General features: G+C 61.2%; 44 protein-coding genes and 1 pseudogene. 34 read left to right on the top strand and 11 right to left on the bottom strand.

Annotation, left to right across the window (positions count from 1 at the left end; translation table 11 throughout):
- Positions 1-49: 49 nt before the first annotated feature.
- Positions 50-403, bottom strand: a complete 354-nt coding sequence (gene uraH / locus CHB90_RS17165) for a hydroxyisourate hydrolase (RefSeq protein ID WP_089276694.1) — start codon at positions 401-403, stop codon at positions 50-52.
- A 149-nt stretch (positions 404-552) separates the two neighbouring features.
- Between uraH and puuE the strand changes: the two genes are divergently transcribed.
- The 4 genes from puuE to CHB90_RS17185 all read left to right on the top strand — a co-directional run bounded on the left by puuE (position 553) and on the right by CHB90_RS17185 (position 4,769).
- Positions 553-1,965: an allantoinase PuuE gene (gene puuE / locus CHB90_RS17170; protein ID WP_245823165.1), complete on the top strand. Its 1,413-nt coding sequence runs from the start codon at positions 553-555 to the stop codon at positions 1,963-1,965.
- On the top strand, positions 1,962-2,465 hold the full coding sequence (locus tag CHB90_RS17175) for an ureidoglycolate lyase (RefSeq protein ID WP_089276692.1): 504 nt from the start codon (positions 1,962-1,964) through the stop codon (positions 2,463-2,465). The genes puuE and CHB90_RS17175 overlap by 4 nt, the downstream gene beginning before the upstream one ends.
- Positions 2,466-2,504: 39 nt before the next feature.
- A complete protein-coding gene (locus CHB90_RS17180) occupies positions 2,505-3,929 on the top strand; it encodes a uracil-xanthine permease family protein (RefSeq protein WP_089279086.1) in 1,425 nt (474 codons plus the stop codon).
- Between the two features lie 90 nt (positions 3,930-4,019).
- On the top strand, positions 4,020-4,769 hold the full coding sequence (locus CHB90_RS17185; protein ID WP_089279087.1) for a sulfite exporter TauE/SafE family protein: 750 nt from the start codon (positions 4,020-4,022) through the stop codon (positions 4,767-4,769).
- A gap of 59 nt (positions 4,770-4,828) precedes the next feature.
- Here the strand turns inward: CHB90_RS17185 and bhcD are convergent, their stop codons facing one another.
- The 4 genes from bhcD to bhcA form a co-directional block, all read right to left on the bottom strand.
- Positions 4,829-5,794, bottom strand: coding sequence for an iminosuccinate reductase BhcD (bhcD, locus tag CHB90_RS17190; RefSeq protein ID WP_089279088.1), 966 nt, complete (start codon positions 5,792-5,794; stop codon positions 4,829-4,831).
- A gap of 198 nt (positions 5,795-5,992) precedes the next feature.
- Entirely contained in the window at positions 5,993-7,156 is a 1,164-nt protein-coding gene (bhcC, locus tag CHB90_RS17195) for a 3-hydroxy-D-aspartate aldolase BhcC (protein ID WP_089279089.1), read from the bottom strand.
- A 40-nt stretch (positions 7,157-7,196) separates the two neighbouring features.
- Positions 7,197-8,168 (bottom strand): beta-hydroxyaspartate dehydratase BhcB, encoded by a 972-nt coding sequence (bhcB, locus tag CHB90_RS17200; RefSeq protein ID WP_089279125.1) that lies wholly within the window; start codon positions 8,166-8,168, stop codon positions 7,197-7,199.
- A complete protein-coding gene (bhcA, locus tag CHB90_RS17205; protein ID WP_089279090.1) occupies positions 8,168-9,358 on the bottom strand; it encodes an L-aspartate--glyoxylate aminotransferase BhcA in 1,191 nt (396 codons plus the stop codon). Before bhcA ends, bhcB begins: the two co-directional genes overlap by 1 nt.
- A 169-nt stretch (positions 9,359-9,527) precedes the next feature.
- Here bhcA and bhcR point away from each other — a divergent pair, with 169 nt between their 5' ends.
- A complete protein-coding gene (gene bhcR, locus CHB90_RS17210) occupies positions 9,528-10,376 on the top strand; it encodes an HTH-type transcriptional regulator BhcR (protein ID WP_089279091.1) in 849 nt (282 codons plus the stop codon).
- A gap of 17 nt (positions 10,377-10,393) precedes the next feature.
- Here the strand turns inward: bhcR and CHB90_RS17215 are convergent, their stop codons facing one another.
- Positions 10,394-11,224, bottom strand: a complete 831-nt coding sequence (locus CHB90_RS17215) for a bifunctional allantoicase/(S)-ureidoglycine aminohydrolase (protein ID WP_089279092.1) — start codon at positions 11,222-11,224, stop codon at positions 10,394-10,396.
- Between the two features lie 285 nt (positions 11,225-11,509).
- Between CHB90_RS17215 and CHB90_RS17220 the strand changes: the two genes are divergently transcribed.
- Positions 11,510-13,330, top strand: a complete 1,821-nt coding sequence (locus CHB90_RS17220) for a sigma-54-dependent Fis family transcriptional regulator (protein WP_089279093.1) — start codon at positions 11,510-11,512, stop codon at positions 13,328-13,330.
- On the opposite strand, the gene CHB90_RS17225 is transcribed toward CHB90_RS17220, so the two are convergent.
- Positions 13,327-14,160: a GNAT family N-acetyltransferase gene (locus CHB90_RS17225; RefSeq protein WP_089279094.1), complete on the bottom strand. Its 834-nt coding sequence runs from the start codon at positions 14,158-14,160 to the stop codon at positions 13,327-13,329. The two genes, CHB90_RS17220 and CHB90_RS17225, sit on opposite strands and share 4 nt — an antisense overlap.
- Before the next feature lie 290 nt (positions 14,161-14,450).
- Here CHB90_RS17225 and CHB90_RS26250 point away from each other — a divergent pair, with 290 nt between their 5' ends.
- From CHB90_RS26250 to CHB90_RS17245, 4 genes are read left to right on the top strand one after another with little or no spacing between them, the layout of a single operon-like run.
- On the top strand, positions 14,451-14,825 hold the full coding sequence (locus CHB90_RS26250; RefSeq protein WP_141135913.1) for a hypothetical protein: 375 nt from the start codon (positions 14,451-14,453) through the stop codon (positions 14,823-14,825).
- Positions 14,822-15,112 (top strand): hypothetical protein, encoded by a 291-nt coding sequence (locus CHB90_RS17235; RefSeq protein WP_089279096.1) that lies wholly within the window; start codon positions 14,822-14,824, stop codon positions 15,110-15,112. The genes CHB90_RS26250 and CHB90_RS17235 overlap by 4 nt, the downstream gene beginning before the upstream one ends.
- Positions 15,113-16,249, top strand: a complete 1,137-nt coding sequence (locus CHB90_RS17240; protein WP_089279097.1) for a WD40 repeat domain-containing protein — start codon at positions 15,113-15,115, stop codon at positions 16,247-16,249.
- Positions 16,250-16,274: 25 nt separating this feature from the next.
- The gene (locus CHB90_RS17245; protein ID WP_089279098.1) at positions 16,275-16,454 is read left to right on the top strand and encodes a hypothetical protein; all 180 of its coding nucleotides are present in this window, start codon (positions 16,275-16,277) and stop codon (positions 16,452-16,454) included.
- Here the strand turns inward: CHB90_RS17245 and CHB90_RS17250 are convergent.
- On the bottom strand, positions 16,451-17,416 hold the full coding sequence (locus CHB90_RS17250) for a hypothetical protein (protein WP_089279099.1): 966 nt from the start codon (positions 17,414-17,416) through the stop codon (positions 16,451-16,453). The two genes, CHB90_RS17245 and CHB90_RS17250, sit on opposite strands and share 4 nt — an antisense overlap.
- A 95-nt stretch (positions 17,417-17,511) precedes the next feature.
- On the opposite strand from CHB90_RS17250, the gene CHB90_RS17255 reads away from it, so the two are divergent.
- The 15 genes from CHB90_RS17255 to CHB90_RS17325 all read left to right on the top strand — a co-directional run bounded on the left by CHB90_RS17255 (position 17,512) and on the right by CHB90_RS17325 (position 36,236).
- Entirely contained in the window at positions 17,512-18,756 is a 1,245-nt protein-coding gene (locus CHB90_RS17255; RefSeq protein WP_245823285.1) for an RNA polymerase factor sigma-54, read from the top strand.
- Between the two features lie 644 nt (positions 18,757-19,400).
- Complete coding sequence (locus tag CHB90_RS17260; protein WP_089279100.1) at positions 19,401-21,065, top strand: aromatic/alkene/methane monooxygenase hydroxylase/oxygenase subunit alpha; 1,665 nt, start codon at positions 19,401-19,403, stop codon at positions 21,063-21,065.
- 80 nt (positions 21,066-21,145) lie between these two features.
- On the top strand, positions 21,146-22,204 hold the full coding sequence (locus CHB90_RS17265) for an NADH:ubiquinone reductase (Na(+)-transporting) subunit F (protein WP_089279101.1): 1,059 nt from the start codon (positions 21,146-21,148) through the stop codon (positions 22,202-22,204).
- Positions 22,205-22,255: 51 nt separating this feature from the next.
- A complete protein-coding gene (locus CHB90_RS17270; RefSeq protein WP_089279102.1) occupies positions 22,256-23,314 on the top strand; it encodes an aromatic/alkene monooxygenase hydroxylase subunit beta in 1,059 nt (352 codons plus the stop codon).
- Positions 23,315-23,338: 24 nt separating this feature from the next.
- Entirely contained in the window at positions 23,339-23,710 is a 372-nt protein-coding gene (locus CHB90_RS17275; protein WP_089279103.1) for an MmoB/DmpM family protein, read from the top strand.
- 83 nt (positions 23,711-23,793) lie between these two features.
- On the top strand, positions 23,794-24,819 hold the full coding sequence (locus tag CHB90_RS17280) for an amidohydrolase family protein (protein ID WP_089279104.1): 1,026 nt from the start codon (positions 23,794-23,796) through the stop codon (positions 24,817-24,819).
- Between the two features lie 4 nt (positions 24,820-24,823).
- A complete protein-coding gene (locus CHB90_RS17285; protein ID WP_089279105.1) occupies positions 24,824-25,627 on the top strand; it encodes a metal-sulfur cluster assembly factor in 804 nt (267 codons plus the stop codon).
- Between the two features lie 67 nt (positions 25,628-25,694).
- On the top strand, positions 25,695-27,326 hold the full coding sequence (gene groEL, locus CHB90_RS17290; RefSeq protein WP_089279106.1) for a chaperonin GroEL: 1,632 nt from the start codon (positions 25,695-25,697) through the stop codon (positions 27,324-27,326).
- Positions 27,327-27,393: 67 nt separating this feature from the next.
- Positions 27,394-28,437, top strand: a complete 1,044-nt coding sequence (locus CHB90_RS17295) for an NAD(P)-dependent alcohol dehydrogenase (RefSeq protein WP_089279107.1) — start codon at positions 27,394-27,396, stop codon at positions 28,435-28,437.
- A gap of 129 nt (positions 28,438-28,566) precedes the next feature.
- The gene (locus CHB90_RS17300; RefSeq protein WP_089279108.1) at positions 28,567-28,962 is read left to right on the top strand and encodes a VOC family protein; all 396 of its coding nucleotides are present in this window, start codon (positions 28,567-28,569) and stop codon (positions 28,960-28,962) included.
- 26 nt (positions 28,963-28,988) lie between these two features.
- The gene (locus CHB90_RS17305) at positions 28,989-29,513 is read left to right on the top strand and encodes a twin-arginine translocation signal domain-containing protein (RefSeq protein WP_089279109.1); all 525 of its coding nucleotides are present in this window, start codon (positions 28,989-28,991) and stop codon (positions 29,511-29,513) included.
- Positions 29,514-29,528: 15 nt separating this feature from the next.
- A complete protein-coding gene (locus CHB90_RS17310; protein ID WP_089279110.1) occupies positions 29,529-31,100 on the top strand; it encodes a GMC family oxidoreductase in 1,572 nt (523 codons plus the stop codon).
- Positions 31,101-31,210: 110 nt separating this feature from the next.
- On the top strand, positions 31,211-33,427 hold the full coding sequence (gene katG, locus CHB90_RS17315; RefSeq protein ID WP_089279111.1) for a catalase/peroxidase HPI: 2,217 nt from the start codon (positions 31,211-31,213) through the stop codon (positions 33,425-33,427).
- Positions 33,428-33,675: 248 nt separating this feature from the next.
- Complete coding sequence (locus tag CHB90_RS17320) at positions 33,676-34,164, top strand: hypothetical protein (protein WP_089279112.1); 489 nt, start codon at positions 33,676-33,678, stop codon at positions 34,162-34,164.
- Between the two features lie 104 nt (positions 34,165-34,268).
- Positions 34,269-36,236, top strand: a complete 1,968-nt coding sequence (locus CHB90_RS17325; RefSeq protein WP_089279113.1) for a sigma-54-dependent Fis family transcriptional regulator — start codon at positions 34,269-34,271, stop codon at positions 36,234-36,236.
- A 244-nt stretch (positions 36,237-36,480) separates the two neighbouring features.
- Here CHB90_RS17325 and CHB90_RS17330 read toward each other — a convergent pair whose 3' ends face one another.
- Both CHB90_RS17330 and CHB90_RS17335 read right to left on the bottom strand, forming a co-directional pair.
- A complete protein-coding gene (locus CHB90_RS17330) occupies positions 36,481-36,792 on the bottom strand; it encodes a carboxymuconolactone decarboxylase family protein (protein WP_089279114.1) in 312 nt (103 codons plus the stop codon).
- Positions 36,793-36,802: 10 nt separating this feature from the next.
- Positions 36,803-37,498 carry a helix-turn-helix domain-containing protein gene (locus CHB90_RS17335; protein WP_089279115.1) on the bottom strand — a complete coding sequence of 232 codons (696 nt, stop codon included), beginning with the start codon at positions 37,496-37,498 and terminating at the stop codon, positions 36,803-36,805.
- Between the two features lie 260 nt (positions 37,499-37,758).
- On the opposite strand from CHB90_RS17335, the gene CHB90_RS17340 reads away from it, so the two are divergent.
- The 9 genes from CHB90_RS17340 to CHB90_RS17380 are packed head-to-tail and all read left to right on the top strand — an operon-like array spanning position 37,759 to position 50,156.
- The gene (locus CHB90_RS17340; RefSeq protein ID WP_089279116.1) at positions 37,759-40,491 is read left to right on the top strand and encodes a nitrate/nitrite transporter; all 2,733 of its coding nucleotides are present in this window, start codon (positions 37,759-37,761) and stop codon (positions 40,489-40,491) included.
- Positions 40,492-40,505: 14 nt separating this feature from the next.
- Positions 40,506-44,246: a nitrate reductase subunit alpha gene (locus CHB90_RS17345; RefSeq protein ID WP_089279117.1), complete on the top strand. Its 3,741-nt coding sequence runs from the start codon at positions 40,506-40,508 to the stop codon at positions 44,244-44,246.
- Positions 44,243-45,766 carry a nitrate reductase subunit beta gene (gene narH / locus CHB90_RS17350; protein WP_089279118.1) on the top strand — a complete coding sequence of 508 codons (1,524 nt, stop codon included), beginning with the start codon at positions 44,243-44,245 and terminating at the stop codon, positions 45,764-45,766. Before CHB90_RS17345 ends, narH begins: the two co-directional genes overlap by 4 nt.
- 1 nt (position 45,767) lies before the next feature.
- Complete coding sequence (gene narJ, locus CHB90_RS17355) at positions 45,768-46,490, top strand: nitrate reductase molybdenum cofactor assembly chaperone (protein ID WP_089279119.1); 723 nt, start codon at positions 45,768-45,770, stop codon at positions 46,488-46,490.
- 12 nt (positions 46,491-46,502) lie between these two features.
- Positions 46,503-47,252: a respiratory nitrate reductase subunit gamma gene (gene narI / locus CHB90_RS17360; RefSeq protein WP_089279120.1), complete on the top strand. Its 750-nt coding sequence runs from the start codon at positions 46,503-46,505 to the stop codon at positions 47,250-47,252.
- Between the two features lie 5 nt (positions 47,253-47,257).
- Positions 47,258-48,055, top strand: coding sequence for a peptidylprolyl isomerase (locus tag CHB90_RS17365; protein ID WP_089279121.1), 798 nt, complete (start codon positions 47,258-47,260; stop codon positions 48,053-48,055).
- Positions 48,056-48,071: 16 nt separating this feature from the next.
- Entirely contained in the window at positions 48,072-48,620 is a 549-nt protein-coding gene (locus CHB90_RS17370; protein WP_089279122.1) for a hemerythrin domain-containing protein, read from the top strand.
- Between the two features lie 13 nt (positions 48,621-48,633).
- Complete coding sequence (locus CHB90_RS17375; protein WP_089279123.1) at positions 48,634-49,251, top strand: carbonic anhydrase; 618 nt, start codon at positions 48,634-48,636, stop codon at positions 49,249-49,251.
- On the top strand, positions 49,248-50,156 hold the full coding sequence (locus tag CHB90_RS17380) for a molybdopterin molybdotransferase MoeA (protein WP_089279124.1): 909 nt from the start codon (positions 49,248-49,250) through the stop codon (positions 50,154-50,156). Before CHB90_RS17375 ends, CHB90_RS17380 begins: the two co-directional genes overlap by 4 nt.
- Before the next feature lie 41 nt (positions 50,157-50,197).
- On the opposite strand, the pseudogene istB reads toward CHB90_RS17380, so the two are convergent.
- Positions 50,198-50,396: pseudogene (gene istB / locus CHB90_RS17385) on the bottom strand (IS21-like element ISPkr1 family helper ATPase IstB); the annotation flags it as partial.

Consider the following 50,396-nt stretch of genomic DNA (forward strand, 5'->3'; position numbering starts at 1 on the left):
CCGCATCGCGTCGACGATCCTGGCGACGTCTCGGCCTGTGTGAGGGTGTTCAGCTTCCTCTGTATGTTGCGTATCCGAAGGGGGAGAGGAGGAGGGGGACGTGGTAGTGGCTGGGGTCTGACATGCCAAATCGGATCGGGATGATGTCGAGGAAGCGGGGGTCTTCGGGTGGGGTGCCGCAGGCGTCGAGATAGGCACCGGCGTGGAAGATCAGCTCATAGGTGCCGGTCTTGAACTGATCGGCGGGCAGGATCTGCTCATCGGTGCGGCCATCGGCGTTGGTGACCAGCGTCTTGAGCAGGGTGCGGGTGTCGCCGTCGATGCGCAGCAGCTCGATGCGCAGGCCCTGCGCCGGGCAGCCGCGCGCGGTGTCAAGAACATGGGTGGTCAGATAGCCGGTCATGATGTGCGTCTCCTGAGGGTCTGTGCACTCTTAGGCCAACTGCCCCGCCTGAGACAAAGCCGCTCTGCCCGAATGGTCCTTTTTGTTTTTCTTGAAAAACGGCGGGGATTTTCTGGTTTATTCATGGTTTTGAGAAAAAGGATACACCTGTGACACGTTACCCACGAGACATGACCGGCTATGGCGCCCGCGCACCGGCGGCGCGCTGGCCGGGGGGCGCCCGGATCGCGGTTCAGATCGTTCTGAACTACGAGGAAGGCGGCGAAAACAACATCCTGCATGGCGATGCCGCGTCCGAGGCGTTCCTGTCGGAGATCACCGGCGCGCAGCCCTGGCCGGGGCAGCGGCACTGGAACATGGAATCGCTGTATGACTACGGCGCGCGGGCCGGGTTCTGGCGGCTGCACCGGCTGCTGGGCGACCTGCCGGTCACGGTGTTCGGCGTGGCCACAGCACTGGCGCGGGGGCCGGAACAGGTGCGGGCGATGCAGGGCGCGGGCTGGGAGATTGCCAGCCACGGGCTGAAATGGGTCGAACACAAGGACATGTCCGCCGAGGAGGAGCGCGCGCAGATCCACGCGGCGATCCGCCTGCACACAGAGGTGACTGGGGCGGCCCCGCGCGGCTGGTACACCGGGCGCTGTTCGATGAATACGGTCGATCTGGCGGCAGAAGCGGGCGATTTTGCCTATATTTCGGACAGCTACGCCGATGATCTGCCCTATTGGACCCGCGCGGGGGGCAAGGACCAGCTGATCGTGCCCTATACGATGGACTGCAACGACATGCGCTTTGCGATCCAGGCGGGGTTCACCAATGGCGACCAGTTCGAAAGCTATCTGCGCGACAGTTTCGACATGCTCTATGCCGAGGGCGCGGCGGGCGCGCCGGCGATGCTGTCGATCGGGCTGCACTGCCGCATCGCGGGCCGGCCGGGGCGGGCGATGGCGTTGAAGCGCGCGCTGGCGCACATGATGGCCCATGAGGGTGTCTGGTTCGCCACCCGCGAAGAGATCGCCGATCATTGGGCGCAGGCGCATCCGCCGGTACAGCGCGCGCGGCCCTCAACGATGGACAAGGCGGGTTTTGTCGCCGATTTTGGCGGTGTGTTCGAACACAGCCCCTGGATCGCCGAAGGAGCGCATGATCTGGAACTGGGGCCTGCGCATGACACGGCGGCGGGGGTGCATTCGGCGCTGGCGCGGGTGTTCCGCTCTGCCAGCGAGGAACAGCGACTGGGCGTGCTGACGGCGCACCCGGACCTGGCGGGCAAGCTGGCAGAGGCCAAGCGGCTGACCGCCGAGAGCACGGCGGAACAGGCGGGCGCGGGGCTGGACCTGCTGACCGACGCGGAGCGCGCGGCCTTTGTCGCGCTGAACGACGCCTATACCGCCCGGTTCGGCTTTCCCTTCATCATCGCGGTGCGTGACCACACCAAGGCGTCGATCATGGCGGCGTTCCAGCGCCGTCTCGACAGCGACCGCGACACCGAATTCGCCGAGGCCTGCCGCCAGGTCGAGCGCATCGCCGAGCTGCGGCTGATCGAAAAGCTGGGCGCATGAGCGCGCGGATCACGGTGCAGCCGCTGACGGCGCAGGGCTTTGCCCCGTTCGGCGATGTGCTGGACGTCAGTGGCGATGCGGACAAGATCATCAACCAGGGGCTGTGCGGACGCTATCACGACCGCGCGGTGCTGGAGTTTGCCGAGGGCCGCGCCGGGATCAGCCTGTTCAAGGCAGAGCCGCGCGCGCTGCCGCTGGTGCTGGACATGATGGAACGTCACCCCGAGGGCAGCCAGGCGTTCCTGCCGATGAGCCTGGAGCCGTTCCTGGTGGTTGTGGCCCCGGACGCGGATGGCGCGCCGGGACAGCCCATCGCCTTTGTCACCGCGCCGGGGCAGGGGGTGAACTATCACCGCGGCGTCTGGCACGGGGTGCTGGCGCCGCTGGCCGCGCCGGGGCTGTTTGCGGTGGTCGACCGGATCGGCGCGGGCCCCAACCTGCAAGAGCATTTTTTCGACCACCCGTATCTGATCGAAGGACACGACCGCGCGGCGGGATAAGGCGGCGCGCGCAAAAAAGACAACAACAGGGGACCAATCATGGCTGACACAAGCATCGGGACGCCAGAGCAACTGCGCGATCCGAATTACACGCCGCCACTGATCAAGGCGGTGCCGCTGGGCATCCAGCACGTTCTGGCGATGTTCGTCTCGAACGTCACACCGGCGATCATCGTCTGCGGCGCGGCGGGGTTCGGCTTTGGCTCGAACTCGCCCGACTTTCCGCAGATGATCTACATGATCCAGATGTCGATGTTCTTTGCCGGCATCGCGACGCTGTTCCAGACCATCGGCGTGGGGCCGGTGGGGGCGCGGCTGCCGATTGTGCAGGGGACATCGTTTGCCTTTATCCCGATCATGATCCCGCTGGTGGCGGGCAAGGGGGTGGACGCCATCGCCGTGCTGATGGGCGGCATCCTCGTGGGCGGTCTGTTCCACGCGGTCCTTGGCCTGTTCATCGGCAAGATCCGCTTTGCGCTGCCGCCGCTGGTGACGGGGCTGGTGGTGACGATGATCGGCCTGGCGCTGGTCAAGGTCGGCATCCAGTACGCCGCCGGGGGCGTTCCTGCCATCGGCACGCCGGAATACGGCTCGGGGCTGAACTGGCTGATGGCCGGGACGGTGATCATCGTGACGCTGGGGCTGAAGTTCTTCGCCCGGGGGATGTTGTCGGTGTCGGCGGTGCTGATCGGCCTGCTGGTCGGCTATGGGCTGGCCTTTGCCCTGGGTCAGGTCAACCTGGGCAACGTCGGCCGCGCGGCCAGCTTTGCGCTGCCCAACCCGCTGCACTTTGGGCTGGAGTTCTCTGTCGCGGCGATTGTGGGCTTTTGCGCCATGTCCTTTGTGTCGGCGGTGGAAACCGTGGGCGACGTGTCGGGTATCACCAAGGGCGGCGCGGGGCGTGAGGCGACGGACAAGGAGATCCAGGGCGCGACCTTTGCCGACGGGATCGGCACGGCGATCTCGGGCCTGTTCGGCGCACTGCCCAACACCTCGTTCAGCCAGAACGTCGGGCTGATCGCCATGACCGGCGTGATGAGCCGCCATGTGGTGACCATCGGCGCGGTGTTCCTGATCCTGTGCGGGCTGGTGCCCAAGATCGGCGCGATCATCTCCTCGATCCCGATCGAGGTGCTGGGCGGCGGTGTGATCGTGATGTTCGGCATGGTCGTGGCCGCCGGTATCTCGATGCTGTCGGACGTGACCTGGAACCGCCGCAACATGGTGATCTTTGCGATTGCGCTGTCGCTGGGCCTTGGCCTGCAACTGGAGCCGGGGGCCCTGCAATACCTGCCCGGCACGATGAAGGTGCTGGCGACATCGGGCATCCTGCCCGCCGCCGTGATCGCCATCGTGCTCAACCTGGTGCTGCCCGAAGAGCTGACCGACGAGTCCACCGAAGAGGTCTCTGGCGGCATGTCCGGCCACGCCAAGGGATCGCTGGTCAAGGACAATCACGTCTGAGGGTGACCCGGCGGCGTTGACGCTGCCCAAAAAACAGGCGAAGCGGCGTGCAAAGGCACGCCGCTTTTTTGTGCCGTGGGAGACCAAGACATGAGCCTGGACTACATCGTTCTGATACTTGCGGGGTTTGGCGCGGGGGTCGTCAATACCATTGCGGGCGGGGGCACCTTTCTGACCTTTCCGGCGCTTGTCTGGGCAGGTGTCCCGCCGGTGGCGGCCAATGCCACCAGCACAGTCGCGGTGTTTCCCGGATACCTTGGCGGCACGCTGGGCTATATCACCGAACTCAAGACCCTGTCGCGCCGCCAGTTGATCCGGCTGACGGCAATCACGCTGGCTGGAGGGTTGGTCGGGTCGCTGTTGCTGCTGGTGTCGTCGAACGAAGCCTTTTCCCTGATCGTGCCTTTTTTGTTGCTGTTCGCCACCACGGCCTTTTTGTTCGGCGCACGGCTGAAGGCATGGGCGGAACGCGCGGCGGGCGGTTTTCGCCCCGAAGGCGCGGTTGGCCTGTTTCTGGTCAGCCTGTACGGCGGGTATTTCAACGGCGGCTTGGGGATTGTCCTGCTGGCGCTGTTTGCGCTCTGGGGCTGGCGCGACATTCACCTGATGAACGGCGTCAAAAGCGGGCTATCGTTTGCCCTGTCGGCGATTTCGGTTGTGACCTTTGCCGTGGCCGGGATTGTGGTCTGGCCGATGGCCATGGTGATGATGGTTGCCGCGATTATCGGCGGCTATGCCGGTGCCCATGTCGCCAAGGCCATCCCTGCATGGGTCGTCCGCGCCATCGTCGCGGCCATCGGCTACGGGATGAGCGTGATCTTTCTGCTGCGCCTGTTCTGAACGAAACCGCCCCGGTCCCTGAGGGGCCGGGGCGCTGTCATTTTCCCTGTGGGGCGTCGTCAGAAATCGACCTCGATGGCGATGCCCTGTGCGACCGCCAGATCGACCACCGCCGCGGCAACCGCGAGATCCTGCAGACCGACGCCAGTGCCGTCAAACAGCGTGATCTGATCGTCCGAGATTCGGCCCGGATGGCTGCCGTTGATCACCGCGCCAAGCTGGGCGATGTCGCTGTCTTGGATCAGACCCTGTGCCACCGCATGTTGCGCCTCGCCGATGCTGACCGATTGCGCGACCTCGTCGGTAAAGACGGCGGCGCGGGCCAGCAACGCGGCCTCGACCTCTTGTTTGCCCTTGGTGTCGGTGCCCATGCAGGCGACATGCGTGCCGGGGCTGACGTGATCCGCCATCAGCGACGGCCCAAAGGCAGAGGTGATCGAGATGATCACATCCGCCGCGCGCATCCCCGGCAGATCCACCGCCTCGAACGGCACACCGGCCTCAGACGCGACCTTTTCGATGTTGGGCAGCATTTCGGGATGGTAGTTCCAGCCGATTACCTTGTCGAATGAGCGCTGCTCCAGAGCGGCGCGCAGCTGGAACGTCGCCTGATGGCCCGCGCCGATCATGCCCAGCACCTTGGCATCCTTGCGCGCGAGATGTTTGATCGACACGGACGACGCCGCAGCGGTGCGCAGGGCCGTCAACAGGTTGCCGCCCACCATCGCCTTGACCATGCCGGTGTCGGGGTCAAACAGGAACACCGTGGACTGGTGATTGATCAGCCCGCGCTTTTCCAGATTGTTCGGCCAGTAGCCGCCCGCCTTCAGGCCCAGCGTCAGACCGGCGCGGTCAAACCCGCCCTTGAAGCCATAAAGCGCGTCCTCGTGGCCAATGGCCTCGCGCACGACGGGGAAATTGTAGGCGTCCCCCGACGCCATTGCAGCGAACACCTTTTCCACGGCGTCAAAGGCCGCCTCGCGAGTCATCAGGTTAGCGATTTCGCGTTCGGGTACGATCAGCATTCTAGTCTCCCAATGGGGGCAGACCCCGCCAGTCTCGCCCAAGGCCCCGGCAAGCTGCGCGCGGCAGGGGACAGGCGAACAGGGGGTCTGAACAGCATCAAATTTCGTGCGCCCATGTGCCATTTCCGGAAGGCGAGCATACACACGGGCGGCTATCCGCCTCCTCCCGAGGCGGACCTTCCTGACCTGTTGGCTGACCTAATAGGCGTGGCCGCGCGCCGACACCGGCCAGACGGTTTCGACCTTGCCGCCCCGCACACCGACGTACCAGTCATGCACGTTGGCGGTGGGGTCACAGTGGCCCGGCACCAGTTTCAGCTTGTCATTGACCTGCAGCGCGCCGGTCGGGTCCATGACGACGCCGTGTTCGTCCGAGCATTTGACGTATTCGACGTCCGTGCGCCCAAACACCACCGGCAGGCCGCTGTCGACCGACTGTGCCTTGAGGCCCGCGTCGACGATGGCCTTGTCCGCCTTTGCGTGGCTCATGACCGATGTCAGGATGAAAAACGCGTTTTCCCATTCGCCCTGGTCGATGCGGTTGCCGTCCTTGTCCAGGATGCGGCCATAGTCGGCATCCATGAAGGCGTAAGAGCCGCACTGCAATTCGTTATACACGCCCGAGGTCGACTCAAAGTAATATGACCCGGTGCCGCCACCGCCGACGATGTCGCAGTCCAGCCCCTCGGCCTTCAGCGTGTCGACCGCGTCCTTGACCATGGCAACCGCGATATCCAGCTTGGCCTTGCGGTCTGCGTAGCTGTCCATGTGCTGCATCGCGCCCTGATAGGCCTGAATGCCGGAGAATTTCAGCCCCTCGGCGGCGTCGATCGCCTTGGCGATTTCCACAACCGCCGGTGTGGTGGTCACGCCGCAACGGCCTGCGCCGCAGTCGATTTCCACAAGGCATTCGATTTCGGTGCCGTGTTTGACCGCCGCTGCTGACAGATCGGCGACATTGGCCACGTCATCCACACAGACGATAGTCCGCGCGCCCAGTTTGGGCAGCCGCGCCAGCCGGTCGATCTTGGCCGGGTCGCGCACCTGGTTGGAGACCAGAACGTCCTTGATGCCGCCACGGGCAAACACCTCGGCCTCGGACACCTTTTGGCAGCACACACCGCAAGAGCCGCCCAGGCTTTCCTGCAGCTTGGCCACGTCCACGGATTTGTGCATCTTGCCGTGGACGCGGTGGCGCATGCCGTGGGACGCGGCGTAGTCGCCCATCTTTTTGATGTTACGCTCCAGCGCATCCAGATCCAGCACAAGGCAGGGGGTCTGGATGTCGGTCTCATCCATGCCGGGCTTGGCCGGAATGTCATAGCCCACTTCGAATTCGTCGAGATTGGTCATGTCTTTCATGTCCTTACTCCTCTGGCGGAATTTATGGTGTTCGGATTAGTCAGGCGGCGCTCAGCCAGGGCAACCTGTCCAGGTCGACGTTGCCGCCGGTGATGATCAGGCCAACGCGTTTGCCGCGAAAGGCGTCGGGGTTTTTCAGGATCACCGCCAGCGGCACGGCGCTGGAGGGTTCCATCACGATGCGCAGGTGTTTCCATGTCAGCTTCATCGCGTCGATGATTTCTTGGTCCGACGCGGTGTAGATCTCGGACACATAGGTGGACACGAAATGCCATGTCCGTTCCTTGAGGGGCACCAGCAGGCCGTCGGCGATGGTCTTGGGCGCGTCATCGGCGATTATATGGCCCGCCTTGAAGCTGCGATAGGCGTCATCGGCCTGTTCCGGCTCTGCCGCGATGACCTGTGTTTCAGGGGCCAGCGTCGACAGGGTCAGGCAGGTGCCAGAGATCATGCCGCCACCGCCGATGGGGGCCACGACCATGTCCAGCCCGTCGGTCTGTTCCATGAACTCTTTGGCGCAAGTGCCCTGACCCGCGATCACGCGCGGGTCATTGTAGGGATGCACGAAATCGCCCCCGGTCGCGGCCTGAACCTGCGCAAAGGTCGCCTCACGCGAAGACGTCGACGGCTCGCATTCGGTGATGTTGCCGCCGTAGCGGCGCACAGTGTCCTTTTTGGCCTGCGGAGCGGTGCGCGGCATGACGACGTTGCAGGGGATGCCACGCCGCATGGCGGCGTAGCTGAGGCAGGAGGCGTGATTGCCCGACGAATGGGTGGCGACGCCCTTTTTCGCCTGGGTCTCATCCAAGCCAAAGACCGCGTTGGCGGCGCCCCGCACCTTGAAGGCGCCCGGCTCCTGAAAGTTTTCGCACTTGAAGAACAGCTGACAGCCCGTCAGCTCATTCAGGTAGTCCGACACGCGCACCGGGGTGCGGCGGATATAGGGTTCTATCCGCGTGTGTGCGGCCAGCATGTCCTCATAGGTCGGGATATACATGTCGTCGTCCGTCATCATGCGGCATCCTTTTGGGCGGCAACTCCGTGACTGCGATAGTAATCCTGAGCGGCGGCAACACCAGAGCCCAACGTGATGTCCAGGCCTAGGTCGGCCATGCACATTTCCGCCGTGGCAATGCCGGACAGCATCATGACGTCCGTCAGGCTGCCAAGGTGGCCGATGCGGAACACCTTGCCCGCAACCTCTCCCAGACCGACACCAAAGGCCACGCCGTATCTATCTGCGGCATGGGTCACGATGTCCGTGGCGTTGAAACCTTCCGGCGTCCGGATGGCGCTGACCGTGTCGGAATAGACCGACGGCGTGGCGGCGCACAGCTCCAGCCCCCAGGCGGAGACGGCGGCGCGCACACCGGACGCGATCCGGGTGTGGCGGGCAAAGACGTTCTCAAGCCCCTCGTTCAGCAACATGCCGCAGGCCACATTCAGCCCGTTCAGCAAACCGACGGCGGGCGTGTAGGGGTAGGCGTTGTTGGCGTATCCTTTGGCCATGTCATGCACGTCAAAGAAGGTGCGCGGCAGAGTGCCGGTCTTGGTCGCCGCCATCGCCTTGGCGCTGAAACCGACGATGCCCAGACCCGCAGGCAGCATGAACCCCTTTTGTGAGCCCGTCACCGCAACATCAACGCCCCATTCGTCAAAGCGAAAGTCCATCGACCCGATCGAGGACACGCCGTCCACGAACAGCAGGGCCGGGTGGCCCGCCGCATCCAGCGCCCGGCGCACCGCCGCGATGTCGGATTTGACGCCAGTGGCGGTCTCATTATGGGTGGCCAGAACAACCTTGATCTGGTGGTTCTTGTCAGCGGTCAGGATCTCTTCGTAGCGGTCCGCAGGCACGCCTTCGCCCCAAGGGGTTTCGACAATCTGCACGACTAGCCCGTGACGCTGACACATGTCGATCCAGCGGTGGCTGAACATCCCGTTGCGGGCCGACAGCACCTTGTCGCCGGCTGACAGCGTGTTGGTCAGCGCCGTTTCCCAGCCGCCGGTTCCGGTGGACGGAAAGATGAACACCTCTGCGCTGTCGCTCTTGAGAACATTGCGCACGCCCTCACGCGCAGGATGCAGGATCTGGCCGAACAGCGGCGAGCGATGGTCGATCGTTGGCATATCACAAGCCTTGCGCAGGCTTTCGGGGATGTTGGTCGGGCCTGGGATGAACACGGGGTTCTGAAAGCTCATGGGTGGTCTCCTTTCGACGTTACGGGCACCATAAGAGCGGCGCGGCTGACGCGATATATTTTTGAAAATGACCTTAAGATTGCAGAGGGTCTGGATTAATTGATGTTTGTCAGGGGCTTGAATTTTTCATATGATGAATTTGCCTTTCACTGAAAAACAAAGGGTTCTTATGGATTCTCAAGGCAATAGAGATGAACCCCGCCGCAAGGCGCGTGGCAGGCCCCGTGGATGGGAGGACAAGACCGCCCAAAACACGATCAAATCGCTGGATCGGGCGATGGCGGTGTTCGAATATCTGAGCGAGGCCCAAGGCAAACCCCTGACCCTGCTTGCTGACGAAATGGGCCAGTCGCCCGCCACGGTCTACCGTATCCTTGTGACACTGGAGGGCCGGGGGCTGGTCGAGTTCGATCCCGAGGAACAGGTCTGGCATATCGGACCGCGCACCTTTGTCATCGGGGCACGATTCCTGCGGCGGACGTCTCTGGTGGACCGCGCGCGCCCGATCATGCGCAAGCTGATGGAGGCGACCGGAGAGACCGCCAACCTGGGGATTGAAAAGGAAGGGGCGGTGCTGTTTCTCAGTCAGGTGGAAACGCACGCCAATATCCGCGCCTTTTTCCCGCCGGGAACTCTGTCCGCGATGCATGCGTCGGGCATCGGCAAGGCGCTGTTGGCCCAAATGGATGACGACAGGCTGGACCGGCATCTGGCCACGTCAGAATTGACGGCCTTCACCGACTGTACGCTGGCGGATCCCGAGGCGCTGAAGGCCGATCTGCGGACCATCAGAGCGCAGGGCTATTCCGTCGACAACGAAGAAAAGAATACGGGAATGCGGTGCATTGCGGCCCCGGTGTTCGACATGAACCAAGAGGCCGTGGCGGGGATTTCAGTCTCCGGGCCAACCAGTCGGGTCAGCGTCGCCCAGATCGAACAGCTGAGCCGCCCCGTGATGGAGGCGGCCCGCGATCTGACATTTGCAATCGGGGGGGCGGTTGCAGAGCCGCCGACCTGAGGCGCGGGTGCGCTGGCCTATCTGCGGCCAAGCCGCAGGGGCATGTGCCGGTTGACGTCCTTGTACAGCAGATAACGGAACCGGCCCGGGCCGCCTGCGTAACAGGCCTGCGGGCAAAAGGCGCGCAGCCACATGTAATCGCCGGCCTCGACCTCGACCCAGTCGTTGTTCAGCCGGTAGACCGCCTTGCCCTCCAGCACATACAGCCCGTGTTCCATGACATGGGTTTCCAGAAACGGGATCACGGCCCCCGGTTCAAACGTGACAACGGTGACGTGCATGTCATGGCGCAGGTCGGAGGGGTCCACAAAGCGGGTTGTCGCCCATTTGCCGTCGGTTCCCGGCATCACGGTCGGCGCGATGTCCTGCTCGTTCAGGATCAGCACATCGGGGGTGTCCAGCCCCTCGACCGCCTCATAGGCCTTGCGCACCCAATGAAATCGCAGGGTGTCCGGGCCGTCGTTGCGCAGGGTCCAGCCGCTGGAGGGCGGCAGATAGGCATAGCCGCCCGGCGTCAGCTCATGGCTCTTGCCGCCCACATGCAGCGTGGCCGTGCCTTCGACGACAAACAGCACGCCTTGTGCCTCGGGGTCCGCCTCTGGCCGGTCGGACCCGCCGCCGGGCTGCACCTCCATGATGTATTGCGAAAACGTCTCGGCAAAGCCGCTGAGCGGGCGGGAGATCACCCAAAGGCGGGTCTGATCCCAGAACGGCAGAAAGCTGGTCACGATATCGCGCATCGTGCCTTTGGGAATCACGGCATACGCCTGCGTGAACACGGCGCGGTCGGTCAGCAACTGGTCCTGGCCGGGGTGGCCTCCGTGCGGGGCGTAATACTTGGTGCTCATGGATGCTCCTGCGGTCAAAATGAGTTGTCCAGAATATGCGGCCCCGTGCCCATGGGGACCACCCGCAATGACGAAACAACTCTTTTCCGAAAGTTTTGATAATGCAGCATATCTACGAAAAGAATTGGATAATGGGGCGGCGGTTGCGTGCGCTCAGCGGCTGTACGCTCTTGTGATTTGAGGTGTCGGCACGTTTCGGACCAAACCCGGCATCGACAAACATCCCTGTTGCTTTTCAGGCAAGGTGCCCGAAAATGGCCCGATACCTTGGGAGGGGGCGGTCGCATGACGACCAAATCGGCATTCTTGCAGGCGCGCGAGACATTGAGCACGGGCAGTGCGCTGGCGTCTGTCGCCATTCGGCAAGAGATTTCCGCAAGCTGGCAAAGGTGCTTGCAGAGCGGTCTGGACCCGTGCGGCGTGCCAGAGGATGCGGCGGTGTCCGACCAGACGCTAAAGGCTGCCCGACAGGCGCGAGAGCGGCTGATGCGCCTGGTCCGCCCGGAATTGGAACTGCTCAGCGCGCAGATCGCCGGGGCAAATTTCATGTGTGCCTTTGCCGATGAGACCGGCGTGGTGCTGGACACGATCATGGACACGGAATTCAGCGAGGGCCCTTGCGGGCGCTCTATCCGTGCAGGGTCGATCTGGCGTGAGGATCAGCGCGGCACCAATGCCCTTGGGTTGGCACTGTTGTCGGGCCGGTCCAGCATGGTCATGGGCGGCGAGCATTTCTTTGGATGCCATGGCGGAGTGTCCTGTGTCGCCGCGCCGATCGTGGCCTCGGATGGCCGGATTGTCGGGCTGCTGGACGCGTCGTCAGAGGTGGCGGAACGGCAATACCACACCCAGGCGCTGGTCACTTTGGCGGCCACGAACATCGAAAACCGGCTTTTCGCCGAGGCGCACCGGGACGACTACATCATCCAGTTCCACCAGCGGGCGGAATACCTTGCCACGCAAAGCGTCGGCTTGATCGGCGTGGATGAAAGCGGGCGGATCACCGGGGCAAACCGTATGTCCGCACGGCTGTTGGCCGGTGCGCATCTTGCCACGGCCAGCCTGTTCAGTGACTTGTTCCGGGGCGATGTGCAGGCCGTGCTGCGCAGGTTGTCCCGGGGGGAGACCGTGCAGCTTTGGGACCGGTCGAACGCCGGGTTTTTCGCGCGCCTTGATCCGGGATCGTTGCAGCCGCAGGTGGCGCGCGGCTGGCGCATGCAGGACGTGCCGGCAGCCCGGCGGGTGGCGCCGCAGACGGGGGCTGTTGTTCAGGACGACGATATGGCCCGGGAGTGCGCGCGCGTTGCCAAGCGCGCCGCGTCGCTTGGGCAGGCTGTCTGCATCCGGGGACAGGCGGGCACCGGCAAGACCCGGCTTGCAGAGGTGGTGCATCGGCATGTTCATGGCGACGGGCCGCTGATTGCGGTCGACTGCGAAAACCTGCGCCCCGCGGCACAGGGTATGGCGGCGGTCCATGCGCTGTTGCAGGGCTATGTGGCCCCCGATCTTTTCGGAGAGACCGGCGGAACGCTGGTGCTGGAGAATATCGCGGGTCTGGACGATCTGGGGACGGGCGTGTTTTCCGGTCTTCTGGGCACATTGCGTCATGCAATCGCAGAGCGGCACTGGTGTGTGCTGGCGACCGATCGGACCGATGCCGACAAGGCGGATCTGTATCCGAAGGCAATAGAAGAATTGAGGATGCTGTCCGTCGAACTGCCCGTCCTGGCGGCACGCACGGATTTTCACAAGATTGCCCGAAACATGCTGGCAGAGCTGTCACCGGACCACCGGCTTTCGGCCAAAGCCATCAAGGCGCTTGGGGACATGGATCGGCGCGACAATCTGAACGATTTGCGGCATCACCTTCAGGTCTTGGCCGCGCGGTGTCCGGCCGGTGTGCTGCGCGATGTGCATGTGAATCGGTTTCTTGTCACACAGGACGCGGCGGATCAGGCCTGTCCGCGTTGCGACGGAACGTCCATTCGCCGGCAACGCTGCCTTGAGATCCGACGCATGTATCGGGTCTGTCAGTGCAACGTGGCGCTGACGGCGCGGCGGCTGGGCGTGTCGCGGAACACGGTCTACACCCATCTGAAAGACTAGACCGTTGCCCTGCCTTTGGCGGCAAGGGACGCCTCGATCCGGGCGCGATGGCGGGTCTCATCCTCAGCGGACAAAAAACGCAGCGCCGTGTGATCGTGACCCGATAACGCCATTCCGATGCATCGGCGGTTGTCGTCCACGATGACATAAAGCGCCTCAGGGCGACCGCGGAAACGATGGGTTTCGATAAAGGTGGGCAGGGCCTCGGCCGCTGGCCAGGGACCGGTCCCGGCGCGGGGCAGCATGTGACCCAGCGTGGCGGCATCCGTCTGCCGCGCCGGACGCAGGAGGACCTGACCTGCGATGATTTCCGGCGGGTGTAGCAGATGCCACTGCTCGGGCGCCAACATATAGTCACGGCAAGGTTCCGCCGCCTGCGTGCCTTGAAAGAACATGCGCCTGCCGACGGGGCAGGGCGCAAAGCCCAGCCGGATCAGCAGAGCGCGAGAGGCATCGTTGTCTTCGTGACAGGTGGCGACAAGCGGCGGGGCCGGGTGCGCGAACCGGCTGCGGATTGCCAGTTTAAGCGCGCGTCTCATGATGCCCTCGCGCCAGTGTTCCGGGTCCAGCCAGTACCATACCGAGGCACCCAGACACAGCGCACCCACCACGCGGTTTTCCCGCTCGATCAGGCGAAACGCTTCGCCGGGATGCTGGCCGTGGCTCAACAGCGTGCGGGCCTGATCCGGGTCGACCGGCTGCGCGACGGTGGCCAGCCAGCGGGCAATGCGCTGGTCGCTCAGTTGGCGTGTGATTTCAGGCAGATCCGCATCGGTCGGCGGCCGCAATGTCAGATCGTCTTGTTCCAGAATATCGGGAAAACCGTCCATCTGCCTGCATGGTGTAACTGCGGATACTGGCCATCAAAGCGCGAAGCGCGGCACGAAATCAAGCGATTGATTCGCTTATTTCGCAGGAGCGAAAGGACTTTCTGCGTCGCAGAAAAATTATTGTGAAACAGAGCGTTACAGGCCGAGATTCCAAACGTAACGCAAATTTACACTTTTCGGCCACGGCACAGCGCATTCGTCGAATCCCGGTTGAATTCGTTGTGCCGTTGGGTCGCTCTGCTAGCCTTTACGACACTCGAACGACCGGGCGCCCAGGGGAGGGGGAACCCATGTACGAACCAGAACAGATTTCACCGGCGCGCAAGTGCCGGAACGGATCAATTCGGCCGCTGCCTGCCGGGGGCGCCGGACATGGCATCAAGAATCGCCGACAGGTCGGTCGCCATGCGCTGATGAACCTGTCGCATCACCTGATCCCGCGTAGTCTCATCAAGGTTGTCCACTGCCTGACGGGCCGCGCGCAGGTCGTGCGGATCGCCGGTCTTGACCGCGTGGCCGATGGTGTCTTGGCAACTCTGATCAACGCCGTCGGTTTGACGGCAGACCTGCTGCAACGCCTGGAAAAAGCGGATGTCGGCGGGATCAGTCATCGCATGGGCCTTTCGGGTCGAACATGGCCCGCCGTTTACAGGGGGCTGTCATGAGCGGTCAATCACGAAGCATCGAAGCGATCCTCAAGGACCGGTTGGAGGTCACACTCCAGATTGCCGAGGCGAATACCACGCAACTGCGGCTGAACCAGAAGGCCAGCGGGATGATGGTACTTGACCTGAAAGACGAACGCGACGGCGTGGCCGAAAGCGCCCATGAGGACGAACAGGCCCGCAATGACGCCGCGCGCGATGCCAACCTGAACAAGATCACCGATCTGGAAAAGAAGCTCTCGGCGCTGGACGAAGAGCTTGAAACTGTCATCACGAAGGAACGCTGAATGACGATGCACAAGCCGCCGCAGGCGATGACGCTGTTTGACCTGATTGCCCGGACATGGGTTCTGGATACGGATGTGCGCCATGTCCTTTTCAATGGTGCGGGAACCTCTGTCGCCGCAGTGTTGGCCGATGGCCGCATGGCCTTTTTCTCTGTCAACGACGCTGAGCATCCCGAAAGCCGTGTCCGGGTGGAGGCCGACACCGGACGGCCCAGTATCCGACCCCGGTCTAAGCCGCTGCCATTGCCGGTGGTCAGCGAAGACCCCGTCGCGCGGCCCGATGTCCTGCTCTGTCGACTTGGCGAACAGGGATTTGCCTTTTCCCACGCCGACACTGGTGCCTTGTGGCGGGCCACGGGCCGAGGGCAAACCTTGCGCGTCTCGGCGGCGCGGGCCGATGCTGTCACGGCATTGGCCGCCCTGCCGGGCAAGGGGCGCATCGTGATGGCCCATGGCAAGGTGGTGGTGTTGGCCGCTGCGGAAGGCGGCGCAGAGATCTGCAACGCAACCCTGCCGCACGATGTCATGCGGATCGTTGTCTCACCGGATGGACGTATGGCGGGATGTTGGGGCGCGGGACAGGTCAGCCTTGTGTCGACCGAGGATCTCAGCGTGCTCAAGACCGTCCGCTGTGACGGTCAGGTCAGCGATCTGGCGTGGTCGCCCTGTGCGCGCTGGCTGGTGGCGGGCTGTGAGGACAAAGCCGTGGTGTTGGTCGATGTTCAGGCGGGTGCCGCTGACCGGATCGTCGATTTCCCGGCGGCCGTCCGCACCGTGGGCTTTAGCGACAAGGCCGGGGCAATGGTCGCGTCCGGCGCGTTCCGGGTGGTGGGCTGGGATCTGCCCGACCTGCCGTTTGGCGAGCACGAAGGCACACCGATTGAAACCGGCAAACCGGGTTTGACAATTGTCGACCGGATTGCGGTGCACCCCAAGCGGGATCTTTGTGCCGTCAGTTATGTGAACGGTCTGGTGATGATTTGCCGGATCGGCCACCCGGATGAAATGCTGTTGCGCGAAGGCACGGGCGCTGCGGTCAATGCGCTGGCCTGGTCAGACGATGGCGCGCATCTGGCGATTGCGGGCGAGGACGGATCGCTTTCAATCACGACGTTCCCCAAGAACATGTTCAAGTAACGACAACTCCAAGGGAGAGAGATCCATGACACAAGCCTTATCCACAGAAGAACAAAGCAAGGACCGGTATTTTCAGCAACTCGCGAAGGTTGCCGAGGAAATGGTCGACGAACACGGCAAGGATTTTGCCGCTGGGGCGCTGGTGCTTGCCGCGCGCTGGGTGGCCGAAAACCGTCTTGGCCAGCCGGAAAACCGCCCGAACTAGTGCGGTTTGGCCGCCTGTTGCGAGCCAGCAGGCGACGCCGACAAACTGGCAATCTGATTGACGAGAACACTGCTTACCGGACCGGCCAGCGCGCCAAGCGTGCTGGCACCGGTCTCTGATGGGCTGTCCGACCGGTACGCGCCTTGCAGGACGTCAATCAGGTCCGGCTCTATCAACTGCGCGAAGGCACACAGCTCATGGATACGAAACGCCGCAAAGTGGAGGCTGTCGCCATTCAACAGGACATTGCTTTGCTGCCGCGAGGTGACGCTGGTTTTCAGGGCATTGCTGTGGACCGCAGCCCCCAGCGTGGTGAGCACGGATTTGCGCCATTTCGCGTAATCGGTATCGGCGGAATGGTCGATGCCCACGGAATACAGCCCTTCGGAAATGGTGCGAAAGGCGCGACCGCCGGCGATGTGGCGGCGCCAAAAATCGCTGGCCCCATCGACGGTGCGACATTCGGAAAAACGCTGGGCCAGCTTGGGCCGGATCAACAGCACCAGCGCCATGTCCACGTCTTCGGTGATCGACCGGGCAATCTGCATCGCGGGCATCGGCAGATCGGTCAGCGCCAAAAGCCGCAAAGCCGCAAGCTGTTCGGTCAACCGGGCCGAGATTGCCGCCAGTCCATGCCATTGGGCCGGGCTCAGCCCGTTGCTGTCCCGGACCCGGCCGGTATTGGTTGCCTCGTGAAAGGCACGCACCCAGATCACGCATTGATCGAACAGGAAAATCAGATCCACGTCGGTGCTGCTGGCGGATGCCTCAACCCGTGGGACGGCACGGAACCCAGGCAGGCTGCGCAGGCCGACGCGCCAGGTGCTGTCAAAGTCCAGACCCGCCGCCGACCACAGCTGTTTTATACGGGCCAGCAATTGTGGCGACAGGCCGGGATAGGACAATTCCGGCGCTGCTCCATCAAGCGGGACAATACTGCCAATCGGGGGTGTCTGGCTCATACCACTGCAATTCAAGGGCTTCTTCGGTCAACGATAGACCGGTCCCGCCTTTCAAGGCCAGCAATTTGTCCATGCCGGTCGGTCAGGATCATCCCATGTCACTAGGGTTTCAACTGCGCGCCAAGCAGGGTCAGGTGTTCCGACTGGGACAGGTGGTCAGCGTCCTGCAAATGTCGGCGGCCGAATTGGACGCGCATCTGGAAGACGCGGCGCGCGAAAACCCGATGCTCATCTTGCGACGCAGGCCGATGACTGCATCCGGTGCCACGGATGTGCTGGAAATGGCCGCCGTGGCAGAGGCGGGCAGCCTGTATGATCATGTGTCCCGCGCGCTGGCCGGTCTGATCGCCGAGGGCGGATTGATGGAACGGATCATCACCGCCCTGATGGAAGAGTTGGAGCCTTCGGGATGGTTGGGGCGCGCGACCGACGAGATCGCCGAAGGCCTTGGTATTCCGGCCAGATTGGTGGATGCGGCGCTGCGTGTTGTCCAAACGCGGGTGGAACCGGCCGGGCTGTTTGCGCGCAACCTTGAGGATTGCTTGCGCCTGCAACTCGAGGATCAGAATGCGCTGGATGATGACATGGCGCTGGTTCTGGCATCCCTTTCGACGTTGGAGATCAAGGGAATAGCGGGTCTTGTCGCAGCGACGGGGCTGGATGAGGAAACGGTGCAGGACTGTCTTGCGCGGATCCGCTGTCTTGATCCCAAACCGGGCAACGCCTTTTGCAACGATCCCACCCTGGCCCGAGAGCCGGATGTTCGGATCACGCCGCAAGGAGATGGCTGGGAAATCGAATTTCTGTCGGCTTTGCAGAGAGATATTCAGATCGTCCAGATGCCAAGGCATGGACAGACGGCAGAGACCCGCGAGGCTCTGGCCAAGGCTCGGGCGATGAAACAGGCGCTTGAGATGCGCCAATCGGCCTTGCGACAAGTTGTGCGCGTGTTGGTCGACCGCCAGGGGGCGTTTTTCCGGCTTGGTGCGGCCGCCATTGAACCTCTGACCATGTCGGAGATTGCGCAGGCTACGGGGTTTCACCTCAGCACGGTCAGCCGCGTTCTCAACGGGTTGTTGATCGAGGGGCCGAATGGAATTGTCGCTGGCCGAACGCTGTTCGGCGGCACGGCTTCGGCCCGGACCATGGTATCCAAACCTCATGTGCAGGCAAAAATCCGGGCGCTTCTTGCCAAGGAAGATCCGAAAAAGCCGCTGTCTGATCGTCGGATGACGGCGCTGTTGCAGGCCGACGGCATCGCGGTGTCGCGGCGTGTCGTGTCTAGCTATCGTCAGGAAATCGGCATCTCGGCAGCCGCGAAACGCCGCCGTCAGGCCTGACACGGAACCTGCGCAATGTGTCGCAGGTCTGCGATCTGTTTGCCGGGTCTGAGCGCCCCCCCCATCCATGAAACCCCATCACCAGAGGCCCCAATCGGGGCCTTTCATCCTGCGGTTTCGAAAGATTTCGCCCCTGGTCTGGCCCGGGTCGGCACGTCGACAGCGCGGGAAAAGCGGCCCGGCAATGTGGGCCATGGTGGACAGTGTAACGCTTTGTAAAGGCTTTGATGAAACGCCTGTAACGTTATGCGACAATCCGTCCCTGCGTCAGGGTGTTCGTTTCCCGGTTCACACACGCGACGCAAATTTTTTCTGCAAAAAATATAATATGAAAACAGTCGGTTGGCATAATTTTTGCCGACGAAATCTGTGTCTCCTAAATTCTGGAACCGGCCTTGCCAGAAGAAGAACACAAGATGCGGGCGGCCAGCCAGACGGTCGGCTCAAAGAACGAAGGACAGGGAGAAAGACACAAGTCCCGAAGTATGTCGCAACCGTGATCTAGGGCGACGTCAGGCAGTGTCCAACTTTTCAACCTTTGCCGAGAACCGGCGCCTGACCGTCAGGCGCTCAACGACGCAACGGCAAAAGCCGCCAACAGGTGGCCGGGTGACCGGCCGCAGAGCTTTAAGGAGGCTCATGGCATGACTTTGACGCTTAACAAGATCACGTCGCAACGTGGTATCTCGATCGGGGAGGCCACCAAAAAGATTTCGGATCTCGGTTGGAACCCCTCCTATGTCGAGGAAGCCAGCACCTACCCGACTGACTACAAGATCACCAAGGCCCCGCGCGACCCGATGAAACAGGTCCTGCGGTCCTACTTTCCAATGGAAGAGGAAAAGGACAACCGGGTTTACGGCGCACTGGATGCGGCGCTGCGTGGCGACATGTTCCGCAACGTGGAGCCCCGCTGGATCGAGTGGATGAAGCTGTTCCTGGCGATCATCCCGTTCCCGGAAATCTCGGCTGCGCGCTCGATGGCCATGGTGGCGCGTCTGTCGCCGGGCGAGGACCTTCGCACCGGCTTTACCATGCAGATGGTCGATGAATTCCGCCACTCCACGATTCAGATGAACCTGAAGAAGTGGTACATGGAAAACTACATCGACCCGGCCGGCTTTGACATCACCGAAGAGGCGTTCGGCAAGTGTTACGCCACCACCATCGGCCGCCAGTTCGGCGAGGGGTTCATCACCGGCGATACCATGACCGCCGCCTGCATGTACCTGACGGTTGTTGCGGAAACGGCCTTCACCAACACGCTGTTTGTGGCAATGCCGTCTGAGGCTGCGCGCAACGGTGACTACGCTCTGCCGACCGTGTTCCTGTCGGTGCAGTCGGACGAAAGCCGCCACATCGGCAATGGTCACTCCCTGCTGATGGCTGCTCTGAAAGAGCCGGAAAACCACCTGCTTCTGGAACGCGACCTGCGCTATGCGTTCTGGCAGAACCACGCCATCGTCGACGCGGCCATCGGGACGTTCATCGAATACGGCACCACCAACCGCGACAAGGACAAAGAGTCCTACGCAGAGATGTGGCACCGGTGGATTTTCGAAGACTACTACCGGACTTACATGCTGCCGCTCGAAAAATATGGTGTGAAGATCCACCATGACGACGTGCAGGAAGCATGGAAGCGGATCACCGAAAAGAACTACGTCCACAAGGTCGCTCAGTTCTTCTCGGTTGGCTGGCCGGTGAACTTCTGGCGGATCGAAGCCCAGACCGAGAAAGATTTCGAGTGGTTTGAGCACAAGTATCCGGGTTGGTACGCCGAGTTCGGCGAATACTGGAAGTGGTACGCCAAACTGTCGAAGCCGGGCGAGACGGTCATGACCATGAACCAGGACACGGGTTACGTCTATCCGCACCGCTGCTGGTCGTGCCTTGTGCCCTGCCTCATCCGCGAGGACATGGTGGTCGACGAGATCGACGGTCAGCTGCACACCTTTGCGCACGAGCTGGACCGCTGGACCGCGGTCGAGGCCTTTGCCGACGAATACCAGGGTCGTCCAACCCCGGCGATGGGCAAGTTCTCGGGCAAGCGCGAATGGGAAAGCGTCTACGACGGCTGGGATCTGGCGGATGCCATCAAGGATCTCAACTTTGTCCGCGAAGACGGCGAAACCCTGGTGCCGCAGCCGCATTTGCGGTTCGACAACAAGGACATGTGGAAGCTGGAGCACGTCCGCGGCCACACCCTGCGCTCGCCGCTGAACATGCTGCGCGGCATGAACGAAACCGACCGGGCGGCACATATCGCCGAGTACCAGGCCGGCTTTACCATCAATCCCTGCAACTGATTGCAGAACAGCGGGGGCCGTTTGCGCGGCCCTCGCCCCCAAGCGCGCGAAAGTCGCGCGGACTGATTAGGGAGGAAACGATGACGGACACATACAAAGTCCGATTGGAGCCGGTCGGCGTGGAATTCGAGGTCGAAGAGGATGAAACCATTCTTGACGCCGCATTCCGCCAGGGCATCGCATTGCCCCACGGATGCAAGGAAGGACAGTGTTCGGCTTGCAAGTGCGTCCAGTTGGACGGCGAAACGGAGATGCTGAAGTACTCCACCTTCGCCCTGAACGACATGGAAAAGGACAGCGGCCACATCCTGATGTGCCGGACGTTGGCCTATAGCGATGTCGAGATCGAGCTGCTCAACTACGACGAAGAAGTTCTGGCGAAGTCCATTCCGGTCAAGCAGTTCTCCGGAAAGATCGTCGATTTCAATAAACTGACCCATGACATTCGCGGTGTCCAAATAGAGCTGGACGCGCCTCTCAAATTTTGGGCGGGTCAATATGTCGACATCACGGTCAAAACAGAAATGGGGGAGGAGATTACACGCTCGTTCTCCATGGCAAATCCGCCGAGCGAAACCCAAAAACTTGGCTTCATCATCAAAAAGTACCCAGACGGACGGTTCTCCAACGAACTCGACGACGGTGGCATCAAGGCCGGCGCCGAAGTGCGGGTCGAAGGCCCCTACGGAATGTGCTTTCGACGGGAAGAACGACAAGGACCCGTGATCCTTGTGGGCGCGGGGTCCGGCATGTCTCCGGTCTGGTCGATCCTGAACGATCAGGTCACCAGCGGAGAGGATCGCCCGATCTATTTCTTCTACGGCGCGCGCAGTCAGAATGACCTGTTCAAGCTGGACGAGATCGGCGCGCTGACAGCCGCGCATCCAAACGTCGAGTTCATCCCGGTGCTCAGCCATGCCGATGATGACGACAGCTGGACCGGCGAACGCGGCTTTGTTCACGAGTGTGTCGATACCCGGCTCAAGGCGCTTGGGATTGACGGTGAGGGCGATGTCTATGCCTGTGGTCCGCCGCCAATGATCGACGCCCTGTCGCCTGTGCTGTTCATGCACGATTTCGAAACCGACCGCATCTTCTACGACAAGTTCACCCCCACTTCCGGTTCTTCGGGCCACTGATACCGGCCCGGACGCTAGTGACGTGAACAAAAGAAACCTAGGGAGACTACCATGGTAGCTACATCCAGCTCAGTCGGATCCGGTGCCGCCGGTGCCGCGCAATTCGTTGGCTCTACCAGCCGCAAGTACAACTACTTTGAACCGCGCGGAAAGCGGGCAACCCACTACGAAGACGTCACCGTTGACGTGCAACCCGATCCCGAACGCTATCTGATCCAGAACTGGATCATCGAGTTTGAAGGCGGCAAGGGTGGCGGAGCCTATACAAAGGACTCCACGGCCGCGCTGTCATCGAACTGGCACGCGTTCCGTGCACCGGACCAGGAGTGGGAACGCACCCACTATCAGCGCCAGTCCAAGATCGAGACGATGGTGCAGAACGTCATCTCCAACGCCCGCAAGGCCGGGGCGCACAAGGTTTTTGACAAGAACTGGCAGACCATCCTGCAAAAACACCTGGGCGCGTGGAAACATGCGGAATTTGGCCTTGGCACCTCGCTGATGCAGGCGCAGCGCTATGGTTACACCCAGATGATCAATAACGCCACGTTGACCAACTCGTCTTACAAAATGCGCCTGACTCAGGACATCACGCTGTATCTGGCCGAAATCGGCATGGATATTGACGGCTGGGACGACACGCTGGGCAAGAAGACGTGGCTGGAAGATCCGATCTGGCAGCCGACCCGTCTGGCCGTCGAGACGATCATGGGCTGTGAGGATTACCTCGAACAGTACTTCGCCATCAACATCGTGTTCGAACCGCTGGTGGGTGAGTTGATCCGCTCTGGCTTTTTCATGCAGGCCGCGGCGGCCAACAATGACTTCATCACGCCGCCGGTGATTTCGGCCGCCGAGGCAGACTATGAACGCAATCTCGCGAACACGGTCGACCTGATCTATCTGCTGGCCAACGATGAAAAGCACGGCGCGCACAACAAGGCGTTGTTCAGATCCTGGCTGAACAAGCACCGCGACCTTGCCGACAAGGCCGCCGCCGCGCTGCAACCCATCTGGTCGCAACCGCATTCCAAGCCGGTCTCCTTCGAGGACGTCAAGGCCGTCTCTCATGAGCGCCTGAACCACATCGTCGCCGAGCTGGGCCTCTAATAACCTCCTGAAAGGAATAGCAACATGTCTAGCGTAGCGCGCAATGCGACCAAGCAGAACATCTTCAAGGAGATGAAGGACATCGACCTGACCTCGCGCGAAGTTTCGCACCAGTGCGGCGTCACCATGAACGACAGCGTCGAGGCTCGCGCCATCGCCGAATTCATGGGTCAGGATCCGACAGTGACCGTGACCTACAACCCGGCAACCATCCGGATCGACGGCGAAGGCAAGCTGATCTTCAAGATGGATGAGATCACCGAATTCCTTGGCCGCGAAATGACTGCCGAGACCTTTGAGGTCAACACCTCCACCCACTACGGGCGGATGGTCCGGATCGACGACGATACGGTGATCCTCTTCGGCGACATGAACGAGGTCATGGAATACATCTGACCCATTTTGACATCCTCCGGGGCCCACGTCGTGCGGCCCCGGAGACAGTCCAGACACACAATTGACGATCTAGGGAGGACACCATGTTCAAGACACCGCAGGGCAAAGAGGTATTCGTACTCGACGGCCACACCCATTTCTGGGACGGGAGCCCGGAAAATCAGGCCAACGTGCACGGCAAGCAATTCATCGACTGCTTTTATGCCTATCACACCAACCTCAGCCCGCCCGAAGAGCTGTGGGAAAAGGCCAAGTTCGACAAGCAGTCCGAGGACGACATTTATCGCGACCTGTTTGTGGACGGTCCCAACGACATGGCGATCATCCAGACCACCGTGCTCAAGGACTTCTACAAGAACGGCTTTGGCTGTCTGGAACGGTCAAACGAAATGGCCAAGCGTCACCCCGAACGCTTTATCGTCAACGGTTCGTTTGACCCGCGCGACGGTGAACAGGCGCTGGAATACATCCACTACATGAAGGAAACCTACGACATTTCCGGCGTGAAGATGTATACCGCCGAATGGAACGGGGACTCCAAGGGCTGGGCGCTCAACGATCCGGCGGCCTACAAGTGCTTTGAGTTGTGCGACAAGCTGGGCATCAAGAACATCCATGTCCACAAGGGCCCGACCATCATTCCGCTGTCCAAGGATGCCTTCAGCGTCGATGACGTGGATTATGCCGCCACCGATTTCCAGAACCTGAACTGGATCGTCGAACATTGCGGCCTGCCGCGGCTGGATGATTTCTGCTGGATCGCCACGCAGGAAACCAACGTCTACGCCGGTCTTGCGGTGGCCATGCCCTTTATCCATTCGCGCCCGCGTTATTTTGGCGAAGTTATGGCCGAACTGCTGTGGTGGATTGGTGAGGACAAGATCCTGTTCGGGTCCGACTACGCGATCTGGACGCCGAAATGGCTGGTCGAGAAGTTCTGGGATTACCAGATCCCCGAAGACATCTCTGCCGAGCGTGGTGGCGTGCAGCTGACCGATGAGATCAAGGAAAAGATCCTGGGTCTGAACGCGGCCAAGCTGTACAATATCGACGTCGAGGCCAAGAAGTCCCAACTGGCCGGGTCCCCTGTCCAGATAGCGGCGGAGTGATCCGATGCTGGTTGCCAATCTACAGGCAGAACTGGAGATCGAAGTCTGGGAATGTCTCGACGCCGTGACGGACCCGGAACTCGACGAGCCCATCACCGACATGGGCTTTGTCGAGCGGATCGAGGTGACGGATGCAAGAAAGGTGAGAGTCGATTTTCGGCTCCCCACCTACTGGTGCTCGCCGAATTTCGCCTTTCTGATGGCGTTCGGTATCCGACAGGAGGTGATGGCCCTTCCGTGGGTTGTCGAGGCCAATGTGCACCTGAATGACCATTGCTTTGGTGACAAGGTCAACGAAGGGGTCAACAGCGGGCGTGAGTATCACGACGTCTTTGCCGAGTACTGTGATGGTGCCCGGCTGGACGAAGTGGTCCAGACGTTCCTGGCCAAGGCGTTCGATCGCCGCCAGGAAACCGTTGTCCTGGGGTTGCAGGCGCTTGGTCTGTGTCCGGCAGAGATCGTGTCCATGACGCTGGGACAGTTGCGCATGGTGCGCTTTGACGGCGAGGAAGAGCTGCGTCAGACGCCGCGCTACATCGAATTGCTTCTGGATCAGGGGCTGGCGAAAGACTCTGCAGATCTGGCGTTTCCGACATGGGACGGGCAACCGATTCAGGCCATGGCTCTGTCAGAACATCTGGCCCGTCTGCGCAGCACCCGGATCAATATGGAGTTCAACGGCGCGCTGTGCCGGGGGCTTGCAAAAACCCGCTACAAAGAGGTCGAGATCGGTCCGGATGGTCCGACGCTGGTCGATTTCATCGCCGGGCGTGTGCCGCCCCGCGAAGACGTCGGCGCGCGCGGCTAGGTCGCGGAAATACCAAGAAACTTTAGGGAGGACGCCCGGGAAAGGCCCCGCGGCGAAGGAGGAAGATATGGCTAAACTCATGGTACACGGCAAGGTTGCCCGCAACTGCCTGGCCCGCGGGGTCGCTAGACTGGCGGCGGCGGTGGAACCCACTCTTGGTCCCAAGGGGCTGAACGCGATGATCGACCGCCCGGTGGGTACACCGCTCGTCACCCGTGACGGCGTCAGCATCGCGTCCGAAATCGCGCTGCGCGACCGGTTTGAAAACATGGGCGCGCAGGTTGTCCGCGAAGTGTCGATGCAGACCAACGACGTGGCGGGTGACGGCACGACGACGGCCATCGTGCTGGCCAATGCACTGATCCAGCGCGGCGTTGACCTGACCGATGCGGGCGCAAAACCTGTGGACCTGTGCAAGGGCATCGACCTTGCCGTGTCGCGGGTTGTGGCCGCGATTGATGCCTCATCGCTGAGCTGCGACGATCACCCCGAGTACCTCGAAGCGGTGGCGCGGGTCTCGTCGACCGACCCCAAGCTGGGGGAACTGGTGGCCGAAGCGTACAGCCGCGTGGGACGTGATGGCGTGATTTCCGCTGACTTTGGCGTGACCATCGAGACGACGATGGAAGTGGTCGAAGGCATGTCCTTTGAGCGCGGCTACATCTCGCACCACATGGTCACCGACCGCGAGAACATGGAAGCGGTGCTGCGCAATCCGCTGATCCTGTTGACTGACCAAAAGATCCTCAAGCCCGAGCTTCTGGATCAGGCCATCTCTATCGCCGATGGAGAAAAACGGCCCTTGCTGATTGTCGCCGAAGAAATCGCGCCCGAAGTGGTTGTCAAACTGCTCGAAAACGGCGGCGCGGGGAAATACCTGATCGTGCATCCGCCGGAATATGGCAACTGGCGCACCGCGATGATGGACGATCTGGCCATCCTGACCGGCGGCGAGGTGCTGGCGCGCGATCTGGGCAAGAAGATCGAGAACGTCACCCGCGCCCAGCTTGGCGGGGCCGAAACCGTGCGCTCGCATGCCTCTGGCACGTCTATCCTGCGCGGCGAGGGCGAGCCCGACGCCATCACCGCGCGCCGTAATCAGGTGCAGCGTCAACATGACAACGCGCCGCCCAATATCGACAAGGACAAGCTGCGTGAGCGTCTGTCCAAACTGACCGGCGGCAGCGCGATCATCTACGCGGGCGGTTTCACCCCGGTAGAACAAAAGCGGACGATCCAGCTGATCGAGGACGCGCTGTGCGCCGTTCAGGCGGCGGCCGAGGATGGTGTGATTGCTGGCGGCGGCACCGCGTTGGCCCAGATCGGGTCCTGTCTCGACAACCTTGATGCACTGGGCGACGTGGCCAAGGGCATCCAGCTTGTCCGCTCGATCCTGACCGAACCTCTGCGGCGGATTGCGCGCAATGCCGGGGCGGATGTGGCCGCCGTGGCGCAGGCCGTGGCCGAGGGCGCGCCGGGCCATGGCTACAACGCCGCGACGGGCGTCTTTGGCGACATGTACGCCGCCGGGATCATCGACCCGGCCCGCGTGCCCGCCAGTGCCCTGGTCAACGCAGCCTCCGTCGCGACGCTGATCCTGACGACCGAGACCCTTGTCGGCGATCTCGACGAAGGCGAGGCCGATCCGACCGAAGGGCCCGCCCGCGGCGGCGGTGCCGAACTGCTGGGCCGGGCCTGACCGCTCTCTGCAACCACGGGGCCGGTCCATTTCGGGGCCGGTCCGATCAGACTGAAGGAATGAGATCATGAAAGCAGCGAGACTATACGAATACGACCCCGCGATGAACGTCCAGCTCAGGATCGAAGACGTGCGCGCCCCCACGATCACCTCTCCCAACGAGGTGATCGTCAAGGTCGGTGCGGCCGGTTTGTGCCGCACCGACCTGCATATCATCGAAGGTGTCTGGAAGGACATCATGGACGGCGAGGGCAGCCTGTTGCCCTACACGCTGGGCCATGAGAATGCGGGCTGGGTCGAGGATGTCGGCAGCGCCGTGACATCGGTCAAACCCGGCGACGCGGTGATCTGCCACCCGTTCAACAGTTGCGGCATTTGTCTGAACTGCCGCTACGGCCATGACATGTATTGCGACCACGGGTTGTTCCCGGGCCTTGGTCTGGACGGCGGCTTTGCCGAGTATTTCAAGACCAGCGAAAAATCCCTGATCAAACTGAACACCGGCATCACTCCGCTGTCGGTGGCCCCGATGGCAGACGCCGGCATCACCGCCTACCGCGCCGCCAAGAAGGCCGCCAAGCTGGTTAATCCGGGTGGCTACATCCTGCTTCTGGGGATTGGCGGACTGGGCCACATCGCGCTTCAGGTGCTCAAGCACACCTCTGGTGCGCGGATCATCGCGGTCGACCGGGAACCTGCGGCGCAGGAGCTGGCCCGCGAACTGGGCGCGGATATCGTTCTGGACGGCGGTCCCGATCTGATTGAGCAGGTCAAGGAGGCCACCGGCGGCGGCGCGCATGTGGCGATTGATTTCGTCGGCGAGCATGGCACCGAAAACATCTGCTGGAAACTGCTGCGCCAGGGCGGTGAGCTGATCATGGTCGGCTACGGTGGCACGGTCGAGGTGCCGACGCTGGAACTGGTGGCCAATGAGATCAAGATCGGCGGCAGCCTTGTGGGTGATTTTGTCGAACTGGTCGAACTGATGGAGTTGAACGCCGATGGCTTGGTGAAGATGCACCAGACGGAATACAGCCTTGCGAACATCAATCAGGCGATTTCCGACTTCAAGGATCGCAAGTTTACCGGGCGGGGCGTGATCGTTCCCTGATCACCTGTCTCGCCATTCAGATGCGCCTTGGGGGTCTAATCCTCCGCCCAATGCGCCCGCCCTGCGGCACGCTCCTCCTGTCTTCGCCGCAGGGCCCAAATTCCAATCAAAAAAATCGCCGAGGACGTAATGGCCAAAGCAATACACTCCATGATCCGCGTGCTGAACGAGGACCGCTCTGTCGCCTTTTATCAGGCGGCCTTTGGTCTGAACGTCGCGGATCGGATCGATTTCGACGGGTTCACCCTTGTCTATCTGTCCAACGACGAAGCCGGGTTTGAGCTGGAGCTGACGATCAACAAAGGCACAACCGAGCCTTATGACCTTGGCAACGGCTACGGCCATCTGGCCGTCAGTGTCGAGGACGTCGCGGCAGAACACGCCCGGTTCGAGGCCGCAGGGCTATCCCCCCGCAAACTGGTCGATTTCAAACACGACGGCCAGTCTCTGGCCCACTTCTTTTTCGTTCAGGACCCCGACGGGTACGAGATCGAGGTCCTGCAACGGGCCGGACGGTTCAAATAACGCCAAACCAAACGAGGGAGGACACCATGTCAATTCGCAACCAAACACTGACGCGGCGCCAACTGTTGTCGCAAAGCGCGATGATGGGCACCAGCTTTGCCATTGGCGCCAGCTTTGTCGCTGGTCAGGCCGAGGCTGCCAACTGGGCGCTTGAGGTCGAGCATCTGAAACCGGAAACCATGGCGACGCTGATCCAGATGGCGCGTGACATCTATCCGCATGATCAGGTGTCGGACGAATTCTATGCCATTGCGGTCAAGGGCTACGACAGCGCCGACACAGCCGAGGCAACCGAGGCCGGTATCGCCACGCTGAACGCCGCTGCGCAGGGCATCGGTTTCGCCACCTACATTGACGTTGGTTGGGAACGGGACCGTGTGGATCTGCTGCGCGGGATGGAAAACAGCGCGTTCTTCCAACAGATCCGCGGCGGCCTTGTGACAGGGCTCTACAACCAGAAAGCGGTCTGGCCGATCTTCGGATACGAGGGCGAGAGCTATTCCCAAGGCGGTTACATGTACCGCGGCTTTGACGACATCAACTGGCTTTGAGGGGGGGCTTGACCAATGACTGCACCTTTTGACCTGAACGACGACAACGTCGTTGTCATTATCGGAACTGGCGCCGGCGGCGGCGTGCTGGCAAATGAGCTTGCCCAGAAGGGCGTGTCGGTTGTCGCGCTCGAAGCAGGCGGGCGGTATCTGCCTGAGGACTACATCAACGACGAATGGGATAGTTTTGGCCAACTGGCCTGGACCGATCCGCGCACCACTTCGGGCGATTGGCGGGTGGCCAAGGATTTCTCGGGCCTGCCTGCTTGGATCGTCAAAGCCGTGGGCGGCACCACCACGCATTGGGCCGGGGCATCCCTGCGCTTTCAGGATCACGAATGGAAGGCCAAGACCACTTACGGCGATGTGCAGGGGGCCAACCTGCTGGACTGGCCGATCGACCCGCGTGAGATGGACGACTACTACACCAAGGCCGAGACAAAGCTGGGCGTGACCCGCACGGGCGGTCGTGCGGGCCTGCCGGGAAACAACAACTACAAGGTCTTCGAAAAGGGTGCCAAGGCGCTGGGCTATGAACATGTCCATACCGGGCGCATGGCCATCAATTCCGCCGACAATGACGACCGGATGGCCTGCCAGCAGACGGGTTTCTGTTTTCAGGGCTGCAAATGGGGCGCCAAGTGGTCGTCCGCCTATACAGACATTCCGCGCGGCGAAGCCACTGGCAATCTGGAGGTACGCGAGCGGTGTCATGTCATGCGGATCGAGCATGACCAGCAAGGCAAGGTGACGGGCGTTGTCTACGTCGATGCCGATAGCAACCAGCAGCAACAAAAGGCGCGTGTCGTCTGTGTGGCAGGCAATTCGATCGAAAGCCCGCGTTTGCTGCTCAACTCGGCCTCTGCGATGTTCCCCGATGGTCTGGCCAACAGTTCAGGTCAGGTGGGGCGCAACTACATGCGTCACGTCACCGGATCGGTCTATGCGACGTTTGATCAGCCGGTGCGCATGTGGCGCGGCACCACCATGGCGGGCATCATTCAGGACGAGGCGATCAACGATCCCTCGCGCGGGTTTGTCGGCGGGTATGAGCTTGAGACGCTGGCCCTTGGCCTGCCGTTCATGGCGGCTTTCCTTGATCCCGGCGGCTGGGGACGTGAGTTCACCACTGCGCTGGACCATTACGAGAACATGGCCGGGATGTGGATCGTGGGTGAGGACATGCCTCAGGAAACCAACCGCATCACGCTGAACCATGCGGTGACCGACCAGCACGGATTGCCGGTGGCGGACGTGCATTTTGATGATCACCCCAATGATGTCGCGATGCGCAACCACGCCTACAAGCAGGGTATTGCGGTCTATGAGGCGGTCGGCGCAACGCGGGTCTTCCCGACGCCGCCCTATCCGTCGACGCACAATCTGGGCACCAACCGGATGTCGGCCAACGCGCGGGATGGGGTGGTCAATGCCCATGGACAGACGCACGACATTGCCAATCTGTTTGTGTCCGATGGCAGCCAGTTCACCTCTGGCGCGGCGGAAAACCCGACGTTGACCATCGTGGCGCTGGCCATCCGTCAGGCGGATTTCATTGCTGCAGAGATGAACAAGCAGACGCTTTGATCTGACTGTTGCGAAACCAAATACGGCATCCCGAGTCGCGGGATGCCGAACCCCGTTGGCAAAGACGAGGGGGACAAAATTCCAATATCCGACCGAGGGAGACGGACAAAATGGACGGAAATGACATGCGTCAGGGGGGCGGTTGCCCCGTCATGCACGGCGCGACGCACACATCGGGGCGCAGCAACCGCGACTGGTGGCCCAACCAGCTGAACCTTGGCATCCTGCATCAGCATGGGCCGGCGTCGAATCCGATGCCCGCAGGCTTTGACTATGCCGAGGCGTTCAAGGCGCTGGATCTGGATGCGGTCAAGGCGGATCTGACAGCCCTGATGACCGACAGTCAGGATTGGTGGCCCGCAGATTACGGACACTACGGCCCATTTTTCATCCGCATGGCGTGGCACAGCGCGGGCACCTATCGCACCGCCGACGGACGTGGCGGCGCCTCGACTGGCAGCCAGCGATTTGCGCCGCTGAACTCCTGGCCGGACAACGGCAACCTGGACAAGGCGCGTCGTCTGCTGTGGCCGATCAAGGAAAAGTACGGCAACGCCCTGTCGTGGTCCGACCTGATGATCCTTGCCGGAAACGTCGCCATCGAAAGCATGGGCGGCAAGACATTCGGGTTTGCCGGTGGGCGAGAGGACATCTGGGCGCCGGAGGAAGACATCTATTGGGGGGCCGAAGAAGAGTGGCTAGCCACATCCGACAAGGCGAACAGCCGCTATTCGGGGGATCGCGCGCTGGAAAACCCGCTGGCCGCCGTGCAGATGGGGCTGATCTATGTGAACCCCGAGGGGCCTGACGGCAATCCCGATCCGCTGGCCTCTGGCCGCGACATCCGCGACACCTTTGGCCGCATGGCGATGAACGACGAGGAAACCGTGGCTCTGGTCGCGGGCGGTCATACCTTTGGCAAGGCGCATGGCGCGGGGGATCCCGGGCTGGTCGGCTCTGAACCCGAGGCCTGCGGATTGCAGGACATGGGCTTTGGCTGGAAGAACACCCACAAGTCGGGCAAGGGCGTGGACACCACGACCTCTGGCATCGAGGGGCCGTGGACCGCAAACCCGATCCAATGGGACATGGGCTATTTCGATGTGCTGTTTGGCTATGATTGGAAACTGACCAAAAGCCCCGCTGGCGCGCAGATCTGGCACGCCCAGAAACTGCGGGACATCGACCATGCGCCGCAAGTCGACGGCTCTGCTGCAAAAGTGCCGGTGATGATGACCACGGCAGACATGGCGATGCGGATGGACCCGATCTATGGGCCGATCTCGAAACGGTTCCACGAAAACCCCGATGAGTTCGCCGATGCCTTTGCCCGCGCCTGGTTCAAGCTGACCCACCGCGACATGGGGCCAAAGGCCTGCTATCTGGGCAAGGAAGTGCCTGCCGAAGACCTGATCTGGCAGGACCCGGTGCCCGCAGTCGACCATCCCCTGATCGACGATAAGGACATCGCCGCTCTCAAGGCCGAGATCCTTGGCTCTGGCCTGTCGATTGCCGATCTGGTCTGGACCGCATGGGCATCGGCATCAACCTTCCGTGGGTCTGATAAACGCGGTGGGGCCAATGGCGCGCGCATCCGTCTGGCACCGCAAAAGGACTGGGCGGCCAATGAGCCTGCGCGTCTTGCGCGGGTTCTGGACGTGCTGTCCGGTATCGCATCCGATTTCAATGGTGGCGCGTCTGGCGGCAAGGCGGTTTCGCTTGCGGATCTGATCGTCCTTGGCGGTAACGCCGCAATCGAGGAAGCGGCCCGCGACGGTGAACACAACATCGACGTGCCGTTCACACCCGGACGGGGCGATGCCAGCGCAGAGCAGACCGACGCGACCTCCTTTGATCCGATGGAACCCATTGCCGACGGTTTCCGCAACTTCGAAAAGGCGGCCTACACCGTCCCGGCAGAGGCGTTGCTGATCGACAAGGCACAGCTGTTGGGCCTGAGTGCGCCGGAAATGACGGCGCTGGTTGGCGGTTTGCGCAGTCTGGGTGTGACCTGCGGCCAGTCCGGCCTTGGCGTTCTGACCAAACGGCCGGGCACGCTTGGCCCGGATTTCTTTGTCAACATCCTCGACATGGACACAGAGTGGCTGCCGGTCGATGGCACAGAACGTGTGTTCGAAGGGTGTGACCGCTCAAGTGGGGCAAAGAAATGGACCGCATCGCGTGTCGATCTGGTCTTTGGCTCCAACTCGCAACTGCGGGCCCTGGCCGAGGTCTATGCATGCAACGTCAACGAGGGGTTGTTTGTCCGCGATTTCGTTGCCGCCTGGACCAAGGTCATGAATGCGGACCGTTTTGACCTGCGTTGAGGCCCCGATGCCAAGGCAGACGAAAAACATGTGTTGAGTTTTTGAACAGTCCGAGGGCCGGAATTCAGGCCCTCGGTCATACGTCCTGACCGCGAACTTGTTGACACTGTGGGGAAAACGACGCGGTTCGGATTGGCCGGCCCAAAAATACCTGAAACAGGCATGCGCCCGCCAAAGGTGTTTTGTGGGAATAACATTGGATATTGACCTGCCCACTTGGTAGGTTCTTGCAACGGGAGGAAGCTACGGTGGACATTTTCTCAAAACGCGATGGTCCGCGTCTGGAAGACGTGAAGGCCAAGCGCATGTTGTCCGAAAACGCGGGCACGATCCGCAAACTGGCTGACCAGATCAGCGGTGGTGGCTATTCGAAGATGCGCGCCGATGAGGCGCGGCGCAAGGAAGCCCCGAAACCAGACGGCCTGATCATCCACGACCTCAAGGCGCGCACACGGGTCGATGTCCCGGAGCCGTATGTAAAGGTAAGTCTGAACAACCGTGTTGTTCTGGTCGACAAGTCCAGCGGCCTCCAACTCCAGATGCTGGGAGAGATCCGCGGCAACTTCATGTCAAAACGATTTGTTCTGTGCACCAAGGAAAACGGGTTCTTTTCTCCAGTCGATGCCGAGATGATTGACCTGATCGGACATCTTGACAACGTGGAGCTTTCAGAGGCGTTTACCGAAGCAGATCTCGCGTCGAAACTGGAAGCTCTGATTGTTCCGGCAGAGGCCTGACGACCTGATCCGGTGGTGTCCAGCGTGACGAGTCAAAGGGAAACGATGTACCGACCCTGAACCGGGTCAACCCAACAGGGTCGAACAGCAAGGGGGCCAAGTGATTGCCTGACAACTCCAGCTATTCGGAAAATGACACCCGTGATGCATGGGAACGCTTCGTGGCCTCCGGAACGCTGGTCGACGATCGACCCGTAAACGTGCGCGAAGAGATCCTGGACTCCTGGAAACGCAGCAAGGACCTGGGCGTCGATGCCTGCAGTCCCGCGTCGCGCAAGATCGTGGATGAGAACCAGATCTTTTTGCGGCGTGAACGCAATGCCGCCCTGCGGCAGGCGGCGTCTGCGGCGTTCAGGCGGCTGGAGCCTCATCTGACGGATGCCAAAACCATTTTGATCCTTGCGGATGATCAGGGTGTGATCATCGACGCAATCGGGGATGAGGATGTGCTGGACGAAGGCCAGGAGATCCACCTTGAGATCGGGGGCGACTGGAACGAGAACATGATCGGCACCAACGGGATTGGCACCGTTCTTCGTACCGGAAAGCCGTCTTATGTTCATGCCAGCGAACATTTCGTAGAGGGTGTTCAGTCATGGACTTGCGCCGGTGCCCCGATCCATGACCCGTTGACCCAGATGGTGATCGGTGTGGTCGATCTGTCCGGTCCTCCGCAGATCTTTCAACAGCACAACGTCGCCCTGGTTCTGGCAATGGCGCGCGAAATCGAAATTGCCCTTGCAGAGCAGCGACAGGCAGAACGCACCCAATTGCTCGAAGCCTTTCTGATGTCGGATTACAGCCGGGCACATGATGGCGTCGTTTTGGTCGATCAATCCGGCCGGGTGCTGTTTCGCCGGGGACTGGAGGATGGCCTGCTGCGCAGTGCCCGCGAACTGTCGGTCGGGCACAAGCTGCTACCGAAACTCGAAGGCCTGTCAGATCAGGATATCCCGAAACTATTGCCGCTCAGCGTCGAGGCCGAGGGTATCGAGCGGCTGAAACTCGAAGGCGTGTTCCGCGGTGCGGCGCTGTTCTTGAAGGACAGGCGCAAGGTGCCGCAACAGACCGGGGCAAGCTGCAAGATCAAGCCGCGCGCCAATGTAGCCGAGGCACAGATCCAGATCGTTGGGTCATCGCCGAAAATGATCGACGCGATCGGGCTGGCGGAACGGGCCGCGATGGCGAATGTGTCTGTTCTGATCCATGGCGAAACAGGCGTCGGCAAAGAGCTGTTCGCCCGGCTGATCCATGATCGGCTGGCGAACGCCAAAGCGCCCTATGTGCCGGTCAATTGTGCGGCGATTTCCAGCGACCTGATCGGTGCCGAGCTGTTCGGTTATGCCGACGGCGCCTTTACCGGAGCGACGCGCGGCGGGCGTGTGGGCAGGTTCGAGCAAGCCAACAAGGGCGTGCTCTGTCTGGATGAGATCGGCGACATGCCGATCGAATTGCAGCCATATCTGCTGCGCGCTTTGGAGCAGCGCGCCATCTACCGCGTCGGAGACAACCAGCGCCGTCCGGTCGATGTCCGCCTTGTCGCCATGACAAACCGCGATCTGCGCACCGAGATCGAAAAGGGCAACTTTCGCCGTGACCTGTTCTATCGCATCAGCGTCATGACAATCGAGGTGCCGCCGCTGCGCGAGCGCGGCCGGGACATCGTGGAACTGGTTCACCATTTCTCCGCGTTCTTTGCGCATGAGACCAACCGTCCGCCGATCATTTTTACGGAAAAGGCGCTAGAGAAACTGAGTGGCTACAAATGGCCGGGCAATGTGCGTGAATTGCGCAATGTGATTCAGCGCTTTTACCTGATCAAGACGGACAACGTGGTGACGGAACGCGATATGCCACCCGAGATCCTGGAGGACTACGATGGCAGCGATGCGGATTCGCTTGAGCACATCCTTGGCGGGAACTCGGGCGATCTGGAAAGCATCGAGGCCAGCGCCATCCGGCGTACCATCATCGCCGAAAACGGCAACCTGACGCGGGTTGCGGCGGTGCTGGGCATTTCGCGTCCGACCCTGTACCGCAAGATGAAGCGCTATCACATCCGCAAAACCTGATTGTGGCCTCCATCACGGCGCGGCGCGTGACGGCATTCATCCCAGTCGGCGTGCCGGCCATGATCACGTCTTCGGCACCAGACCGCGTGGTCGAGCCCCTGACTATGGATCACCGTCAACCATGGGCGCAGATCGTTCGCAGTTTGCAAACGCGTCGCGGTTCGGTAGGGCGGGAGACTTAGGGAGCGGACATCGAACCATTGGCCTGTTGCACAAGAGTCTGAAGAACCGTTGCCTGTCCCGGTCAGGGCTTTTCGTCCTCGATCCAAGTTTTTGCAGCGACGGCGCGCGGCAAACCCAACGGTCCGATGGCCAGCAAGGCCACTTGTTGGATCGCGTCCTCTGGAATGCCCTCTGACCGGGCACGGCGGCTGTGCGAATGAACAGCGCCTTCGGAATTTGCGGCAATCGCCAAAGCCAGTTTGACCAGACGTCTTTCGCGATCCGTCAGGCTGCCAGCTTTGGCGCAGGCCTCTCCAAGGGCGGCATAGGCTGTCCAGAGATCGGGGTGCTGTTCTGCAAGGTCTCCGGCGGCGCCGGGCATGGTTTTGGTCATGGGCTGTTCCTCAGGTAGAGTGATCGTCGATCAGCGCGCTTGGCTTGGCAAAACGTGTCAGGCTTTCAGGGTCACTGATCAGGATATGGCTGCCGGTGACTGTCACGCCATGCGGTTCCAGACCCTTGAACGCGCGGCTGAGATTTTCGGGGGTCATGCCCAGAAAGGATGCCAGTCGTCGCTTTTCCATCGTCAGGTCAAATTCGCCCAGACCCGTGCGTTGGCTTTGACGCAACAGGTAGTTGGCCAGCCGTTCAAGAGAAGTGCGCAGCTTGAGGTTCTTGGTGTTCTTGACGACGACGCGGTAGCACTGTGACAGCTCTGTCACGATGGCACGGGCAAATGCATTGTCCTTGTCAAAGACAGCGCGGACATCCTCGGACGGCACCAGCACAATCCGGCTTTTCTCCAGCGTGCGCGCCGACATCAGATAAGGCGCATCCTTGATCGTCGCGGCCAGGATGAAGGTGGAAACCGGGTAAACCGTGGCAAGGCTTGTTTCGCGACCGTTCCATGATGAAAACAGATCAACTGACCCGGATACAACGACGTGCAGGAAATCGGGTGCCTCGCCTTCGGTGATCAGATCAATGCGCGGCGGGAAATTTTGCACATAAGCACCACGCATCAGCGCCTCAAAGTGCGCCTGGCCCATCTCTGCGAATAGCGGAAGTTGCCGAACGCCTTCTTCATATGATTCCGACATGTCGGTGTTCGCCTCCGCAATTTCTGGTTTAACTAGTTTTTTCAACCCGATTGATAAATGTCAAGTTTCCGTTTGATCTTCGCTGGAATTGGCTTGATCGGGCGTGGCGCTTAGATTGATAGATATTTGTAACCCATTTATTTCGTTGTATCTTCTGGCTGAATTTGATCCAGATCAAGCTCAAAGATCCCGAAATCCTCCACCTGTGTTTCCAAGCCCGAATTGGGCATGTCGCACGAAAAATGTCTGGAGGACATACCATGGACAGTGCCGGAGCCGTCGGCAGAGCCGATCAAAACAGAGCCCTAGGGCTCAGCACAGTCGCATTTACCGCCTGCTTCGCCGTCTGGACGATTTTTTCCATTATCGGTGTCGGAATCAAAGCCGAGCTTGGCCTGAATGAGGCCCAGTTCGGCCTTTTGGTTGCCACACCCATTCTGACAGGATCAATCACGCGCCTGTTCCTTGGTGTCTGGACCGAGAAATACGGTGGCCGTTTGGTTTTCACCGCGCAGATGTTGCTGACCGCTATGGCGACATGGGCGCTGACATTCGCGTCGACCTATACCATGTACCTCGTTGCCGCTCTAGGCATCGGTCTGGCAGGTGGATCGTTCATCATTGGCGTTGCCTATGTGTCCCGTTTCTACGACGCGGGCCATCAGGGGACGGCGCTTGGGATTTTCGGGGCCGGTAACGTCGGTGCCGCTGTCACCAAATTCGTCGCCCCCTTCGTGATGGTGGTCTACGGATGGCAGGGTGTCGCGCATGTCTGGGCCGCTGGTCTTGCGATCATGGCGATAGTCTTTTTCCTGTTTGCCAAGGACGATCCGGAACTGATTGCGCGCCGCAAGTCGGGCATCAAGGCCCCCAGCCTTGCACAACAGTTCGCACCCCTGCGCAACCTGCAAGTCTGGCGTTTCTCGCTGTACTACTTCTTTGTTTTCGGGGCCTTTGTCGCGCTGGCCTTGTGGATGCCGCACTATCTCATCGACGTGTATGGCCTTGATGTGCGGACTGCGGGCATGTCTGCTGCGGCTTTCTCACTGTCGGCATCGCTGTTTCGGGCCTACGGCGGACATCTGTCCGATCAGGTCGGTGCGCGCAAGGTGATGTACTGGACCTTTGGGTTCAGCCTGATCCTGCTGTTCATGCTGTCCTACCCCTCGACCGAATATGTGATCCAAAGCAAGAACGGGCCGATCTCTTTCTCGACCGAGATGGCAGTTGTGCCGTTTGTGATCATCCTGTTTGTTCTTGGCTTCTTCATGAGCCTCGGCAAGGCGGCCGTGTTCAAGCACATCCCGGTCTACTATCCGCACCATGTCGGCGCGGTCGGCGGTCTGGTGGGCATGATCGGCGGTCTGGGCGGCTTTATCCTTCCGATCGGCTTTGGCGCCTTGCTGGAACTGACCGGCATCTACACCAGCTGCTTTGCGCTCTTGTTTGTGGTTGTGGCGGTTTCGCTTGTCTGGATGCACCTTTCGGTGCGTGCAATGGAACGCGCAGCACATGGTCCGACGCTGGATGAGCTGCCCGAACTGCCCGAGATGCAGGAAATCCACGTTCCCGAACAGACAACAATGCCGCGCACGCTGACCGAATGGCAGCCCGAAGACGCGACTTTCTGGGCCGACAAGGGGCGTGCTGTGGCACGGCGCAACCTGTGGATCTCGATCCCGGCGCTGCTTCTGGCCTTTTCGGTCTGGATGGTCTGGTCGATGGTTGTCGCGCGTCTGCCTGCGATCGGCTTTGACTTTACTTCCTCGCAATTGTTCTGGCTGGCCGCTTTGCCGGGGCTTTCCGGTGCGACCCTGCGCATCTTCTACAGCTTCATGGTGCCGATCTTTGGTGGCAGGCTCTGGACAACGCTTTCAACCGCCTCTTTGCTGTTGCCCGCCATTGGCATCGGCTATGCGGTGCAGAATCCTGAAACACCCTACCTGATTTTCCTCACGCTTGCGCTTTTGTGTGGTCTGGGTGGCGGTAACTTTGCCTCCTCCATGGCGAACATCGCCTACTTCTTTCCGAAAGCCGAAAAGGGCAACGCACTCGCACTTAACGCGGGTCTGGGCAACCTGGGCGTGTCGGTCATGCAGTTCCTTGTGCCCATCGTCATCACGGCGGGTGTTTTCGGGGCGATGGGCGGCGCGCCTGTCACCCTGGACAACGGCAGCCAGCTCTGGATGCAGAACGCAGGCTTTGTCTGGGTGCCCTTCATCCTGATCGCGACAGTCGCGGCATGGCTGGGCATGAACGATATTGCCGACGCCAAGGCCAGCTTCCGCGATCAGGCCATCATCTTCAGCCGCTTCCACAACTGGGTGATGTGCGTGCTCTACACCGGCACCTTCGGCAGCTTTATCGGCTACTCCGCAGGTTTCCCGCTGCTGACACGGCTGTTGTTCCCTGAGGTGAATGCCCTGCAATACGTCTTTCTTGGACCGCTTGTTGGTGCGCTCAGCCGTGCGGGCACCGGATGGGTCAGCGACCGCTTTGGCGGCGGACGGGTCACGTTCTGGACGTTCCTGGGCATGATCATCGCGGTCTACGGCGTGATCTTCTTCTTGCCCTCGGACGGGCAGGGCGGCAGCTTTATGGGCTTTTTCGCCTGCTTCATGGCCCTGTTCCTGCTGACTGGCATTGGCAACGCGTCGACCTTCCAGATGATCCCCGCGATCATGGGCCGTGAGATCCCGCGCCTGATGCCGAACCTCAGCGCTACGGACAGCCGCAAACAGGCCGAACGCGAAAGCGCCGCGATCATCGCCTTTACCTCGGCCATTGCAGCCTACGGCGCGTTCTTCATCCCCAAGCTGTACGGGACCTCGATTGCCGTGACCGGGGCACCGAATGGCGCGCTTTGGGCCTTCCTTGGCTTCTATGTGGTCTGCCTGATCGTGACCTGGGTGTTCTACACCCGGCCGGGTGGTCTGCTTCATGACATCGAACGTGGTCGCGGCGCTACCGCCGCTGCACAACCTGCTCAATAGGAAAGGAACGTGACATGAGCCACCTGCTCGACAGATTGAACTTCCTCCAATCCAAGGACACTGAACAGTTTGCAAACGGCCACGGGCAGGTGACCCGTGAGAACCGCGACTGGGAGGACACCTATCGCAACCGCTGGCGGCACGACAAAGTCGTCCGTTCCACGCATGGCGTGAACTGCACCGGATCCTGTAGCTGGAAGATCTACGTCAAATCCGGGATCGTGACATGGGAGACGCAACAGACCGACTATCCGCGCACCCGCGCCGATCTGCCCAACCATGAACCGCGCGGCTGTGCGCGGGGCGCAAGCTATAGTTGGTATCTGTATTCCGCCAACCGGGTGAAAAACCCGCTGGTGCGCGGCCGTCTGATGAAAGTCTGGCGCAAGATGCGTGAGACGCTGGACCCGATCGCGGCCTGGGCCAAGCTGCAAGCGGATCCGATCCTGCGCGCCTCATATGTCGAAACCCGTGGCAAGGGCGGGTTTGTCCGAGCCACATGGGACGAGGCGACAGAAATCACCGCCGCCGCCAACGCCTATACGGCCAAGACCTATGGCCCGGACCGGGTGTTCGGCTTTTCGCCGATCCCGGCCATGTCGATGGTCAGCTATGCGGCGGGGTCGCGTTACCTGTCGCTGATGGGTGGCGTCTGCATGTCGTTCTACGACTGGTACTGCGACCTGCCGCCCGCCTCTCCGCAGACATGGGGTGAACAGACCGACGTGCCGGAAAGCGCCGACTGGTACAATTCCGGCTACCTGCTGCTTTGGGGCTCCAACGTGCCGCAGACGCGGACGCCGGATGCGCATTTCTATACCGAGGCGCGCTACAAGGGCACCAAATCCGCCGTCATCTGCCCCGACTATTCCGAGGCGGCCAAGTTCGGCGATGTCTGGCTGAACGCCAAGCAAGGCACCGACGCGGCACTGGCGATGGCCTTTGGCCATGTGATCCTGCGCGAATTCCATCTGGACCGTCAGACCCCGTACTTTGAGGACTACACACGCAAGTATTCCGACTTTCCGATGCTGGTAAAGCTGGATGAGAAAGACGGCAAGCTGGTGCCGGGGCGCTTCCTGCGCGCTGACGATCTGGACGGCAAATTGGGTGAGGACAACAACCCGGAATGGAAAACCGTCGCCTATGACGAGACGTCGCAAGGGTTGGTCGCGCCGAACGGCTCTGTCGGTTATCGCTGGGGTGAAGATGGCGAATGGAACCTTGAGGAGAAAGCCAAGGCCGCAGACACCAGGCTGAAGATGTCGCTGGTCCTTGAAGAGGATCATGACGACGTTGTCGGTGTCGATTTCCCCTATTTCGGCGGTGAGGCATACGGCCAGTTCAAGACCGACGCCACGCACCCGGACATCCTGACCCGCAACATCCCGGTCAAGAAGATCCAGACCGCCGAGGGTGAGATTGCCGTGGCGACCGTGTTTGACCTGTTCTGCGCCAACTATGGACTGGACCGGGGTCTGGGCGGTGATTGGGTCACGTCGGACTATGCCAACGACATGCCCGGCACCCCCGCATGGGCCGAAAAGATCACCGGCGTACCCGCCGACAAGATCGCCCATGTGGCCCGCGAATTTGCCGACAACGCCGAAAAGACCAATGGCAAGTCGATGATCATCATCGGCGCGGCGATGAACCATTGGTTCCACATGGACATGAACTATCGTGGCGTCATCAACATGCTGGTGATGTGCGGCTGCGTCGGTCAATCCGGCGGCGGCTGGGCGCATTACGTGGGTCAGGAAAAGCTGCGCCCGCAAACCGGCTGGCAGCCGCTGGCCTTTGCGCTGGATTGGAACCGCCCGCCGCGGCACATGAACTCGACGAGCGCCTGGTATGCACACACCGATCAGTGGCGCTATGAGACGCTGAAGGCGGATGAGATCCTGTCCCCCACCGCGCCTGAGGGCGATTGGGACGCATCGCTGATCGACTACAACATACGCGCAGAGCGTATGGGCTGGCTGCCGTCGGCGCCGCAGCTGAAAACCAACCCGTTGGAGGTGGCAAAAGCGGCGAAAGAGGCCGGCAAGGAGATCCCGGCCTATGTCGCAGAGAACCTGAAATCCGGCGCGCTGGAAATGTCCTGCGAAGACCCGGACAACCCGGCGAACTGGCCACGCAACCTGTTTGTATGGCGCTCCAACCTGCTGGGGTCGTCGGGCAAGGGCCACGAATATTTCCTCAAGCACCTGCTGGGCACCGACAACGGCGTCATGGGCAAGGATCTGGGTGAGGAGGGCGGGCAACTGCCCAAGGAAGCCAAGTGGCACAAAGACGCGCCGCGCGGCAAGCTGGACCTGCTGGTGACCATTGATTTCCGGATGAGCACCACCTGCGTCTACTCCGACATCGTTCTGCCAACCGCCAGTTGGTACGAAAAGGACGACATGAACACGTCGGACATGCACCCGTTCATTCACCCGCTGCAGGCGGCTGTGGACCCGGCGTATGAGTCGAAATCGGACTGGGAAATCTTCAAATCCATTGCGAAGAAATTTCAGGAGATCACGCCGGGCTATCTGGACAAGGAAGTCGACATCGTCGCGCTGCCGATCCTGCACGACACACCGGCAGAGATCGCACAGGATCAGGTCAAGGACTGGAAAAAAGGCGAATGCGACCTGATCCCCGGCAAGACGGCCCCGGCCTTTGTGGCGGTAGAGCGGGACTATACCGCGATCTATGACCGTTTCACTGCGCTCGGTCCGCTGCTCGACAAACTGGGCAATGGCGGCAAGGGCATCAGCTGGAACACCCAGGAAGAGATCGACAACCTGTCGGCCCTGAACGGCGTGCAACTGGATGGCTCTGCGGCTGGACGGCCCAAGATCGTCACCGCCATCGACGCCTGCGAAGTCATCCTGATGTTGGCGCCCGAAACCAACGGCAACGTCGCGGTCAAGGCTTGGGAAGCACTGGAAAAGGCCACGGGGCGCGAGCACGCGCATCTGGCCGAGGGAGAGCACGGCAACAAGATCCGTTTCCGCGATATTGCGGCGCAACCGCGCAAGATCATCTCCAGCCCCACCTGGTCGGGCATCGAAAGCGAAAAGGTCAGCTACAACGCGGGCTACACCAACGTGCATGAGTTGATCCCGTGGCGGACCCTGACAGGTCGGCAGCAGTTGTATCAGGATCACCTGTGGATGCGCGCCTTTGGCGAAGGCTTCATGTCGTACCGGCCTCCGGTCGATCTGAAGACGATCACCAAGGATGTGCAGGACGAGGGCGACAACCTTGTTCTGAACTTCATCACGCCGCACCAGAAATGGGGCATCCACTCGACCTATACCGACAACCTGTTGATGTTGACGCTCAACCGGGGCGGGCCGGTGGTCTGGATCTCCGAGGTGGACGCAAAATCGGCGGGTATCGTCGATAACGACTGGATCGAGGTCTACAACACCAACGGCGCCCTGACGGCGCGGGCGGTGGTGTCCCAGCGGATCAAGGAAGGCACGACCTTCATGTATCACGCGCAGGAAAAGATCGTGAACACACCCGGATCGGAAAAGACCGGCAATCGCGGTGGCATCCACAATTCGGTCACTCGGACGGTGCTGAAGCCCACCCACATGATCGGCGGCTACGCCCAGCAATCCTACGGTTTCAACTATTACGGCACCGTCGGATCGAACCGGGATGAATTTGTCGTCGTCCGCAAGATGAAGAACGTTGACTGGCTTGATCACGAAAAAAGCTGGGACGCGCCTGCACAGGAGGCAGCAGAATGAAAGTCCGCGCACAAATCGGCATGGTGCTGAACCTCGACAAATGCATCGGGTGCCACACCTGCTCTGTCACTTGCAAGAACGTCTGGACCAGCCGCGACGGTGTTGAATACGCGTGGTTCAACAACGTCGAGACCAAGCCGGGTCTTGGGTATCCGACTGACTGGGAAAATCAGGACCGCTGGAAAGGCGGTTGGGAACGGACCAAGGCGGGCAAGCTGCAACCTAAACAGGGGTCCAAGTGGCGCATCCTGTCCAACATCTTTGCCAACCCGTCCATGCCCGAAATCGACGACTACTATGAGCCGTTCGATTTCGATTATGACCACCTGAAATCCGCCCCGGAAATGGAGGCGTTCCCAACGGCGCGCCCCCGGTCCAAGATCACCGGCGAGCGGATGGAGAAGATCGAGAAAGGCCCGAACTGGGAAGAGATCCTGGGCGGCGAGTTTTCGAAACGCTCTGCCGACTACAACTTTGAAGGCATCCAGAAGCAGATCTACGGGGAATATGAGAATACATTCATGATGTATCTCCCCCGGCTCTGCGAACACTGCCTGAACCCGGCCTGTGCGTCCTCGTGCCCCTCTGGTGCGATCTACAAGCGCGAAGAAGACGGCATTGTCCTGATCGATCAGGAAAAATGCCGGGGCTGGCGGATGTGCGTGTCAGGCTGTCCCTACAAGAAGGTCTATTACAACTGGTCGACCGGAAAATCCGAGAAATGCACCCTGTGCTATCCCCGGATCGAAAGCGGCAACCCGACGGTCTGTTCGGAAACCTGCGTCGGGCGCATCCGCTATCTGGGGGTGATGCTGTATGACGCCGACAAGATCGCCGATGCGGCCAACATGGAGAGCGAACAGGATCTCTATGACGCGCAGCTGGGCGTCTTCCTTGACCCCAAGGACCCAGAGGTGATCAAGGCCGCCCGTGCCGACGGTGTGCCGGAGGATTGGATCAAGGGCGCACAGGAAAGCCCGATCTGGAAAATGGCGATGGAATGGAAGGTCGCTTTTCCGCTGCACCCCGAATACCGGACGCTGCCGATGGTGTGGTACATCCCGCCGCTGTCGCCCATCCAGAACGCCGCAGAGGCGGGCGCGATTGGCACCAATGCGGGAATGCCCGACGTCAAGAACCTGCGCATCCCGGTGCGCTACCTCGCCAATATGCTGACAGCGGGCGATGAGGCCCCGGTGGTCACAGCGCTGGAACGGATGCTGGCGATGCGGTCCTACATGCGGTCCAAGACTATCGAGGGTGTGATTGACGAAGGCATCGCCGAACGGGTTGGCCTGTCGAGCCGGATGATCGAAGACATGTATAAAATCATGGCTTTGGCGGACTATGAGGATCGTTTCGTGATCCCGACAACCCACCGTGAACAGGTCGAGGATGCCTATGATCTGCGCGGTGGCTGCGGCTTTACCGACACCAACGGATGTTCCACAGGATCGTCCGGCAAGTCGCTGTTCGGCGGCTCCAAGAAACCGCTCAAGATGCCTTCGGAGGTGATGTGATATGGCTGTCCAACTGCATGACAGAACCCTCAAGGCGCTGTCCCTGATCCTGAGTTACCCGACGCGTGAGTTGCAGCAGGCCATGCCGGAAATCGGGGGCGTGCTCGCCTCTGATACCCGCCTGACCGCAGCCGCCCGTCGGGCGTTGCGCCCGCTGGTGGAGGAGCTGAGCGGGCGCGACATTTATGACCTCGAAGAGCAGTTTGTCCTGCTGTTTGATCGCTCGCGCACCCTGTCGCTGAACCTGTTCGAACATGTGCATGGCGAAAGCCGCGACAGGGGCGGCGCGATGGTGTCGCTGGTGGAAACCTATCGTGAAGGGGGCTTTGACCCCGTCACGTCGGAACTGCCGGATCACCTGCCGGTGCTGCTGGAATTCCTGTCCACACGCCCTGCGCCCGCAGCGCAGGATACCCTGTCGGACGCGGCCCATATATTTGAGGCGTTGAATGCGCGGCTGGTCCGCCGAGAAAGCCCCTATGCAGCCGTGTTCGCCAGTCTTCTGCAACTGGCCGGGGTCAAGGCGGACAGCGATGCCGTGGCCGAAATGTTGGCCCAACCGGATGACGACCCCACCGATCTGGAGGCGCTTGATGAGGTCTGGGAAGACAGCGAAGTTCTGTTCGGTCCCGATCCGAACGCGGGCTGTCCGCAGGTGCGTGACATGCTTTCGCGTATGGATACCCCCATCACCCCGGCACCCGCCAATCACGCGGCCGAATAGGGAGACAAGACCATGTTCAGCAATTTCGATCTCAACTTCATCATCTTCGGCATCATGCCGTATGTCGCGTTGACGGTGTTTCTGGTGGGGTCCATCGCACGGTATGAGCGTGATCCATTCACATGGAAAAGCTCTTCGAGCCAGCTGTTGCGCCGCAAGCAACTGATCTGGGGGTCCATCCTGTTCCATGTGGGTATCCTGACCGTGTTCTTTGGCCATCTGATCGGCCTGTTCACCCCGATCTGGGTGTTGGACGCGCTGGGCGTGCCCCATGCGCTGAAACAGTGGATGGCGGTGCTGATCGGCGGGCCTGCCGGGATTGCGGCGCTGGTCGGCGGCACGATGCTGTTGCACCGGCGTCTGGGTGATCCGCGCATTCGTGCCACGTCCAGCAACGCGGACATCATCATCCTGGTGCTGATCTGGCTGCAATTGGCCATTGGCCTGCTGACGATCACCCAGACGATGCAGCACATGGACGGCCATGAAATGGTCCGTTTCATGACCTGGTCGCAAAGCGTCGTCACCTGGAATCTCAACGCCTGGTTGTTGGTTGTCGATGTGCATTGGCTGTACAAGGTGCATATCTTCCTTGGCCTGATCATCACCATGTTGTTCCCGTTCACACGGTTGGTTCACATGTTGTCCGGCTTTACCGCCGTGGCCCGTTACCTGACGCGTCCGGGCTATCAGATCGTGCGGACACGTCGCCGCAAACCGCAGCCCAAGCCCGAAAATGCCAAAGCAACGCCAGCGGAGTAAGACCCATGAACGCAGCGCTTTTCCCTGATCTTGTCGTCAACGGCGAACATGTGCCCCATGCGATGGTCGCCGCCGAAACCCAGAACCAGACGGCCCCAGAGGGCAAGCCCGGGATCGCATGGCGCAAGGCCGCGAATGCGGTGGCGATCCGGATCCTGCTTTTGCAGGAGGCCCGGTCCCGCGCGATCGCCGTCGATCAGCAAGAGGTTGGCCCCGGACGCTTTGAAACAGAGGAGGAGGCCCTGATCCGGGGCCTTCTCGAACAGGCGATTTTGGCCTCGCCCCCGGACGACGCCGATGTCCGGGCGGAATGGGCAAAAGACCCGTCTCGTTTTCGGACTCCACCTCTGTGGGAAGTGTCGCACATCCTGTGCGCCTGCGATCCAAGGGATGAAGAGGCGCGGGACAAGGCTTTGGTCCGTGCCAAGACTATCCTTTCGGCGGCGCTGGACGATCCCAAGAGTTTTGCGTGGCTCGCCACCAAGGAAAGCGATTGCGGCTCAAAGGGGGCTGGTGGCGCGCTGGGACAGTTGGGCCCGAACGACACCGTTCCAGAGTTCGAAGCGGAGCTGCGACAGCTTGCCGAAGGGCAGATTTCACCAGAACCGGTTTTGACCCGTCACGGCTATCACATCCTGCGCATGGATGCCGTCGCACCCGGTCAGATCCTGCCGTTCGAGGCCGTGCGCGACAAGATCGCAGAGGCGATGGAAAAGGCCGCCTGGGCGCGGCAATCCCGGCAATTCGTCTCGGACCTTGTTGCGGCGTCCGAGATCGAAGGGGCCGATTTCAAGATGGTCTGATCAGGAGGCAGGGCCGATGGAACGGGACACTGAAAAGACACCGGGGTCCGCAAGGGGTGAAACCGCTGGCAAGGGCGTCTGGGCACACCCGCTGGACTTCATTGCAGAAGATCATATGCGCGAACGCGAGGTCTGTGCGTTGATCGACAGGTTGGTGGTCGCTGCCCCGGTGTCCGACGACGACATTGGTCGGATGCTAAGTTTTCTCGTCGAGCACCTGCCGCACCATCTGCTGGACGAAGAAGTCGATCTGTTCCCGCTGATGCTGCAACGGTGCGACCCGGAAGACGAGATCGACAAGGTGATCGACAAGCTGTGTCTGGACCATGCCCATGCCACCGCAGATGCGCCGGAGATCGTTGCCATCCTGAGGGTGTTTGCCAGACACTCGGCACCGCTTTGTGAGCGCGACCGTGGGCAGATGGCAGCGTTTGCGCATCATTCACGCCGCCACCTGATCCTGGAAAACGCGATCATTCTGCCCATTGCGCGGGCGCGGCTGACCCAAGGAGATCTGGCGACGATGAAATCGCACATGCTGGAAAGACGGGGTCTGCCCCAATGACCGAGACACGCTCATGCTGAATGATCTGCTGGACCGGAACGCAAGGTGGTCCAATGCAAAGACCTTGCAGGAGCCGGGGTATTTCGCCCGACTGGCAACCCGGCAATCGCCCGAGTTCTTCTGGATAGGCTGTTCCGACAGCCGTGTGCCGGCCAATGTTGTGGCCGGGCTGGACCCTGGTGAGGTCTTTGTCCATCGCAACGTCGCCAACGTGATCCATTCGACGGACATGAACATGCTGTCGGCATTGGAATTTGCGGTCGAGGCGCTCAACATCAAAGAGATCATCGTTTGTGGCCATTATGGCTGCGGCGGCGTCAAGGCGGCGACAGAGGACTTGCCGCATGGTCTGGCGGATCACTGGCTGGAACCAATCTGCCGCCTTGGCCGGGCCTATGCGGTCGATCTTTCACAAGAGACAAGCGAAGAGGCGCGCCGCGACAGACTGGCAGAGCTGAACGTGATCGAGGGCGTGCGCCGCATCGCGGAAACACCCATCCTGCAACGGGCTTGGCGCAATGGGGTCGGAATTCGGGTGCACGGGCTGATCTATGGGCTCAAGAACGGTCGCTTGCGCGACCTTGATTGCACGGTTGGCCCGGGCCATTTCATGACGGAGGCAGCACAATGACGTTTATCCAGAAAATCGACGGCACCACATGCGGGTGTGATGGTCTCGCGGATCTGAAAACCCTGATCCCTGTCGATGAAGCCCTGAAACGTATTTCCAACGAAACGCGCAAGGTGGCGGAAACCGAGTGTCTTCGGCTGGCGCAAGCGTCCGGTCGGATCCTTGCAGAGCCTGTCGTGGCGCTGGACATGGTGCCGCCGTTCGACCGTTCGGCGATGGACGGCTACGCGATCAACACATCGGGTCTGGCCGGTGACGGTCCCTGGGAACTGGATGTGTCTGGCCGCATCGCGGCGGGGCAGGCGGGTCCGGACCCGATACCCGCCAATACCGCCGTCCAGATATTCACCGGCGCGCCTGTCCCGCCGGGGGCTGACGCGGTGGTCATGCAAGAAGCGGTCCAGCGGACCGGGAACCGCATCGTTATCAGCGACGCGATCCGCCGGGGCAGCCACATCCGCAAGGCGGGTGAGGATATGCAGACCGGCCGCATCCTGATCCCGGCGGGCCGCACGCTGACACCGCGCGAAATTGCCGTTTGCGCTGCCGCCGGACACGCGACGGTCACTGTCACCCGGCGCATTCGTGTCGTCCTGCTGGTGACCGGCGATGAGGTTTGCCAGCCCGGTCAACCCCGTGGACCGGCGGGCATCTGGGACGTCAACACACCCATGCTCAGCGCGGCGTTGATGTCGCCTGAGATCGAGCTTTGCAGCGTTCAGGTTGTGGCAGACACACGCAGCGCCGCCCGCGCGCAACTGGACGGCTTAGCCCGGGACGTTGACCTGATCATCACCACAGGCGGGATCTCTGTTTGTCAATCGGCACGCAATCCTGACCCCCTATCGGCGCCCAAAAATGACCCCCTTATTTTGCGCAGGGGTAGCTGGCCCGATGCGGTGTAGCCATCACACAGCGCAGCCGCGTCGGGCCAGCGGGGCCTGGGTTACTCCCTGGTCTTGAAGCGCCAGCTCTCGTTGCCGGTTTCGACGATGTCGCAGTGGTGGGTAAGGCGATCAAGTAGCGCTGTCGTCATCTTGGCGTCTCCGAAGACCGATGGCCATTCACCGAAGTCGAGGTTGGTCGTCACGATGATGGACGTGCGCTCGTAGAGACGACTGACGAGGTGGAACAGCAGCTGGCCG

Origin of the sequence: Antarctobacter heliothermus (assembly GCF_900188425.1) — a bacterium.
Lineage (GTDB): Bacteria > Pseudomonadota > Alphaproteobacteria > Rhodobacterales > Rhodobacteraceae > Antarctobacter > Antarctobacter heliothermus.

What these genes read in the sequence shown, in the direction of transcription:
- uraH (WP_089276694.1), bottom strand. Translation starts at nt 403, where the DNA reads ATGACCGGCTATCTGACCACCCATGTTCTTGACACCGCGCGCGGCTGC.
- CHB90_RS17175 (WP_089276692.1), top strand. Translation starts at nt 1,962, where the DNA reads ATGAGCGCGCGGATCACGGTGCAGCCGCTGACGGCGCAGGGCTTTGCC.
- CHB90_RS17180 (WP_089279086.1), top strand. Translation starts at nt 2,505, where the DNA reads ATGGCTGACACAAGCATCGGGACGCCAGAGCAACTGCGCGATCCGAAT.
- CHB90_RS17185 (WP_089279087.1), top strand. Translation starts at nt 4,020, where the DNA reads ATGAGCCTGGACTACATCGTTCTGATACTTGCGGGGTTTGGCGCGGGG.
- bhcD (WP_089279088.1), bottom strand. Translation starts at nt 5,794, where the DNA reads ATGCTGATCGTACCCGAACGCGAAATCGCTAACCTGATGACTCGCGAG.
- bhcC (WP_089279089.1), bottom strand. Translation starts at nt 7,156, where the DNA reads ATGAAAGACATGACCAATCTCGACGAATTCGAAGTGGGCTATGACATT.
- bhcB (WP_089279125.1), bottom strand. Translation starts at nt 8,168, where the DNA reads ATGACGGACGACGACATGTATATCCCGACCTATGAGGACATGCTGGCC.
- bhcA (WP_089279090.1), bottom strand. Translation starts at nt 9,358, where the DNA reads ATGAGCTTTCAGAACCCCGTGTTCATCCCAGGCCCGACCAACATCCCC.
- bhcR (WP_089279091.1), top strand. Translation starts at nt 9,528, where the DNA reads ATGGATTCTCAAGGCAATAGAGATGAACCCCGCCGCAAGGCGCGTGGC.
- CHB90_RS17215 (WP_089279092.1), bottom strand. Translation starts at nt 11,224, where the DNA reads ATGAGCACCAAGTATTACGCCCCGCACGGAGGCCACCCCGGCCAGGAC.
- CHB90_RS17220 (WP_089279093.1), top strand. Translation starts at nt 11,510, where the DNA reads ATGACGACCAAATCGGCATTCTTGCAGGCGCGCGAGACATTGAGCACG.
- CHB90_RS17225 (WP_089279094.1), bottom strand. Translation starts at nt 14,160, where the DNA reads ATGGACGGTTTTCCCGATATTCTGGAACAAGACGATCTGACATTGCGG.
- CHB90_RS26250 (WP_141135913.1), top strand. Translation starts at nt 14,451, where the DNA reads ATGTACGAACCAGAACAGATTTCACCGGCGCGCAAGTGCCGGAACGGA.
- CHB90_RS17235 (WP_089279096.1), top strand. Translation starts at nt 14,822, where the DNA reads ATGAGCGGTCAATCACGAAGCATCGAAGCGATCCTCAAGGACCGGTTG.
- CHB90_RS17240 (WP_089279097.1), top strand. Translation starts at nt 15,113, where the DNA reads ATGACGATGCACAAGCCGCCGCAGGCGATGACGCTGTTTGACCTGATT.
- CHB90_RS17245 (WP_089279098.1), top strand. Translation starts at nt 16,275, where the DNA reads ATGACACAAGCCTTATCCACAGAAGAACAAAGCAAGGACCGGTATTTT.
- CHB90_RS17250 (WP_089279099.1), bottom strand. Translation starts at nt 17,416, where the DNA reads ATGAGCCAGACACCCCCGATTGGCAGTATTGTCCCGCTTGATGGAGCA.
- CHB90_RS17255 (WP_245823285.1), top strand. Translation starts at nt 17,512, where the DNA reads ATGTCACTAGGGTTTCAACTGCGCGCCAAGCAGGGTCAGGTGTTCCGA.
- CHB90_RS17260 (WP_089279100.1), top strand. Translation starts at nt 19,401, where the DNA reads ATGACTTTGACGCTTAACAAGATCACGTCGCAACGTGGTATCTCGATC.
- CHB90_RS17265 (WP_089279101.1), top strand. Translation starts at nt 21,146, where the DNA reads ATGACGGACACATACAAAGTCCGATTGGAGCCGGTCGGCGTGGAATTC.
- CHB90_RS17270 (WP_089279102.1), top strand. Translation starts at nt 22,256, where the DNA reads ATGGTAGCTACATCCAGCTCAGTCGGATCCGGTGCCGCCGGTGCCGCG.
- CHB90_RS17275 (WP_089279103.1), top strand. Translation starts at nt 23,339, where the DNA reads ATGTCTAGCGTAGCGCGCAATGCGACCAAGCAGAACATCTTCAAGGAG.
- CHB90_RS17280 (WP_089279104.1), top strand. Translation starts at nt 23,794, where the DNA reads ATGTTCAAGACACCGCAGGGCAAAGAGGTATTCGTACTCGACGGCCAC.
- CHB90_RS17285 (WP_089279105.1), top strand. Translation starts at nt 24,824, where the DNA reads ATGCTGGTTGCCAATCTACAGGCAGAACTGGAGATCGAAGTCTGGGAA.
- groEL (WP_089279106.1), top strand. Translation starts at nt 25,695, where the DNA reads ATGGCTAAACTCATGGTACACGGCAAGGTTGCCCGCAACTGCCTGGCC.
- CHB90_RS17295 (WP_089279107.1), top strand. Translation starts at nt 27,394, where the DNA reads ATGAAAGCAGCGAGACTATACGAATACGACCCCGCGATGAACGTCCAG.
- CHB90_RS17300 (WP_089279108.1), top strand. Translation starts at nt 28,567, where the DNA reads ATGGCCAAAGCAATACACTCCATGATCCGCGTGCTGAACGAGGACCGC.
- CHB90_RS17305 (WP_089279109.1), top strand. Translation starts at nt 28,989, where the DNA reads ATGTCAATTCGCAACCAAACACTGACGCGGCGCCAACTGTTGTCGCAA.
- CHB90_RS17310 (WP_089279110.1), top strand. Translation starts at nt 29,529, where the DNA reads ATGACTGCACCTTTTGACCTGAACGACGACAACGTCGTTGTCATTATC.
- katG (WP_089279111.1), top strand. Translation starts at nt 31,211, where the DNA reads ATGGACGGAAATGACATGCGTCAGGGGGGCGGTTGCCCCGTCATGCAC.
- CHB90_RS17330 (WP_089279114.1), bottom strand. Translation starts at nt 36,792, where the DNA reads ATGACCAAAACCATGCCCGGCGCCGCCGGAGACCTTGCAGAACAGCAC.
- CHB90_RS17335 (WP_089279115.1), bottom strand. Translation starts at nt 37,498, where the DNA reads ATGTCGGAATCATATGAAGAAGGCGTTCGGCAACTTCCGCTATTCGCA.
- CHB90_RS17340 (WP_089279116.1), top strand. Translation starts at nt 37,759, where the DNA reads ATGGACAGTGCCGGAGCCGTCGGCAGAGCCGATCAAAACAGAGCCCTA.
- CHB90_RS17345 (WP_089279117.1), top strand. Translation starts at nt 40,506, where the DNA reads ATGAGCCACCTGCTCGACAGATTGAACTTCCTCCAATCCAAGGACACT.
- narH (WP_089279118.1), top strand. Translation starts at nt 44,243, where the DNA reads ATGAAAGTCCGCGCACAAATCGGCATGGTGCTGAACCTCGACAAATGC.
- narJ (WP_089279119.1), top strand. Translation starts at nt 45,768, where the DNA reads ATGGCTGTCCAACTGCATGACAGAACCCTCAAGGCGCTGTCCCTGATC.
- narI (WP_089279120.1), top strand. Translation starts at nt 46,503, where the DNA reads ATGTTCAGCAATTTCGATCTCAACTTCATCATCTTCGGCATCATGCCG.
- CHB90_RS17365 (WP_089279121.1), top strand. Translation starts at nt 47,258, where the DNA reads ATGAACGCAGCGCTTTTCCCTGATCTTGTCGTCAACGGCGAACATGTG.
- CHB90_RS17370 (WP_089279122.1), top strand. Translation starts at nt 48,072, where the DNA reads ATGGAACGGGACACTGAAAAGACACCGGGGTCCGCAAGGGGTGAAACC.
- CHB90_RS17375 (WP_089279123.1), top strand. Translation starts at nt 48,634, where the DNA reads ATGCTGAATGATCTGCTGGACCGGAACGCAAGGTGGTCCAATGCAAAG.
- CHB90_RS17380 (WP_089279124.1), top strand. Translation starts at nt 49,248, where the DNA reads ATGACGTTTATCCAGAAAATCGACGGCACCACATGCGGGTGTGATGGT.